General features: G+C 70.9%; 51 protein-coding genes and 1 tRNA gene (2 of these 52 cut by a window edge). 31 read left to right on the forward strand and 21 right to left on the reverse strand.

The window, feature by feature from the left end:
* The 3 genes from B7K24_RS06160 to B7K24_RS06170 form a co-directional block, all read left to right on the forward strand.
* Positions 1–1,086: the 3' portion of a UPF0182 family protein gene (locus B7K24_RS06160; RefSeq protein WP_084129318.1), read on the forward strand. Its footprint begins 1,938 nt before the window's first position; only the last 1,086 of its 3,024 coding nucleotides appear in the window; its start codon lies off the left edge, out of view; the stop codon is at positions 1,084–1,086.
* Between the two features lie 45 nt (positions 1,087–1,131).
* Positions 1,132–1,205: transfer RNA gene (locus tag B7K24_RS06165), tRNA-Met, on the forward strand.
* A gap of 84 nt (positions 1,206–1,289) precedes the next feature.
* The gene (locus tag B7K24_RS06170) at positions 1,290–2,591 is read left to right on the forward strand and encodes an APC family permease (RefSeq protein ID WP_200808300.1); all 1,302 of its coding nucleotides are present in this window, start codon (positions 1,290–1,292) and stop codon (positions 2,589–2,591) included.
* A 10-nt stretch (positions 2,592–2,601) separates the two neighbouring features.
* Here B7K24_RS06170 and B7K24_RS06175 read toward each other — a convergent pair whose 3' ends face one another.
* The 3 genes from B7K24_RS06175 to B7K24_RS06185 are packed head-to-tail and all read right to left on the reverse strand — an operon-like array spanning position 2,602 to position 3,832.
* Positions 2,602–2,964 (reverse strand): CrcB family protein, encoded by a 363-nt coding sequence (locus B7K24_RS06175; RefSeq protein ID WP_084129319.1) that lies wholly within the window; start codon positions 2,962–2,964, stop codon positions 2,602–2,604.
* Positions 2,961–3,341, reverse strand: a complete 381-nt coding sequence (locus B7K24_RS06180; protein ID WP_084129320.1) for a CrcB family protein — start codon at positions 3,339–3,341, stop codon at positions 2,961–2,963. Before B7K24_RS06180 ends, B7K24_RS06175 begins: the two co-directional genes overlap by 4 nt.
* Positions 3,338–3,832, reverse strand: coding sequence for a DUF2505 domain-containing protein (locus tag B7K24_RS06185; protein ID WP_084129321.1), 495 nt, complete (start codon positions 3,830–3,832; stop codon positions 3,338–3,340). The genes B7K24_RS06180 and B7K24_RS06185 overlap by 4 nt, the downstream gene beginning before the upstream one ends.
* A gap of 62 nt (positions 3,833–3,894) precedes the next feature.
* On the opposite strand from B7K24_RS06185, the gene B7K24_RS06190 reads away from it, so the two are divergent.
* Positions 3,895–5,340 (forward strand): sensor histidine kinase, encoded by a 1,446-nt coding sequence (locus tag B7K24_RS06190; protein WP_084129322.1) that lies wholly within the window; start codon positions 3,895–3,897, stop codon positions 5,338–5,340.
* Positions 5,341–5,446: 106 nt separating this feature from the next.
* Here the strand turns inward: B7K24_RS06190 and B7K24_RS06195 are convergent, their stop codons facing one another.
* Positions 5,447–5,701, reverse strand: a complete 255-nt coding sequence (locus tag B7K24_RS06195; RefSeq protein ID WP_084129323.1) for a WhiB family transcriptional regulator — start codon at positions 5,699–5,701, stop codon at positions 5,447–5,449.
* 172 nt (positions 5,702–5,873) lie between these two features.
* Here B7K24_RS06195 and B7K24_RS06200 point away from each other — a divergent pair, with 172 nt between their 5' ends.
* On the forward strand, positions 5,874–6,254 hold the full coding sequence (locus tag B7K24_RS06200; RefSeq protein ID WP_084129324.1) for a hypothetical protein: 381 nt from the start codon (positions 5,874–5,876) through the stop codon (positions 6,252–6,254).
* Here B7K24_RS06200 and B7K24_RS06205 read toward each other — a convergent pair.
* Both B7K24_RS06205 and B7K24_RS13275 read right to left on the reverse strand, forming a co-directional pair.
* A complete protein-coding gene (locus tag B7K24_RS06205) occupies positions 6,165–9,152 on the reverse strand; it encodes an FtsK/SpoIIIE domain-containing protein (RefSeq protein ID WP_144268173.1) in 2,988 nt (995 codons plus the stop codon). The genes B7K24_RS06200 and B7K24_RS06205 overlap by 90 nt on opposite strands.
* 64 nt (positions 9,153–9,216) lie before the next feature.
* On the reverse strand, positions 9,217–11,325 hold the full coding sequence (locus B7K24_RS13275; protein WP_144268174.1) for a hypothetical protein: 2,109 nt from the start codon (positions 11,323–11,325) through the stop codon (positions 9,217–9,219).
* 138 nt (positions 11,326–11,463) lie between these two features.
* Between B7K24_RS13275 and B7K24_RS06210 the strand changes: the two genes are divergently transcribed.
* Together B7K24_RS06210 and B7K24_RS06215 are read left to right on the forward strand one after the other, a co-directional pair.
* On the forward strand, positions 11,464–12,141 hold the full coding sequence (locus B7K24_RS06210; protein ID WP_084129326.1) for a response regulator transcription factor: 678 nt from the start codon (positions 11,464–11,466) through the stop codon (positions 12,139–12,141).
* A gap of 6 nt (positions 12,142–12,147) precedes the next feature.
* Positions 12,148–13,455 carry a HAMP domain-containing sensor histidine kinase gene (locus tag B7K24_RS06215; protein WP_084129327.1) on the forward strand — a complete coding sequence of 436 codons (1,308 nt, stop codon included), beginning with the start codon at positions 12,148–12,150 and terminating at the stop codon, positions 13,453–13,455.
* 7 nt (positions 13,456–13,462) lie between these two features.
* On the opposite strand, the gene B7K24_RS06220 is transcribed toward B7K24_RS06215, so the two are convergent.
* Positions 13,463–14,005: a GtrA family protein gene (locus B7K24_RS06220; protein WP_159449170.1), complete on the reverse strand. Its 543-nt coding sequence runs from the start codon at positions 14,003–14,005 to the stop codon at positions 13,463–13,465.
* Here B7K24_RS06220 and B7K24_RS06225 point away from each other — a divergent pair.
* Positions 14,004–15,149 carry a 5-(carboxyamino)imidazole ribonucleotide synthase gene (locus tag B7K24_RS06225; protein ID WP_084129328.1) on the forward strand — a complete coding sequence of 382 codons (1,146 nt, stop codon included), beginning with the start codon at positions 14,004–14,006 and terminating at the stop codon, positions 15,147–15,149. The two genes, B7K24_RS06220 and B7K24_RS06225, sit on opposite strands and share 2 nt — an antisense overlap.
* A complete protein-coding gene (purE, locus tag B7K24_RS06230; protein ID WP_084129329.1) occupies positions 15,146–15,649 on the forward strand; it encodes a 5-(carboxyamino)imidazole ribonucleotide mutase in 504 nt (167 codons plus the stop codon). The genes B7K24_RS06225 and purE overlap by 4 nt, the downstream gene beginning before the upstream one ends.
* Before the next feature lie 63 nt (positions 15,650–15,712).
* Here purE and B7K24_RS06235 read toward each other — a convergent pair whose 3' ends face one another.
* Positions 15,713–16,948: an LCP family protein gene (locus B7K24_RS06235; RefSeq protein WP_084129330.1), complete on the reverse strand. Its 1,236-nt coding sequence runs from the start codon at positions 16,946–16,948 to the stop codon at positions 15,713–15,715.
* A gap of 339 nt (positions 16,949–17,287) precedes the next feature.
* Here B7K24_RS06235 and B7K24_RS06240 point away from each other — a divergent pair, with 339 nt between their 5' ends.
* From B7K24_RS06240 to B7K24_RS06255, 4 genes are all read left to right on the forward strand, one after another.
* A complete protein-coding gene (locus tag B7K24_RS06240; RefSeq protein WP_084129497.1) occupies positions 17,288–18,292 on the forward strand; it encodes a glycosyltransferase family 2 protein in 1,005 nt (334 codons plus the stop codon).
* Positions 18,293–18,364: 72 nt separating this feature from the next.
* Positions 18,365–18,685: a WhiB family transcriptional regulator gene (locus B7K24_RS06245; protein ID WP_084100954.1), complete on the forward strand. Its 321-nt coding sequence runs from the start codon at positions 18,365–18,367 to the stop codon at positions 18,683–18,685.
* Between the two features lie 24 nt (positions 18,686–18,709).
* Positions 18,710–21,826 (forward strand): glycosyltransferase family 2 protein, encoded by a 3,117-nt coding sequence (locus tag B7K24_RS06250; RefSeq protein ID WP_084129331.1) that lies wholly within the window; start codon positions 18,710–18,712, stop codon positions 21,824–21,826.
* Positions 21,823–23,139: a DUF5719 family protein gene (locus B7K24_RS06255; RefSeq protein ID WP_084129332.1), complete on the forward strand. Its 1,317-nt coding sequence runs from the start codon at positions 21,823–21,825 to the stop codon at positions 23,137–23,139. Before B7K24_RS06250 ends, B7K24_RS06255 begins: the two co-directional genes overlap by 4 nt.
* Here B7K24_RS06255 and B7K24_RS06260 read toward each other — a convergent pair.
* A complete protein-coding gene (locus B7K24_RS06260; RefSeq protein WP_084129333.1) occupies positions 23,121–23,525 on the reverse strand; it encodes a metallopeptidase family protein in 405 nt (134 codons plus the stop codon). The two genes, B7K24_RS06255 and B7K24_RS06260, sit on opposite strands and share 19 nt — an antisense overlap.
* 71 nt (positions 23,526–23,596) lie before the next feature.
* On the opposite strand from B7K24_RS06260, the gene B7K24_RS06265 reads away from it, so the two are divergent.
* From B7K24_RS06265 to ahcY, 4 genes are read left to right on the forward strand one after another with little or no spacing between them, the layout of a single operon-like run.
* Positions 23,597–23,965 carry a DUF3499 domain-containing protein gene (locus B7K24_RS06265; protein WP_084129334.1) on the forward strand — a complete coding sequence of 123 codons (369 nt, stop codon included), beginning with the start codon at positions 23,597–23,599 and terminating at the stop codon, positions 23,963–23,965.
* Between the two features lie 17 nt (positions 23,966–23,982).
* Positions 23,983–25,401: a phosphomannomutase/phosphoglucomutase gene (locus B7K24_RS06270; RefSeq protein WP_084129335.1), complete on the forward strand. Its 1,419-nt coding sequence runs from the start codon at positions 23,983–23,985 to the stop codon at positions 25,399–25,401.
* A 1-nt stretch (position 25,402) separates the two neighbouring features.
* On the forward strand, positions 25,403–26,350 hold the full coding sequence (locus B7K24_RS06275) for a cation diffusion facilitator family transporter (protein WP_084129336.1): 948 nt from the start codon (positions 25,403–25,405) through the stop codon (positions 26,348–26,350).
* Positions 26,347–27,789 carry an adenosylhomocysteinase gene (ahcY, locus tag B7K24_RS06280; RefSeq protein WP_084129337.1) on the forward strand — a complete coding sequence of 481 codons (1,443 nt, stop codon included), beginning with the start codon at positions 26,347–26,349 and terminating at the stop codon, positions 27,787–27,789. Before B7K24_RS06275 ends, ahcY begins: the two co-directional genes overlap by 4 nt.
* Before the next feature lie 57 nt (positions 27,790–27,846).
* Here ahcY and B7K24_RS06285 read toward each other — a convergent pair whose 3' ends face one another.
* Entirely contained in the window at positions 27,847–28,671 is an 825-nt protein-coding gene (locus B7K24_RS06285) for an RDD family protein (RefSeq protein WP_084129338.1), read from the reverse strand.
* A gap of 43 nt (positions 28,672–28,714) precedes the next feature.
* Between B7K24_RS06285 and B7K24_RS06290 the strand changes: the two genes are divergently transcribed.
* Positions 28,715–29,710 carry a stage II sporulation protein M gene (locus tag B7K24_RS06290; RefSeq protein ID WP_084129499.1) on the forward strand — a complete coding sequence of 332 codons (996 nt, stop codon included), beginning with the start codon at positions 28,715–28,717 and terminating at the stop codon, positions 29,708–29,710.
* 113 nt (positions 29,711–29,823) lie between these two features.
* Here the strand turns inward: B7K24_RS06290 and B7K24_RS06295 are convergent, their stop codons facing one another.
* Genes B7K24_RS06295 through B7K24_RS06315 form a run of 5 tightly spaced genes read right to left on the reverse strand, consistent with a single transcriptional unit; the run spans position 29,824 to position 35,074 of the window.
* Complete coding sequence (locus tag B7K24_RS06295) at positions 29,824–31,116, reverse strand: DUF58 domain-containing protein (protein WP_084129339.1); 1,293 nt, start codon at positions 31,114–31,116, stop codon at positions 29,824–29,826.
* Between the two features lie 3 nt (positions 31,117–31,119).
* Entirely contained in the window at positions 31,120–32,259 is a 1,140-nt protein-coding gene (locus B7K24_RS06300; RefSeq protein ID WP_084129340.1) for a MoxR family ATPase, read from the reverse strand.
* Positions 32,256–33,452 carry a DUF4350 domain-containing protein gene (locus tag B7K24_RS06305; protein ID WP_084129341.1) on the reverse strand — a complete coding sequence of 399 codons (1,197 nt, stop codon included), beginning with the start codon at positions 33,450–33,452 and terminating at the stop codon, positions 32,256–32,258. The genes B7K24_RS06300 and B7K24_RS06305 overlap by 4 nt, the downstream gene beginning before the upstream one ends.
* The gene (locus B7K24_RS06310; protein WP_084129342.1) at positions 33,449–34,087 is read right to left on the reverse strand and encodes a DUF4129 domain-containing protein; all 639 of its coding nucleotides are present in this window, start codon (positions 34,085–34,087) and stop codon (positions 33,449–33,451) included. Before B7K24_RS06310 ends, B7K24_RS06305 begins: the two co-directional genes overlap by 4 nt.
* A 3-nt stretch (positions 34,088–34,090) precedes the next feature.
* Positions 34,091–35,074, reverse strand: coding sequence for a hypothetical protein (locus tag B7K24_RS06315; RefSeq protein WP_084129343.1), 984 nt, complete (start codon positions 35,072–35,074; stop codon positions 34,091–34,093).
* Between the two features lie 270 nt (positions 35,075–35,344).
* On the opposite strand from B7K24_RS06315, the gene mtrA reads away from it, so the two are divergent.
* The 7 genes from mtrA to secA all read left to right on the forward strand — a co-directional run bounded on the left by mtrA (position 35,345) and on the right by secA (position 44,949).
* On the forward strand, positions 35,345–36,028 hold the full coding sequence (gene mtrA / locus B7K24_RS06320) for an MtrAB system response regulator MtrA (RefSeq protein ID WP_084129344.1): 684 nt from the start codon (positions 35,345–35,347) through the stop codon (positions 36,026–36,028).
* Positions 36,025–37,710 (forward strand): MtrAB system histidine kinase MtrB, encoded by a 1,686-nt coding sequence (gene mtrB / locus B7K24_RS06325; protein WP_144268175.1) that lies wholly within the window; start codon positions 36,025–36,027, stop codon positions 37,708–37,710. Before mtrA ends, mtrB begins: the two co-directional genes overlap by 4 nt.
* Entirely contained in the window at positions 37,710–39,431 is a 1,722-nt protein-coding gene (locus B7K24_RS06330) for an LpqB family beta-propeller domain-containing protein (protein ID WP_084129346.1), read from the forward strand. Before mtrB ends, B7K24_RS06330 begins: the two co-directional genes overlap by 1 nt.
* A gap of 92 nt (positions 39,432–39,523) precedes the next feature.
* Positions 39,524–40,258, forward strand: coding sequence for a ComF family protein (locus tag B7K24_RS06335; protein WP_084129347.1), 735 nt, complete (start codon positions 39,524–39,526; stop codon positions 40,256–40,258).
* A 131-nt stretch (positions 40,259–40,389) separates the two neighbouring features.
* Entirely contained in the window at positions 40,390–41,058 is a 669-nt protein-coding gene (gene hpf / locus B7K24_RS06340; protein ID WP_084129348.1) for a ribosome hibernation-promoting factor, HPF/YfiA family, read from the forward strand.
* Between the two features lie 44 nt (positions 41,059–41,102).
* A complete protein-coding gene (locus B7K24_RS06345) occupies positions 41,103–41,993 on the forward strand; it encodes a DMT family transporter (protein ID WP_084129349.1) in 891 nt (296 codons plus the stop codon).
* 73 nt (positions 41,994–42,066) lie between these two features.
* Positions 42,067–44,949, forward strand: coding sequence for a preprotein translocase subunit SecA (gene secA / locus B7K24_RS06350; RefSeq protein ID WP_234986609.1), 2,883 nt, complete (start codon positions 42,067–42,069; stop codon positions 44,947–44,949).
* A gap of 3 nt (positions 44,950–44,952) precedes the next feature.
* On the opposite strand, the gene B7K24_RS06355 is transcribed toward secA, so the two are convergent.
* Entirely contained in the window at positions 44,953–45,378 is a 426-nt protein-coding gene (locus B7K24_RS06355) for an Rv3235 family protein (RefSeq protein ID WP_144268176.1), read from the reverse strand.
* On the reverse strand, positions 45,375–46,181 hold the full coding sequence (locus B7K24_RS06360; RefSeq protein WP_084129352.1) for a LysM peptidoglycan-binding domain-containing protein: 807 nt from the start codon (positions 46,179–46,181) through the stop codon (positions 45,375–45,377). The genes B7K24_RS06355 and B7K24_RS06360 overlap by 4 nt, the downstream gene beginning before the upstream one ends.
* 115 nt (positions 46,182–46,296) lie before the next feature.
* Between B7K24_RS06360 and B7K24_RS06365 the strand changes: the two genes are divergently transcribed.
* The gene (locus B7K24_RS06365; protein WP_084129353.1) at positions 46,297–46,809 is read left to right on the forward strand and encodes a hypothetical protein; all 513 of its coding nucleotides are present in this window, start codon (positions 46,297–46,299) and stop codon (positions 46,807–46,809) included.
* On the opposite strand, the gene B7K24_RS06370 is transcribed toward B7K24_RS06365, so the two are convergent.
* The gene (locus B7K24_RS06370; RefSeq protein WP_084129354.1) at positions 46,806–47,015 is read right to left on the reverse strand and encodes a helix-turn-helix domain-containing protein; all 210 of its coding nucleotides are present in this window, start codon (positions 47,013–47,015) and stop codon (positions 46,806–46,808) included. The two genes, B7K24_RS06365 and B7K24_RS06370, sit on opposite strands and share 4 nt — an antisense overlap.
* 116 nt (positions 47,016–47,131) lie before the next feature.
* On the opposite strand from B7K24_RS06370, the gene B7K24_RS06375 reads away from it, so the two are divergent.
* Genes B7K24_RS06375 through B7K24_RS06385 form a run of 3 tightly spaced genes read left to right on the forward strand, consistent with a single transcriptional unit; the run spans position 47,132 to position 49,459 of the window.
* On the forward strand, positions 47,132–47,758 hold the full coding sequence (locus tag B7K24_RS06375; RefSeq protein ID WP_084129355.1) for an SAF domain-containing protein: 627 nt from the start codon (positions 47,132–47,134) through the stop codon (positions 47,756–47,758).
* Positions 47,755–49,008 carry a hypothetical protein gene (locus tag B7K24_RS06380; RefSeq protein WP_084129356.1) on the forward strand — a complete coding sequence of 418 codons (1,254 nt, stop codon included), beginning with the start codon at positions 47,755–47,757 and terminating at the stop codon, positions 49,006–49,008. The genes B7K24_RS06375 and B7K24_RS06380 overlap by 4 nt, the downstream gene beginning before the upstream one ends.
* 4 nt (positions 49,009–49,012) lie before the next feature.
* Complete coding sequence (locus B7K24_RS06385; RefSeq protein WP_084129357.1) at positions 49,013–49,459, forward strand: hypothetical protein; 447 nt, start codon at positions 49,013–49,015, stop codon at positions 49,457–49,459.
* Here B7K24_RS06385 and hisN read toward each other — a convergent pair.
* Positions 49,456–50,247, reverse strand: coding sequence for a histidinol-phosphatase (gene hisN, locus B7K24_RS06390; protein WP_084129501.1), 792 nt, complete (start codon positions 50,245–50,247; stop codon positions 49,456–49,458). The two genes, B7K24_RS06385 and hisN, sit on opposite strands and share 4 nt — an antisense overlap.
* A 135-nt stretch (positions 50,248–50,382) precedes the next feature.
* Here hisN and B7K24_RS06395 point away from each other — a divergent pair, with 135 nt between their 5' ends.
* A complete protein-coding gene (locus tag B7K24_RS06395; protein WP_144268179.1) occupies positions 50,383–54,084 on the forward strand; it encodes a carbohydrate-binding protein in 3,702 nt (1,233 codons plus the stop codon).
* Positions 54,085–54,102: 18 nt separating this feature from the next.
* Here B7K24_RS06395 and B7K24_RS06400 read toward each other — a convergent pair whose 3' ends face one another.
* Positions 54,103–54,441 (reverse strand): DUF952 domain-containing protein, encoded by a 339-nt coding sequence (locus tag B7K24_RS06400; protein ID WP_084129359.1) that lies wholly within the window; start codon positions 54,439–54,441, stop codon positions 54,103–54,105.
* Between the two features lie 101 nt (positions 54,442–54,542).
* On the reverse strand, positions 54,543–56,360 hold the full coding sequence (locus B7K24_RS06405) for a phosphoenolpyruvate carboxykinase (GTP) (protein ID WP_084129360.1): 1,818 nt from the start codon (positions 56,358–56,360) through the stop codon (positions 54,543–54,545).
* 110 nt (positions 56,361–56,470) lie between these two features.
* Here B7K24_RS06405 and B7K24_RS06410 point away from each other — a divergent pair, with 110 nt between their 5' ends.
* A protein-coding gene (locus B7K24_RS06410) for a helix-turn-helix domain-containing protein (RefSeq protein WP_084129361.1) crosses the window boundary here: on the forward strand, positions 56,471–57,431 show its 5' portion. It continues 476 nt past the right edge of the window; only the first 961 of its 1,437 coding nucleotides appear in the window; its start codon is at positions 56,471–56,473; its stop codon lies off the right edge, out of view.

Genomic DNA, 57,431 nt, shown 5'->3' on the forward strand with positions numbered 1-57,431 from the left:
GAGTCGGACCCGCTGCTGCAGACCTGGCAGAACGTGTACCCCACGAACATCCAGCCCATTTCGGAGATCTCGGGTGACCTAATGAGCCACCTGCGCTACCCCGAGGAGCTGTTCCAGGTGCAGCGCCACCAGCTGCAGCGCTACCACGTGACCGATGCCTCGGCCTTCTACTCCGGCCAGGACACCTGGACGCTCCCGAACGACCCGACCGTGGGCGAGACCACCCTGCAGCCGCCGTACTACCTCACCCTGCAGATGCCCGGTCAGGACGAGCCGTCGTTCTCGCTGTACAGCTCGTACATCCCCGGTGGTGAGACCGACCGCAACATCCTTACCGGCTACCTTGCGGTGGACTCGGAGACGGGCAACGCGGATGGCGAGGTCGCGGAGGGCTACGGCAAGCTGCGGCTGCTGGAGTTGCCGCGCGACACCACTATCCCCGGCCCCGGTCAGGTGCAGAACAACTTCAACGCAGACTCGGACGCGCAGACGACGCTGAACCTGCTGCGCCAGGGTGACTCCGATGTGGTCAACGGCAACCTGCTGACCCTGCCCGTCGGTGGCGGACTGCTGTACGTCCAGCCGGTGTATGTGCAGTCCTCCGAGGGCACGCGCGTGCCCCTGCTGCGCAAGGTGTTCGTGTCCTTCGGTGAGGAGATCGGCTTCGCCGACACCCTCCAGGAGGCGCTCGACCAGGTCTTCGGTCCGGGTGCCGCGCCGGAGGTCGACGAGGCCGAGACCATCACGGACGAGGGTGAGGTCACTGACGAGGCCGACGTGGACACGGGCGCAACGCCCACGCCGACGCCGACGACGTCCTCCACTCCCGAGCCCACCAACACCGCGACGACGCAGCCCGAGCCGGAGCCCACGCAGACCGGCACCGATGACCGTGACATCGCCACGGCGCAGGCCGACCTCGAGGCCGCCCTCGCCGACGCGCAGCAGGCGCTGCAAGACGGTGAGGCCGCCCTCGCCGATGGCGACTTCGCGGCTTACGGTGAGGCGCAGGACGACCTCGCCGCAGCGCTCGAGGCGGCCGTCGCCGCCGATGACCGCATCACCGAGATCCAGGCCGCCGAGTAGGCGATTTGGAGCATCACCCCGCGTCGGGTAGAGTAATCAAGCCGACGCGGGGTGGAGCAGTTCGGTAGCTCGCCGGGCTCATAACCCGGAGGTCGCAGGTTCAAATCCTGTCCCCGCTACGAGAAAACGAAGGCCCGGACCATATGGTCCGGGCCTTCGTCGTTTCCTGGCAAGGCGGCCCCGCCGCCCGGTAGTGTCGCCGCGTGACGACCGCCCGCCGCATCGGCCTCCTGTCCGCCACCGGCATCGGCGTCGGTTCCATGTTGGGCGCGGGAGTGTTTTCCGACATGTGGGTCGAGGTGCTCGCCGCAGGGCGGTGGGCGATGGCTGCCGTCGCCGGCGCTGCCATCGTCGCGCTCCTCAACGCGTTGTCCACGGCGCAGCTGGCGGCGCGCTACCCGGTGGCGGGAGGCGCATATGCCTACGGCCGCGCCGAGCTGGGTCCCTTCGCTGGACACGTGGCCGGGGCGGCCTTTGTCGTAGGCAAGACGGTCTCGGTCGCGGTGGGCGCCACCGTGCTGGGCGCCTCCGTGTTGCCAGGACACGTCCAGGGCATCGCGACGGCGGCGATCGTGGCCGCGTGGGCGCTCAATGCGGGGGGGATCACCCGCACCGCTCGCGGGGCCACTCTCATCGCGATCATCGTGGTCGCCGCGTTGGTCGTGATCGTGGCGCTGTCGCTGACCGGGACGCCCGAGGATGCGGGCCCGCCTGTGTCGGTGCTCGCGGCCGATGCCGGACCCACCATGACGTTTCTTGTCGCCGTGGCTGCGTGTTTCTTCGCCTTCGCCGGCTATGCGCGCATTGCGACGCTGGGCGAGGAGGTGGAGGCGCCGGCGAGAACCATCCCGCGCGCGATCCTGTTTGCGCTGGCAGTGGTCGTCTCGCTGTACCTGGTGGTGGCGGCGGCCCTCTCCCGCCTTGGCGCCGATCGCCTGGTGCCCGCGGCTCGTCGCGACGGCGATGTCATCGTGGCGTCCGGACCGGCCGCACCCATCGAGCAACTGGCCCGCATGGGAGGCGTGCCTGTGGTTGTGGCGACGGTGGTGGCAGCCCTGAGCGTGGGAGGCGCGATGCTCGCGGTGATGGCGGGCGCGGGCCGCACCGCCATGGCCATGGCCCGCGAGGGTGACCTCCCGCGGGTGCTCGCCGCGACGGGGGCGTCGGCCGCCCCGTGGCGCGCCGAGGCCGTCGTCGGCGCGTGCGCCGTCGCGCTCGTGTGGACCGAAGGAGCCAGCCTCGTGCTGGTCTCCGCTGCGAGCGTGCTGCTGTACTACGCCGTGGCGAACCTGGCCGCAGTCAGCCAGCGCCGTGGGGGTCGCACCGCGGGTCTCGCGATACCCGCGACGCTGTCGGTCGTGGGGCTGGTGTGCTCGCTGGGACTGGCCGTCGTCGCTCTCGTGGGAGCGGGCGACGCGGTGTGGCCCGCCCTGCTCGTCGGCCTCGCCGTCATAGCCTGGCCCGCGGTAGCGGCCGCGAGGCGCCGTCCGCGCGCAACCTTCTAGGACGGCAACGTCAGCCGAGGGTGGACGTCGCCGTCCATCCGGCCCACGCCGCGGCGACACCGGCGGCACACGTCAGCGCGAGGTAGGCGACTGCGCGGCCTCGCTCTCCCGCCTCCCACAGGTGCGCCGCGTCTACCGCGAGCGTCGAGAAGGTCGACAACCCACCGCCCACCCCGGTCCCCAGCACGAGCATGAGGCCCGCGGGTGCGTCGGGGATACCGGCCACCGCCCCGACGAGAGCGCACGCCAGGGTGTTGGCGGCGATGGTGTGCCAGGCGAGGTTCTCTCCGGTCACGCGCTGTGCGAGCAGGTGGCGCACGACGGCGCCGACCCCGCAGCCGACGACGGCGCCGACAGCCAGCACGACGCTCATGCGGCCGCTCCGGCGCGCGCGATGGCCCAGCGTCGAGAGACTACGGCCGCGACCACGGTCGCCACGACCGTGACGGCGAGAAGCGCGATCGACGCGCCAGCGCCCGCGCCGGAGGTCCACTGCAGCGCCGCGACAGAAGAAAAGGTAGTGAACCCACCCAGGACGCCGGTGGCGACAAAGGGACGCCACCAGCGGCTGCCCCGCACGTTGAGGTGGCCGTCGATTGCGCCCAACGCCGCCGAGCCCACGATGTTGATAGCCACGAGATCCCAGGGCATACCCGCCGCGGCGGGGAGAACGGCGTCGATGCCGATGCGTGCCGCACCGCCGAGCATGCCGCCCACGAAGACGAGCAGGACGGGGTGGCGCAGCGTCACCGAGCGGCCAGCCAGGCGTCCGCGTCGGCGAGCTCGGCCTTGATGCCCTCGAGCACCGCGTTGTGCACGGCCTTGGCGATGATCGCGCCAAAGAGCGGCACCTTGACCGACACGTTCCCCTCGACGCCAAAGACCGAGCCGGTACCGTCGGGGGTGAGGTCGAGCCTGCCGGAGGCGTGGCCCGGCGCACCCATGATCTCCACCGCGAACGTCGCGTGGCGGCCGGCGCCCGCCGGCGCCTGCCAGGCTTCCGTGTACTTCACCGTGAGTGTGGAGCCCACGAAGCCGCGAAACTCCTGCGGAATGGTGGTGGAGGGGATCGTGCGCCTGATCGAGACCGAGAAGGCCTCGTCCGCACGGCCCGTGACGATGGCGCCGCCGTCGTGGGCTCCGCCGGTCGCGCCACGCATGTGCGCGAACGACTCGTCCGCGAGCATCGCGATGACCTCGTCGACGCTCGCGTCGAACCGGTGCGTGTGTGTGATCTCCATGCGAACCCTTCGACGGTGAGACCCAGGCTACCGCGACCCCTGTGGCCACTTAGGCTAGGGGCGTGGCGACACTCAGAGAGACGGCAGAGAAGTACGGACCCCTGTCCGAGGCAGAGGCAGAGTGGCTCGCCTTGCTGACGGCCGAGTGGCAGATCATCGCGGACCTGTCGTTTGCGGACCTGGTGATGTGGCGCAAGGTCGACGACGGCTTCGTGGCGGTCGCCCAGTGCCGCCCGTCGACGGGACCCACCGTGCACCAGGACGACGTCGTGGGGACGATGGCGGCCGCGGGCCGTATTGCCCACCTGCAGCGCGCGCTCGACGAGGGTGGGATCACCGCCTCGCGTGAGCCCCGCTGGGACGAGACGTATGCGGTGCGCGAAGATGCTCTCCCCATCGTGATGGACGGACGCCCCGTGGGCGTCCTCACGCGCGAGGTGTCCCAGGCGGTGTCGCGCTCCTCGAGCCGCCTCGAACTGAATTACAAGGGTGCCGCGGACGATCTACTTCACATGATCACGCGCGGCGAGTTCCCCACACAGATGTCGGTGACCGGCTCGCGCCGCGGAGCGCCGCGCGTCGGCGATGGAGTCCTGCGCCTGGACGCCGCGGGCCACGTCACCTACGCAAGCCCCAACGCCTTGTCCTGCTTCCACCGCCTTGGCGTGACCGGATCGCTCATGAACAGGTCACTGCCGCGCGTGACGAGCGAGCTCGTGACCGACAAGGGCCACATCGACGAGACCCTCGCGATGGTCGTCATGGGGCGCGCCCCATGGCGTGCGGATGTCGAGGCCAACGGCGCCACGTTGTCCCTGCGTGCCATCCCGGTGACGGAGTACGGGGAGCGCATCGGCGCCGTGTTGCTGTGCCGCGATGTCTCGGAGCTCAGGCGCCGCGAGCGCGAGCTCATCACCAAGGACGCGACCATTCGCGAGATCCACCACCGCGTGAAGAACAACCTCCAGACGGTCGCGGCGCTGCTGCGCCTCCAGTCGCGGCGCGTGCAGGCGCCCGAGGCGAAGGAGGCGCTCGCGGAGGCGATGCGTCGCGTCTCCACGATTGCGCTGGTGCACGAGACGCTGTCGGGCACGCTCGACGAACTGGTGAATTTTGACGACCTGGCGGCGCGGTCGATGCGGATGGCGGCCGAGGTCGCATCGCCAGGTGTGCAGGTGAAACTGCTGCGCGAGGGCGACTTCGGTTTGATCCCCGCGCAGTACGCCTCGTCGTTGGCGCTCGTGATGACCGAGCTGGTCACGAACGCGGTCGAGCACGGCTTCGAGGGACGCGAGCACGGCATCATCATCGTGACAGCCGAGCGTACGGACGAGTCCCGTCTCCGGGTCGTCATCGCCGATGACGGTAAGGGCCTGAGCGCCGAGCCGTCTGGCCTGGGATCGCAGATTGTGCGCACCCTCGTCGAGAATGAGCTCGGTGGCGAAATCCAGTGGCGGCGTACTGACACCGGATCCGCCGTGGACCTCCACGTGCAGGTGGGCGAATAGCGCACCGCGCGTGGCCGGCGTCCGCCGGGGGCATGGACCCGGCGCTGCCGTGACACGACAACGGCGCCGCAGCGGTGAGCTGCGGCGCCGTGGAAGCGTGGTCGCGTTACTTCGCGGCGCGACGGGCGCGAGCGGCGCGGCGCTTCAGCGAGCGGCGCTCGTCCTCGGATAGGCCGCCCCAGACGCCCGAGTCCTGGTTGTGCTCCATCGCCCATTGCAGGCAGGTGTCGCGGACCTCACACGTGGTGCAGACGGCCTTGGCCTTTTCGATCTGCACGAGAGCGGGCCCGGTGTTGCCGACGGGGAAGAACAGTTCCGGGTCGTCGACGTCGAGGCATGCAGCGCGGTCGCGCCAGTCCATGTGGACCTCCTAGGGTTGTGGAGGCATGGCAAAGCCCGCCTAGGGTGAGGGGGTTCATGCCGCTGCCATCGCGAAATGTCACTGTTTCAAGTTTCCCATTGTTAACAACAGATGACAAGACCCTAATTTTGTGTGGTGGGTCACGTTCGACACGCTCGTTAGGGTGGGGGCCATGACGCGTGAGAGCCCCTTGTCATCGGCGCCAACGCGCCCGGTCGCCGCGATCGTGATGGCCCTTGAAGCGGTCGCATTGGCCGCGGGCGCCGTCGCGTACGCGTGGCACGGGATCGCGGGCTCGGACGACCCCGCGCTGACCTGGTCGCTCGTCGTGATGCTCGCCGTCCTTGCGGTGCCCCTTGCTGCAGCCGCGGCGGCCGTGAGCAAGGGACGGCGATGGGGGCGGTCCTACGGGATCATGTGGCAGGTCCTGCAACTCGCGGCGGGCTGGTACCTGCTGGAGGTGTCAACCGCTGGGGCCGTCGCCACGATGGTGAGTGCCGTGGTTGCCGGCGCCGCGTTGATCCTCGAGACGCGCGCCGATCCCCAGATCTGACGGCAACTGCACCGCCGCCGCGCGCCGCGCCGCGATGACCGCGACCCTGCCGGGCACGGGCGGGTGGTCCACGACGCCCGCATGATCGAGCGGCGCGAGCATCCTGACGAGGCGCGAGGTGGGCTCCTGGAGCACCAGCGTCGCCTCGTGAGGCGCGAGGTGAGGGGAGTCGGCCTCGCGGGCGTGGGGCCCGATCGATGCCGCGATCGCATGGCGACGAAGCCCCGCGGGCCCGACTACGGTCACCGGCGCGCCAGGCGCGGCCCAGGCCGCCGCGTCGTCACCGCCCACGCCCCACGCCCCGGAGCGGTGCAGCGCGTCGCCTACGTCGCGCGGTAGCGGGCGCACCAGGCAGCGCGCCGCCGGGGCCGCATCGGCCGTCGCGAGCTGGACGAGGCACCCCCCTTCGGCCCGGACGAGCCAGGCGCGACCGGGCACGTTCCCGAGGTTCACGTCGCGAGGAACCGACCATGCCTGGGCCTGCCCGGGGGCGCATGGCGCCATGACCGCAGTGAGCGCTGCGCCACGGGCCAGCCGGGTCGAGGCCTGCGGCCCGCCCGCCAGCACGGTCGGATGCCCCAGCGTCCCGCGGGCGAGGAGGGCCTCCACCGCCGCGCCGTCGTCGACGGGGGCCAGCCGTGCGAGGGCACCCTCGGCGTCGTCGACGATGAGCAGGTGGGCGGGATCCACCGCCAGGGAGAGCGTCCGCGCCGCCTCACGGGGGTCCTGCGGGAGACGAATGGGCGTCATGCCGTGAGTGGCCGCCTCGCGCATGAGGGAGGCCAGCACGGCGTCCCTCGCGCTCCCGGGGGAGCCGACGATGACCAGCGGGCCCGATGCAGGGCGCCACAGCACCGGCATAAGGCGGCGTTCCTCGGGCAGGTCTGCGAGGGCGACGACGAGGCAAGCTTCGGTCGCGCCCCTGTCTGGAGGCGCAGCGGGGCGCGGATGGAGGTCGGCGGCATCGAGGCGGTCGGGCAGCGGCGCCTGCCACAGCGGCGCCGGGCGCGGGTGCCCGGCCCAACTCTCGTGCGCCAGGTCGGCCAGGGGCGTGCCGGGCGGCACCGCCGCACCTGTCGAGACCACCGCGGGTGAGCGCTGCGCATCGGGCGAGGCTGTCTGGATCTCCTCGATCCCGCCCGCGCGTGCCAGCAAGGCGCGGCCCGGGGTGTCGCGGGGGATGGTGGCGGCGTCTGGCCTGCCCACGAGGTCGCGCGACTCCGCGTCGGACACCACCCGCAACGCGAGCGTGGTCGCGACGTTCGCGCGGACCACCGGTGTCACCGCTCCCGCCGGACGCTGGGTCGCCAACACCAGGTGCAGCCCCAGCGACCTCCCCTGCGCCGCGAGTCGTGCCATGTCCGGCACGAAGTCGGGCGCAACGGACGCGACCTCTTGGTATTCGTCGATGACGACGAGGAGCCGGCAGGGGGCGTCACCGGCCGCCTCCCAGTCGTGCCACGAGGTCAGCCCCCGGTCGCGCAGGGCGGCCTTGCGAGCGTCGAGCTCGGCGGCGATTCCTGTGAGAGCGCGCTGCGCGAGGGGGCCGTCCAGGTCGGTCAGGGTCGCGCTGACGTGGGGAAGCTCCATGCATCCGGCAAGGCCCGCCCCACCCTTGAAGTCGACCAACGCGATCGACAGGTCCGCAGGCCCGTAGTCATGCGCCAGCGACGTGACAAGCGTCTCGAGCGCGACGGACTTGCCCGAGCCCGTCGTGCCGGCGACGAGGAGGTGCGGCCCGTCACGGTCGAGGTCGATCGTGACGGGTCCGTCGTGGCCGATACCGAGCGTGGCGGTGAGCGAGCGTGCCAGGCCGACCGCGCGCGGCCCGGTGCTCTGGGTGCCCGCGGCCTCGCGCAGGTCGCCCCATCTGACGGTGCGGGGGAGGGCGTCGGCTGGCGCGTGGCCGGCGGCGCGCCGGGCAGCGGCGTCGGCCACGTGGGCGCTCACCGACAGCGGCGGTCGCGTGCACGTGCTCGCGCCGGCGCGCTCGCGGACGGCGGCCTCGCCCACGTCGACCGTGGCCTGGGCCCATGACGGCGCCTCATCGCGTGGTCCCACCAGGGCCACGCGGTCCTCGGCGGTGGGTGGCTCGAGCCAGCGCATCCAGGACTCGTACGTGACGCCGTCGAGCCGCCGGCCGCGGTCGAGGGCCACTGCACGGGCGTATCCCGCGGGCCACATCCCCCGTCCGCGGATGGCGAGTCTGCCTGGGGGCGTGCGCGCGGGCTCGGCGCGCCGCTCGCGCCGCCGCCGGCGGTAACGCGCCACGACCGCGGGGCTCATCACTGCGGCGCCGGCGACGAGCATGAGCGCCGCAAGCCACCACCGCCCCGTGATCGCCCCGATCACGAGGCCGCTCATGACGCTGCCCGCCAGCACGGTCCAAGGCATTCGCGCCGTGCGGACGTCCTCGGTTGACTCCTCATCGGTGGAGGCTCCCGTCACGATGAAGACGCTGCGGCCCGCGGCCACGGTCGTCGTGCCGTCGGCGACCGTGCGGCGGGTCCCGTTTGTCGAGCCCCGGTCGCGTACCCGGACTCGTCCGCCGGGCATCACGCTGAAGTGGTGGGCCGACAGCGCGGGGTCGGCGACGGCGAGCCCGCTCGCGCGGTCCCTGCCCACGGTGAGGCCTTCGTGATCGACACGGGCGCGCACGCCCGCATCGGGCCCCCGCACGGCCTCGATCGTCACGTCGCCGGCGCGCGCCAGCGTGCCGCGCGCGGCCGCAGTCAGCCGCGCGCCGTGGACGAGCGGTGGCACCCCGGCGGGGTGGTCCGGCGCCAAGCGCTGGTCGCCGCACCACACCTCGGTGACCCCCAACGCGCGAGCGATGTCCCTCGCGGCGGCCCCGGGGCGCACCTCGTAGTCACGGTCATGGTCGTCGGAGACTCTCACGCCACGACCCTGCAGGGCTCCGCGCCGCCGCGCATCGGTCGCGGCGCCCCTGGGGATAACCCGGTCAGGGAGCGGAGGCTGTGGGAAGCGCGCTGAGCGGCGCGACCTCGCCCGATTCCACAGCGGTCCCCGCGTACCACGTGTAGGTGCGCACCGACACCGTGCGGGGAAGGGCCTGCAGCGTGTAGGTCGAGTGGCGCACCTTGGACGACAGCACGGTCTGGGGTGCGTCGGTCCACGGGACGTCATCGATCGTGCGGGTGAGGACGAGCGGCTGCTCGCCCCAGGCATCGGCCATCTGGGCGATCTGCGCCGCCGTGGGCGGGGCGAGCGCCAGCACGACAGGCACGTCGCACACCGTGCGCAGGCCGCCGAAGAGCTCGGACGTGCCGACGAGCACGATGGGCCGCCCCTGATCCAGGGCGCACAGGCGGTCGATCATGTCGCGCGCCCCGATCATCTCCCTGGTCGTCACGTTGACGGCCGTCGACAGGGGGAACTCGGCGGTGGGTTGGACGGAGACCCAGGTGGTCAGCGGCAGGCCGATCATGCCGACGGCAGCGACCCGGCGGGCGATGCGGCGGGCATCGGTGCCGCGCAGCAGCGAGGTGAGCCACCATGCGGCCGCGCCAGCGAGCAGCAGCAGTCCCGGCAGGGTGACGGGTTCGAAGCGGCGGATCGCCCAGATCTGGTCGGGCACGATGTTGGGCTTCCACAGGTACAGCACTGTCGGGGCGAGGACGGAACCGACCAGCACCGCCCATGGCGCGTCGCGCCTCACCATGCGCATGGTCGCCCATCCGAGTCCGAGGATTCCGAGGACGATGAGGGGCCACGTGAGGTAGTACGACAGCCACGTGACGGTCGACTCGGCATAGGTGCGCGTGGGATCGACGGTGAGGCCCTGCGCGCGCTGGAAACTCTCGATGACGCCGTTGACGAAATCCTGACTCGAGGTCGTGTCGCCGCGGTGCACGGTGGTCCACAGCGGGCGCGACGCGAACAGCGCCATCACCGCGATGACGGCGCCGCCGACGATCCATGCACCCGTCGCTCCGAGGCGCCGCGACACTCCTGTGAGCCACGCGTCGCCGCGGCGACGCTCGGTCCACGTGGCGCCCCAGGCGAGCAGCACCACGGCGACGAGAACGACGGCGGCGAACAGCGCGACCGCCTCGCTCGCCAGCCGCTCAAAGTACGCCGCGCTCCACACCGCCACCGACGCATAGCCCGCCGCCAACGTGACGGTCGTCACGACCACAAAGACCGTGAGCGCGCGGCGCCGCCACGCCCGCGGGGCCTCAAGCACGGCCAGGGCGATGGCAACCCCCGCCATGGTGCCCATCGCACCCGAGGCGCCGTCAATGCGCACCAACGTCGTGGCACCGGCGCAGATCGCCCCCGCCGCCATCAACGCGGTGGAGCGTTGCGTGAGCCCGCGCCAGGCGTACAGGATCCCGGCGATGGCCAGCAGCAACGCGAGCGGCTCGGTGTAGGCCGGCCGGGACAGACCGATGTGCGAGACGGTCAGCGCGAGGGCCCCCGCGGGCGCGAGGGCGGCCATCGGCGACAGGAAGCAGCGCGCGAGCGCGTAGACCGCAAGGATGCCCGCCGCGCCGATGACGACGTTGGCCGCGAGCACGCCGGTGTCGCCCGCGAACCAGCCGCCGACGGCGATGGTCGCCGGCAGCATCTTGGCGCCCTGAGGCTGAATCATGTCCCCGTTGAGGTTCCACGCCTCCGAGGCGTCGGCAAGGAAACTGCTGCTAGCCGCGGCGGCCTCGACCGCGCCGGCGGCGGGGATGTCCGTCGACGGGTGGTCGACGAGCCACAGGCCCGACAGGGTGAGGAAGCCGGGATCGCGCACCACGAGCATGTATTCGGCGGCGAGCGCGACGTTGACGACGGTCCACACCGCCGTTCCAGCCACCACCATCAGTCCCGCGAGGGCGTCGTGCGGTGCACGCGAGAGTGGCGCGAGTGGGCGCCAGGCCACCGCGATCAGGACGACGGCCAACGGCATCACCGTCCACCAGGTGTGCAGGCCGAGGCTCACCATGGCTCCCGCGGCCAGGGCGACCGCGGTGACGACGAGAACAAGGCGCTCGGGAGCGGCGGCGAGGGTGGCGCCCACGCGGCCGTCGAGGCGGCCGGGCGCGACGGTCGTGGTCACGATCGCCCAGCGTACCGGCGGCGTTCTCACGCGCGAGGAGGCGTCGCGGTAGTGAGGCGAATGCCGTGCCAGCTACGGCATCGGCCGCCCGCGCGCGGGTGTCGTTGCGCTCGCCCGCCCGCCGGGTATCGTGTCCTCATGACGCGAATTGTCTTGGTCGAAGATGACCCGACCATTTCAGAACCCTTGACCCGCGCTTTGGGTCGCGAGGGGTACGACGTGGAATGGCACGGGACGGGTATGGGAGGAGTAGGTGCGGCAGACGATGCGGATCTGGTGATCCTTGACCTCGGCCTGCCCGACATCGACGGGGTCGACGTCGCGCGGCGCATCCGTGACAAGGGCCTGCAGGTGCCGATCCTCATGCTCACCGCGCGTGCCGACGAGGTCGACCTCGTGGTGGGCCTCGACGCGGGCGCCGACGACTACGTCACCAAGCCCTTCCGCCTGGCCGAGCTGCTCGCGCGCGTGCGCGCGTTGCTGCGCCGCCGCCTCGTGGGCGACTCCAACGGCGAGCTTGCCGTCGCGGGCGTGCGCGTCGACGTGGCGGGCCACCGTGCCTTCCTCGACGACAAGGAACTGCAGCTGTCGGGCAAGGAGTTCGACCTCCTGCACCTGCTGGTCGCGAACGCCGGCTCGGTGGTCTCGCGCGACACGCTGATGCGTGAGGTGTGGGACGCGGACTCGTCCGCCCCGTCGAAGACCCTGGACATGCACGTGTCCTGGCTGCGCCGCAAGCTGGGCGACGACGCCGCATCGCCGCGCTTCATCACCACGGTGCGCGGCATGGGCTTCCGCTTCGAGAACGACGAGTAGTCCCTCATGCGCCGCCGGGTGCTGCGCGCCACCATCGCGGCTCTGACGGTCGCGGTGATCCTCCTGGGGATTCCGCTTGCGGTGGTCGCCGCGCAGATCGTGAAGGAGGACGCGCTACGCGACCTCGACCTGCGCACCACCACGGCGGCGCGGGCGCTGGAGGTGCGCTACCGCGCGGGCGAGACCGTCACAGACAACGTGCTGGGCTCGTACGTGTCGGATGCACAGAACGCGCCCAGTTACATGTACGTCCAGTTGCCCGACGGCACCGAGATGACCGCGGGTACCGAACCCACCCGGTCCTTCTCCGACAGCCACGTGACGGACGACGGCCTGGTGGTCGTGATGTACATGGACTGGTGGGATGTCTTCTGGATCAGCGCCCAGTTCGTCGCTCTCGTGCTGGGCCTCGGCGTGATCGCCGTCGCCGCTGGACTCGCCATGGCTCGGTGGCAGGCCAACCGGCTGACCGCGCCGCTCGTGTACTTGGCCGCGTCCGCCGAGCAGCTCGGCACCGGCCAGGTCCGTCCGCGCCTCGATAAGACCGGCATCGAGGAAATCGACCTGGTGGCCGACGAGTTGTCCCGCAGCGCCGACCGCATGGCGGCGCGTCTGGCCACCGAACGACAATTTGCGGCCGATGCCTCCCACCAGCTCCGTACGCCGCTCACGGCACTCACCATGCGGCTCGAGGAGATCGCAGCACTGTCGACTCAGGACGAGGTGCGCGAGGAGGCCGAGAAGTCGCTCGAGCAGGTGGAGCGGCTCGTCGGCGTGGTCGACGAGCTCCTGGGGCGCTCGCGGCGCGCGCTCGGCTCCGGCACGGAGCTTGTGGTGCTCGAGCAGGTCTTCGAGCAGCAGCGCGAGGAGTGGGCGCAGGCGTTCCGCGCCGCGGGCCGCGAGCTCGTGATTCACCCGACCGACGCGACCGTGTTCGCGACGCCGGGCGGGCTGGCTCAGGTGCTCGCCACGCTCATCGAGAACTCCCTGCACCACGGAGCCGGTATCACGACGGTGGCGGCCCGCGAGTCGGGGGCCAACCACGCGATCGTGATCGAGGTGCGCGACCAGGGCGAGGGGGTGCCCGAGGATCTGGCGCCGCGCATCTTCGAGCGCGAGGTGACGTCCGGTCGCGGCACGGGCCTGGGTCTCGCGCTCGCGCGCGATTTGGTGACGGCCGATGGCGGCAGGCTCGAGTTGGCGCAGCGCGTTCCCGCGGCCTTTGCGGTCTTCCTCCAGGGCGTGCCGCAGATGGTCGACCTGGAGACCGTCATCCCGCACGGCCGCTCGGGAGGGCCGCGCCGGCGCCGCTGAGGCTCGCCTACCGCTCGTTGGCCTCGGGGTCCACCGCCGGGTCCACCGCCACCCGCGCGGCGTCGGCGTCCGAGGAGAACACGAACAGCGAGAACCCCAGGTAGCGCGCCACGGTGCCGAGGCCGATGCCCAGCACCGACGCGATGTTGTCGGCCAGCGCGGACTCGAAGCCCAGCCCGTGGTGGCTCAGAGCGACAACGCCGGCCTCGAGCGCGAGCGCCACCGCGTTGATCGTCGCGAACAAGGCGAGCTCGGGGAGCGGACGGTGACGGCTGGGACCGCGGAAGGTCCAACCGCGATGCGCGACCCACGCGAAGCCGATCGACACGAGGGTGGCGATGATCTTGGCGGTGACGACCCGGTCGTCGCTGCCGGCGACCTCGCTGTCGGGCGCGAGCGGCCCGAGGCGCAGCAGATTGAACACGCCGAGGTTGACGACGATCCCCGCGATGCCGACCGCTCCGAAGCGCAGCATTTCGGCGCCGCGGGCGCGTACACGGTCGAGGATCGTCACGGGTGTCGAGCCTACTGCCGGGTAGGGTGCAGCCATGACTTCCCCCATCGTCGCCGTGATCGGCGGGGGCCAACTCGCGCGCATGATGGCGCCCGCAGCGACGGCCCTCGGCATTACCCTTCGCGTCCTCGTCGAGTCGGATGCGGCACCCGCCGCTGCACCTGCCCACGAGACCGTGGTCGGGCTGCCCTCCGACGCCGACGCGATCGCGCGCCTACTGTCCGCTCCCGTGCCCGATGCCGTGACCTTCGAACACGAACACATCCCCGCCGAGGTATTCGAGGCGTGCGAACGCGCCGGCGTACCCGTCCGCCCGGGCCTCGCCGCCCTCCACTACGCGCAAGACAAGATCGCGATGCGCGAGCGTATGGACGCGCTCGGTCTCCCCAACCCCGCGTGGGCCGAGGCGCGCTCCGAGGAGGACGTTCAGGCCTTCCTCGACGCGCACGGCGGCGAGGCGATCCTCAAGACTGCGCGCGGCGGCTACGACGGCAAGGGGGTGATGGTGGTGCGCAGTGCCACCGACGCCCGCGCCTGGCTCGAGGCCGCAGCCGTCGGCGGTCCCCGCCTGCTTCTCGAGCAGAAGGTGCCGTTCACCCGCGAGCTGGCGATCCAGATCGCGCGCCGTCCCTCGGGAGCGTCGCGCACCTGGCCCGCCGTCGAGTCGCTGCAGCGCGACGGGGTGTGCTCCGAGGTGACGGCGCCCGCGCCGGGCCTCGACCCGGCACTCGAGGCCGAGGCCGAGCGCATTGCCACCGTCATCGCCACCGAGCTTGACGTCACGGGTGCGCTTGCCGTCGAACTGTTCGAGACGGCCGGCGGGCTGCTCATCAACGAGCTGGCCATGCGCCCGCATAACTCGGGGCACTGGAGCATGGACGGCGCCGTCACGGGCCAGTTCGAGCAGCACCTGCGCGCCGTGCTCGACCTGCCGCTAGGAGACACCACGCCCACGTCCGCGTGGACGGTGATGGCGAATGTGCTGGGGGGAGCCCGCACGGACCTCGAGGCTGCCCTGGCCGAGGTGACCGATGCATCGGCCAAAATCCATCTCTACGGCAAGGCCGTGCGCCCGGGCCGCAAGGTGGGCCACGTCAACCTTTCCGGCGCCGAGCGCGCCGAGACCTATGAGCGGGCGGTGGCCGCGGCGGCCGTCGTCAGGGACGGAGTACCAGCATGAGCGACCCCATCGTCGGCATCGTCATGGGATCCGACTCGGACTGGCCCACCATGGTGGCGGCGGCCGAGGCTTTGGAGGAGTTCGGGATCCCCTTCGAAAAGGACGTCGTGTCCGCGCACCGCATGCCAGAGGAGATGATCGCCTACGGGCGCGAGGCGGAGTCGCGGGGGATCCGCGTCATCATCGCCGGGGCCGGTGGCGCCGCGCACCTGCCAGGGATGCTGGCGTCGGTGACGACGCTGCCGGTCATCGGCGTCCCTGTGGCGCTCAAGCACCTCGACGGCATGGACTCACTCCTGAGCATCGTGCAGATGCCGGCCGGGGTGCCTGTGGCCACCGTGTCGATCGGGGGGGCGCGCAACGCGGGTCTGTTGGCCGCGCGGATGCTGGGCTCAGCCCCTACGGAGGAGGGCGCGGCTCTGCGCGAGCGCATGCGCGTCTTCCAGGCGAGCCTGCGCGACGTCGCGTATGCCAAGGGGGAGGCGCTACGCCGCCAGTAGTGCCGCGCTCACCAACGAGAAGGGCCCCGCACGCTCGGCGTGCGGGGCCCTTCTCACGGGGGGCTACTGCGGGATGACGCAACCGTCGAGGATCTCGTCCTGCGTCTCGCGCAGCGGCGAGGGGCTCACCGACGGGGTAGGCGTCGTCGCGGTCGCGGAGGGGGTCGAACTCGGCTCGGCCGAGGCGGTGGCGTCGGGCGAAGCCGTGACCGACGGCTCTGCCGAGGGCTCGGGATCCGCGGTGGGGTTCTCGACCGTGGGGTCGGTCGACTCGATCGGGACGTCGTCGATCAGGGCCTGCCACATGGCGGTCGCCTCGGGCTCCGTCCACACGACGTCACCCTTGCCGTCGCCGGGGTAGTGCCACGGCACGGTATAGAAGTTCAGGTTGCTGGTCTCGAAATTCCTGAGGCTGTACGCGAGGCCGATGATGTTGTTGAGCGAGCCCATTTCGGAGTCCATGGACAGCGACTCGGCGCCCGCGCGCACGAACTGAGTGAGCTCGGAGACATCGGTGAGATAGTTCATGCCGAGCACCTTGCGGGCGGTGTTCGTCAGCAACTCCTGCTGACGCTCGATGCGCGCGAGGTCGGTGCCGTCCCCGCCGAGACCCGTCCCGGTACGGGCGCGGGCGAAGGCCAGTGCCGTCTCGCCATCAAGCACCTGTGCGCCCGCGGTGAGGTCGAGGTTGGCCTTCTTCGACCGCATGTCCTGCGTAATACACATCGGCACGCCATCGATCGCGTCGACCATGTCCTCAAAGCCGGAGAAGTCGACCATGACGAAGTGTCCGCCGAGGTCGACCCCGGTGAGATCCATGATGGTCTGCATGACACACGCGGCGCCCTCGCCGCGGTCGCCATTGCGTCCACCGTTGGCGAGTGCGGTATTGAACTTGGCGGTCCAGCCAGGGATGACTTCGCCGTCATACATCCTGCAGTCGGAGATCCTCACGCGCGAGTCACGGGGGATGGAGACCACGTCGATGCGCTCGCGGTCGGCACTGATGTGCATCACCATGGTGGTGTCGCCGCGCATGCCACCCGCGACGTCGCCGCCGATCTCGGCATTCTCGCCGTTGCGCTCGTCGGTACCGATCAAGACGATGTTGAGGGGCTGCCCCGCGGCAAAATCGTTCGGGGAGTCATCGACGACGGCCGTCTCGCCTTCGCCGCTGGCCAGCAATGAACTGGTGTCGTGGGTGTCGAAGGAGCCCTGCAAGAGCAGGGCAGAGGTGCCGCCGTACACGACCGCGAATCCCGCGACCGCGGCGACGCCGCTTGCCACCGCGGCGAGCACGTGCCTACTGACAGGGCGGGCGCCGTGCCGTGCACGTGACCTCGAGCCGGATGAGCTCACGGATGGTCCTCCTCAAGAACAGTCGATGAAGGCGTCGGAGACGCTCGCGACTCTAACGCGCAAAAGCCCTGCTCGGTTCCGCGCGCGCGAGATTACGGCGTGGTGCGCGCCACAAAGTCATTATCGGCCTCGCGCGATGCATTCTGAAACGTAGCATTCGTGTGGCGGCGTCGTCCCAGGTAGGTGGGGCGTGTGGAGGGGGCCATGCGGATCGATCCGCCCCCGCGTTACGGCAGACTCGCGGAGCAGGTGCGGAGGTGCCGTTAGGCTCGCGCTGTGATGTCCTTGCCGCCTTTGTCATCGCTTCCTGCGGTCAGCGTCGTGTTTCCCGTGCGCAATGAGGCGGCGCACTTGCGCGACAGCGTCCGCGCGGTCCTCGCCAGTGGGTATCGCGGCGAGGTCGAGGTGGTCGTCGCCGTGGCGCCGTCAACCGACGGGACGGAAACAGTCGCGGCCGCCCTTGCCGATGACGCGCGCATCACGATGGTCGACAACCCCACCGGCCGGACTCCCGACGGTCTCAATGCCGCCATTGCCGCTGCCCGTCACGACGTGATCGTGCGCATGGATGGTCACGCCCTCATGCCACGCGGGTACATCGATCTCGCCATCGATGCCCTACGTAGCACCGGCGCGGGCAACGTGGGCGGTCGCATGGTCCCGGAAGGCCAGCAACCATTCCAGCGCGCCGTCGCCGTGGCGATGTCGTCGGTCTGGGGCCTCGGTGGTGCCGGACACCGCCAAGGGGGGACCGCGGGACGCGCGGAGTCGGTCTATCTCGGCTCCTTTCGGCGCGAGGCACTCGAGGACGTGGGTGGCTACGACCCACACTATGTGCGGGCTCAGGATTGGGAACTCAATATGCGGTTGCGTGAGGCGGGGTATCTCGTGTGGTTCGTGCCGCAGATGCAGGTGCCGTATTTTCCCCGCGCGACATGGCGCGACCTCGCAACCCAGTTTTGGCGCACGGGCCAATGGCGGCGCGAGGTGATCCGTCGCCACCCGCAGTCGCGTTCGCTGCGCTACTTTGCGGCGCCCGTGGTAACCGTAGCGGTGGCCGCGGGACTGGCGCTCGGAGTGGTCGGTGTGCTCGCCGGCATCCCCGCGCTCGCGTGGACGCTGATCATTCCCGGCGGCTACGCGCTCGGCGTGCTGGGCGCCTCTGCTGTGCTGGCCTCACGGGCGGGCTCGGAGGCGACCATGCGCATGCCGCTGGTCCTCGCGACCATGCATCTGGCGTGGGGTGGGGGCTTCCTGAGGGGCGTGCGAGATCTTTCGACTTGACGCACGGGGATTACACGGGTGTAATTCCTACAACGCAGGCTCACGTTCTGCGTTGAAATCGGAGGGAAGCCTATGTGGAATATCTACGAAGGCGCAGTGCCCTCGGACGCGGGAAAGCCGTCCCCGACGCTCGCGTCGGTCGTCGACATCTTTGACGGTGTCGAGGACGATGGCCCCCTGGCATGGCAAGAGCGCGCGCTGTGCGCCCAAACCGATCCCGAGGCCTTCTTCCCCGAAAAGGGTGGATCGACCCGCGAGGCCAAGAAGGTGTGTGCGTCGTGCGACGTGCGCTCCGAGTGCCTCGACTATGCGCTTGAGCACGATGAGCGCTTCGGGATCTGGGGTGGGCTGTCGGAGCGTGAGCGGCGCAAGCTCAAGCGTCGCGCCGTCTAGCCGGTCAGCCCGCGTGGGAAGGGTATGAGTTCGGCGCGCCTGACGGTGCGCGCGGTGGTGGTCAGCGACGGCAAGTCGTCGCGCCTCGCCGCGGTCCTCGATGCCGTGACGGCACAGGATCCCCTTCCCGATCACATCGATCTCGTCCTGTGCGGCGACGCCCAGGAACCCCTGCTGCCCTCGACGCCACCTATCTCGGTGGTGCGCAGCGACGCGTCCCATGTGGGCCGCGCCATCGACGACGCGTTGGCTCTCGCTCCGGGCCGCGCCGGCGAGATGCTGTGGCTGCTCCACGACGACTCCGCGCCCCTGCCGGGAGCGCTGGCGCACCTGACGGCCACGGCCCGCAAGCGCCACCGCGCCGAGGTGGTGGGTGCCGCACAGGTGCAGTGGGACGATCCCGCGCGTCTCGTGAGCCTCGGCACCACCACGACCCGCGTCGGGGCGCGGCGGGTCACGCTCGTCGATGAAAACGACGTCAATCAGGGTCAATACGACGCGCGTGATGATGTGCTCGCCGTGTCACTCGCGGGAGCGCTCGTACGTCGCGACACGTGGCACCGTCTCGAGGGACTCGACCCCGCGTACGCCGGTTGGGGCGACAGCCTCGACTTCTGCCGGCGCGTGTGGCGCTCGGGCGGCGACGTGGTGGCGGTCCCGCGCGCCCGCATCCGCCACGCCCAGGAACGGCTGTATGCGCGCCGCGGCGAGGACCAGGGAAGCCGCCGCGACACCTACTCCGCACGCCGCGCCGCGGAATGGTTCCACGCTCTTGCCTACTCGCCGTGGTGGATGACGCCACTGGTGCTTGTCGCCGCGTTCCTCTCCTCAGGGTGGCGTGCTGTCACGCGCGTGGTGCGCAACGACGCGCGGATGCTCGCGGCGGAACTCGCCGTGCCGGCACGCCTCACGGGCATGCTGCCGCGGCTATGGCGCTCGCGCCGACGTGTGACGTCGAGCGCGGGGAGAGGTCGGGGCAGTCGTGCCGCCGAGCGTCGACTCCTCGCTACCGGCGCCCAGGTTCGCCATGACATGCGCGTACGGGAATGGGGGGAGTACGAAACGTGGCGTGCCGCGTCGGCCCCCACCGACGTCGTGCGGGCCGAGCTCGACCATTCGCGCCGACGCACCTGGCGCGCCTTCGCGATCACGGGGGTCGCGCTCGCCGCGGTGTCCGCGACGCTCCACGGCGACTGGATCCTGGGGATCCTGCGTGGGCAAATGCTGGCAGGCGACGTGCTGGGCGTCACGGACATGTCCGTAGGCGACGTGTGGGACCGCGGCCTGGGCGGGTGGACTGAGCAGGGTCTGGGGGCGCCCGCCGTCGACGGTGGCCTGGCCCCGCTACTTTTGCCGCTGTCCGTGGTGCCGGGCGGCCTCGCGGCCGGGGTCGGCCTGCTGCTGGGGCTGGCACCCCTGTGGGCGGGCCTCGCAGCATGGGCCGCCTCCGGTGCGATCAGCCGCTCCGTGGTGTTCCGCGCGAGCGCGGCCGTCGCGTACGCCGTCATGCCGTCGTTCATCGTCAGCGTCGAGCAGGGCCGCATCACCGCGGTGATGGTTCATGCCCTGCTTCCGCTGGCCGTGCTCGGCATCATCCGCGCGGCGGGGTGGCATCGCGGCGAGCGCGTCGGGGCGGGCGAACACTTCCCGGTGCGGCCCCAGCCGTCGCCGAGCGCCGGCATGGCGGGCGCCGTCGCGCTCGCACTATGCACCATCGCCTCGCCGCTGCTCGCGCTGCCCGCGCTCGCAGGCCTGCTCGTGCTCGCCCTCATCACCCCGGGCCGGCGTGCGGGCCTGCTCGCCCTCGCGATCCCGACGCTCGCGGTGGCCCTTCCAGGATGGGTGGCGGCCGTGTCGCAGGGCATTGCGACGCCGGACGCCTGGTCTGTGATCGCGCGCGAGCCGGGTCCGTCGCTCGCGTCGGGCTCGTCGGTGCTGGACATCCTCATGAACCCGTGGGGGACGGCGCCCGGCGTGCCTGAGGTGCTCGCCGCAGTTTCCGCGAGTGTGGTCCCGGTGGTCCTGGTCGCTGCGGCCGCAGCGCTGCTGGGCGGACGGCGATGGAGAGTCACCACCGCGGGCGTGGTCGCCATGGCCGCGGGGATGATGGTCGCCGCCGCGCAGGCGGCGACCGCCGTATCGCCCGACTCGGGCGCCGGCACCGCAAGCGCGAACGGCTGGGCCGGCCCGGGGCTGTCCGTGCTGGCCATCGGTGTGATGCTGGTGACGGGCGCCGGGCTCGATGGCGCATGGCGAGTCGGCACGGGCGCCGTGAGGGTACTGGTGCGCGGCGGCGCCGTGACCGTGACCGCTATGGTCGCGGTGGCAGTGATGGGTCATGTCGCCACGCTCGTGTGGCCGGGACGCGAGGAACCCACGACGGTGTCCGCGATCCCGCGCGACGTGATTCCTCTGGTCGCGGCGCTCGAACAGCATCAACCCACGCGCCAGCGCGTGCTCGTCCTCGGCGACGACGACGGCGTCGTGACCGCGGCCGTCCTCGCGACCGACGGCTCAGAGGTCATCTCGTCCGCGGGTGAACTGCTGGCCGATGGCCGCGCCGCGGCGCGCTCCACGGGCGCCACCGTCAACGGCGTGGCCACGCTCGACGACGCGATCGCGCGGATGCTCGGCGGCGAGGCAGGTGCGGGCGACTCACTCGTGGACTGGGGCATTGGCGTCGTGGTCGCCTCCCCGGGGGCCGATGCGCTCGAGGATTCGCTCGCGCAGTCGCCCGACCTCACGCTGCTGGGTTCGTCCGATCGCGGCACCTCGTGGCGTCTTCAACGGGCCGATGCCGTGGCGGTCTCACGTGCGTGGGTTGAGACGGACGGTGGGGTCACCCCGGCGACTATGGGCCGCTCGGGAGGCGCCGTCGACGTGGACGGCGCCGGCACCGCGGTCATCGCGGTCGCTCAGGACGAGGCGTGGACGGCCACCCTCGATGGTGTCGCCCTCGAGCGAATCGAGGACCCCGTCGGGCGCGTCGCGTTCGCCGTGCCGGGGGCCGGCCACCTTCACTTTGACTACGACGACACGGCCCACCGCGTGTGGTGGTGGCTCGGGGCGGGCGCCATCGTCTGGGCGCTCCTCGGAGCGATCCCGTTGCGCGCGCGAGGCTTTAAGGAGACGCGCGCATGAGGCTGACGAGGCTCGTGCCTGCGGTGACCGCCATGGCGAGCGTCGCCGTGCTGTTTGCGGTCACGCTTCCTGACCCTGCCACGCCGGCGCCCGCCGAGGTCCAGGACGTGGCCGTGAGCCCAACGCCGCTTCCCTTGGCATGCCCCGGACCTCTCGAGGTGCCCGTGGGCGACATTGATACCGGGGACGCCGATCTCGACGCGGGTTCATCCGACCGCGACTTCTGGGTTTCCCCAGACGGAGACAACGCCGCCGAGGGGACGGCCATCGACGGCGCGTGGGGAGCCCAGGTGGAGCGCGTGGGCGGCGGGGACATTGCGTCACTGGCCGGAACCACGTGTATGCCGCCCCTGCAGGATCAGTGGCTGGTCGCTGGCTCGACGGCGCTGGGTGCAAGTGCGCGCCTCGTGCTGACGAACACGGCGGACACCGTCACGCGCGCGCACGTGACGCTGTATGGCCCGGTGGGCGAGGTGGCAGAGCCGATCGTGGTGTCCGTCGCGCCCCACGGCCAGGAGTCGATCCTTCTGGAGGGGGTGGAGGCGGAGGTGCCGGGACTTGCGGTGCGGGTCGTCGCCGGCGGTGTCGGTGTCGCGGCCGCCTTGCAAGACTCTCGGCTCGATGGTTTCGTGGCGGCCGGCACCGAGTGGGCGGCGCCCACGCAGGCAGGCGAGAGCCTCATCGTTCCCGTCGCCGGGCCCGTCAGCGCCTCATCTCCGGCGGCGGTGCGGCTCATTGCGCCGGACGGCGCCCACGTGTCGCTCGCGCTGTGGGGCGGCGACGGCGTGCGCACATGGCTCGGCGAGGAGGGCGTGGACCTCGAGCCCGGCACCGTGACGGATCTGGTGCTTCCCGACGGCGACGTGCAGGCGGTGAGTATCGAGGCCGATGCCCCGGTGGCCGCGGCCGCGCGCGTCAGCGTGGCACGGCAGGCCGCGCCGGACACGGGGGTCGACAACGCTCTGGACATCGCCTGGACCGAGGCGCAGGTCGTCACCGACGAGGAGCGCGCCGTGGTGGTTCCCGACGGCGACGTCGCCGCGGTGGTCGCCGCCGGCACCGCTGGCCGTTTGACGCTCACGGACTTGGGGGGCGAGGTGGTGCTCGACGAGCCCGTCGCGGCCGAGACGGTCCAACGGTTCGGCCTCGACGTCGAGCCCGGCACCGTGCTCCTCGCGACCGACCGTGTCGCCTGGGCGCTCGCGGTCGCGGACCCCGACGCCGGCTTCATCACGACGCTGTCGCCCGTGGCCACGACCGTGCCCGACCGGTTGGTGAGCATCGTGCCCGGCGGCTACGTGGGAAGCCCGTAGTCGGGATCGATGTCCTCGGGCGAGCGTCCCAGCAGGTGGCTGACGTGCTCGGCGATGAGGTCACGCACCAGTGCAGCGCGCTCCGCGCCGTCGGCGCGCAGTTCAACGGGGCGGCGGTACAGCACGATGCGGGCGGGCTGGCCGAGATCGGCGGGGAAGAGGCGGCCCAACGGCACCCCGGTCTCCCACGGCGTGGGCTCGGACGCGGGCACATCCTCCGTGCCGAACTCCACACGACCCCAGTGCTGCGCCCACCTGCCCTCTAGGCGTTCGACCGCGTCACGCACCAGATCATCGAACTGCTCGGCACGCGTGGTCCACGCCGGCACGTCGTAGGGCAACAAGGGTGCCCTGAGGCCCCTGTCATGACGATCGCGACGGCCCATGGCGCCGAGGCTACCCCCACCCACGGCGTGGCAGGGACGTGCGCGCCCGCGACGCGAGTAGCGTCCCGAGTGTGAAGTCCACTCGTCAATGCACCCGCACCACCTGCGACCGTGCCGCGGCCGCGACCCTGACCTATGTGTATGACGACTCGACCGTGGTCGTGGGCCAACTCTCGGCGCAGGCAGAGCCACACAGCTACGACCTGTGCGCTCACCACGCCGACCGCTTCACGGCGCCGCGCGGCTGGGACGTGGTCCACATCCACCAGGAGTTCACCGATGCGGGCCCCTCGCCCGACGACCTCGACGCGCTCGCGCGCGCCGTGCGCGAGGCGGGCCGACCCGCGTCCACACCGGTGACGCGCTCCGTTCCGGTAGCCGCTCCGACGGCCTCCGAGCCGCGTCGCGGGCACCTTCGCGTGGTCGCGTCCGACGCCTAGGCACTAGCCTGTCTCGCGTGAGCGAGACACCTGACCTTAGCGGCCTGATCAAGTCCTACGACGTGCGCGGCATCGTCGGCGAGGACCTCACCGAGGACGTCGCGCGCGCGATCGGCGCCGCGTTCGCCGACGCGGTGGTGCTGCCCGAGGGCGGCAACCGCGTGGTCATCGGGCACGACATGCGTGACTCCGGGCCGCTGTTCGCCGCCGCCGTGGGAGATGGATTGCGTGACCGCGGCCTCGACGTCACCGAGATCGGCCTGTGTTCGACCGACGGGCTCTACCACGCCTCCGGCGTCCTCGAGCTGCCCGGCATCATGATCACCGCCTCGCACAACCCCGCGCAGTACAACGGCATGAAGATGTGCCGCCCGCTGGCCCGGGCGGTCGGTGAGACGACGGGTCTGGGGGCCGTGCGTGAACTCACCGCGCGCTACCTCGTCGACGGGATTCCCGCGGCCGAGCACCCCGGCACGCGCACCGACAAGGAGATGCTGGGCGACTACGGCGCCTTCTTGCGTGAGCTTGTCGACCTGCGCGGCATCCGCCCCCTCAAGGTCGTCGTCGATGCCGCCAACGCGATGGCGGGCCTCACGGTGCCCGCGGTGCTCGGCACCGCGGCCGACCTCGCGGAGCTTCCCCTCGAGATCATCCCGCTGTACTTCGAGCTCGACGGCACGTTCCCGAACCACGAGGCCAACCCCCTCGACCCCGCGAACCTGGTGGACCTCCAGGCAGCCGTCCTCGAGCATGGCGCCGACCTCGGCCTGGCCTTCGACGGCGACGCCGACCGCTGCTTCGTGGTGGACGAGTTGGGACAGGTAGTGCCGGCATCGGCCATCACGGCGCTCGTCGGCCTGCGCGAGGCGGCACGCGAACGCGCCCACGGCGGCGAGCCCACCGTGATTCACAACCTCATCTCCTCGCGCGCGGTGCCCGAGCAGCTCGCCGCTGCCGGCGCGACGCCCGTGCGCTCCAAGGTGGGCCACTCCAACATCAAGGCGATGATGGCGGAGCTCAACGCCGTCTTCGGGGGCGAGCACTCGGCACACTTCTACTTCCGCGACTTCTTCTACGCGGACACCGGCATGCTCGCCGCCATGCATTTGATGGCCGCGCTGGGCCAGCAAGAGGGGCCGCTCAGCGAGATGTTGGCGCCGTGCGACCCGTACATCGCCTCGGGCGAGATCAATTCGACCGTCGAGGACGCCGACGCCGCCCGTGCGCGCGTGCGCGAGGCTTTCGCGGCCGAGGGCGCCGTGGAGGACGACCTCGATGGCATGACCCTGTCGCATTGGGACGCCGAACCGCGCTGGTGGCTCAATGTGCGCGCGTCCAACACCGAGCCGCTGCTGCGGCTCAATGTCGAGGCCGCCGACCAGGCGACCATGAAGTCCGTCCGTGACCGCGCGCTCGCGCTGATCCGGCAGGACTGAGGTGTCCACGGAGGGTGGCACCAAGGCCATCGTGGCGGCGCTCGCCGCCAACCTCGGCATCGGCGTCACGAAGTTCGCCGCCTGGGCGCTGACGGGTGCCTCGTCGATGCTCGCCGAGGCGATCCACTCGGTGGCCGACTCGGGCAACCAGGTGCTCCTTCTCGTGGGCGGCAAGCGCGCCAAGAAGGTCGCGACCGCCGACCATCCTTTCGGCTATGCGCGCGCCCGGTATTACTACGCGTTCCTCGTCGCCGTCGTGCTGTTCACGCTCGGCGGCCTGTTCGCGCTGTATGAGGCGTGGCATAAGTGGAGCCACCCCGAACCCATCGAGTCGTGGCAGTGGGTGCCCGTCACGGTCTTGATGGTGGCGATTGCACTCGAGAGCGCGTCGCTGAGGACCGCCGTGCGCGAGTCGCGACCAGCCAAGGGCGACCTCACCTGGCCGCAGTTCATCCGCCGCTCGCGCTCTCCCGAACTGCCCGTGGTGCTGCTCGAGGACACCGGCGCGCTCGCGGGCCTCGTCTTCGCGTTGTTCGGTGTTTCCATGACCCTCGTGACCGGTGACGGTCGCTGGGACGCCGCCGGCACCGCGATGATCGGCCTGCTCCTCGTGGTCATCGCCGTGGTGCTCGCCCGGGAGACCAGCTCGCTCATCATGGGGGAGTCCGCCACACCCAAGGACCTCGCGAGCATCCGTGCGGCCTTCGACGCCTCGGGCCTCACCGACGTCATCCACCTGCGCACCATGCACCTGGGCCCCGACGATGTGCTCGTCGCCGCCAAGGTGGCGGTGCGCGCGGGCGCGACCATGGCCGACGTTGCCGCCGACATCGACGATGCGGAACACCGCATCCGCGCCGCCGTGCCCGCCGCCCGCCTCATTTTCATCGAACCCGATCTGCGCCGCGCGCTGACCGAGCCCGCGCCCACCAAGGAGAACTCCCCGTGACCCACGAGTACGTCGTCGCCGACCTGGCCCTCGCCGAGGCCGGCCGCCACCAGATTCGCCTCGCCGAGCAGGAGATGCCGGGCCTCACCAGCCTGCGCGCCCAGTACGGCGACGCCCGCCCGCTCGCCGGCGCGCGCATCGCCGGTTCGCTGCACATGACGACCCAGACCGCCGTGCTGATCGAGACCCTTACCGCGCTCGGAGCCGAGGTCCGCTGGGCCTCGTGCAACATCTACTCGACCCAAGACGACGCCGCGGCCGCCGTCGTGGTCGGCGCCGGCACCTACTCGGCCCCCGCCGGACCGCCCGTGTTCGCCGTGAAGGGCGAGACGCTCGACGAGTACTGGGAGTACACCGACAGGATTCTCACGTGGGACGGTGTCGACGGTCCCACCATGATCTTGGACGACGGCGGCGACGCCACCCTGCTGGTCCACGAGGGCGTCCGCTACGAGGCCGCCGGCGAGGTTCCCGCGCCGCTCGACGAGGAGGACCCCTCGTACAACGAGGAGGTCGAGTCGATGCGCAAGGTGCTGCGCCGCTCGCTCGCGGCCGACCCCACGCGCTTCACCCGCATGGCCGCCGGCATCCTCGGCACGAGCGAGGAGACCACCACAGGCGTCCACCGCCTGGACCAGATGCACGCACGCGGCGAGCTGCTGTTCCCCGCGATCAACGTCAACGACTCGGTGACGAAGTCGAAGTTCGACAACCGCTACGGCATCCGCCACTCGCTTCCCGACGGCCTGATGCGCGCCACCGACGTCCTCATCGGCGGCAAGCTTGTGTTCGTCGCGGGCTACGGCGACGTGGGCAAGGGCGCCGCGGAGGCGCTACGCGGCCAGGGCGCTCGCGTCGTGATCGCCGAGGTCGACCCCATCTGCGCGCTACAGGCTGCGATGGATGGCTACGAGGTGGCCCGCATCGAGGACGTCGTCGAACGCGCCGACTTCTTCATCACCACGACGGGCAACAAGGACATCATCCGCGTCGAGCACATGGCCGCGATGAAGGACAAGGCCATCGTGGGCAACGTGGGCCACTTCGACAACGAGATCGACATGGCGGGCCTGGCCCGCTCGGGCGCGAAGCACCAGCCCATCAAGCCCCAGGTCGACGAGTGGACCTTCGCGGACGGCCACAGCGTCATCATCCTGTCCGCCGGTCGCCTCCTGAACCTCGGCAACGCGACCGGCCACCCCAGTTTCGTGATGAGCACGTCCTTCGCGAACCAGGTGCTCGCGCAGATCGAACTGTGGGTGAACCTCGACGAGTACCCGCTGGGTGTGCACCGCCTGCCCAAGGTGCTCGACGAGAAGGTCGCCCGCGACCACCTCGACGCGCTCGGGGTGCGGCTCACCGAACTCTCGCAGGAGCAAGCCGATTACTTGGGCGTGCCGCAGCACGGCCCCTTCAAGCCGGACCACTACCGCTACTGACGGCCGCCTGGGCGGCCGGCCGCGGCATCGGCCATTCTCGCGGGCCGATGCCGTGGCTCAGTTGTCGACGTCGGCGACGCCGTAGGGCAGCGCACCCACGCGCGCGTCCTCGCGGTCGGCGCGCGCCTGGCGCTCCACCTCGAGCGCGTACTCGCGCCTGCCACGCTCCACCAGCACCGCGGCGATGACGTACTCCGGGTGGGTGCCGGGCGGCGGCGTGGGAGAGACGTGCTCCAGGACGCGCGCCCCGAGATCGGTGCCGAGCCGCGCGCGCGAGTCGGGGCGAAGCGCGGCCGCGCGGGCGAGGAACATGCGGCTCGTGAGGGCCAGGCCGTCGGGCAGACGGCGGATATCCGCGGTCGTGGCCCACGGCTCGAGGAACGGCGGCATGGTCAGCGGGGGCAGGGCCTTCGCGCCGCCGCGCACCCGCATCGCGTACGTCCCGGCGAGCATGTCGCCCAATCGCTTGCCCCGAGCCGACAACATCGACGTCGTGACGGCGATCATGCCAAACGACAGGTAGACCTCCGCGAGGCCGACGAAGGCGCGCGTAAAGGCGTGGCGGAAGGCGATGGGTCCGCCGTCGTCGCGCACCACGCGCAGGCCCACCGCGAGGCGACCCGTCGACAGCCCGCGCGTGAGCGTCTCGACCGCGGCCGGGAGGAGGACCAGGGTCGTGACGAGCGTGAGGATGGTGACGGCGCGCCAGGCCGCGCCGTTGAGGTACGCGCCCAGGGAGTTCGCGATCACCAGGAACGACGCGACGGCGGTGCCGCCGTAGACGAGCGCGTCGATGGCTCCCGACAGCATGCGCAGCGTCACGGGGGCCGCGCCCGTCGAGAGCGCGACGCCCTCGCCGATGAGGATCTCGTCGTCCTGCATGGTGCCTCCGCGCGTGGTCGCCGTTGTGTGGCATCGTAGCGGCGTGGATGTCGACGCCTTCGCCCGTGCGCGCGAGTCGCGCTGGTCGCGGCTGAGGGAGCTGACGCGCCGGCGCCGCCTGACGGGCGCCGAGGCCGACGAGCTCACACGGCTCTACCAGTCCACGGCAGGCGACCTCTCGGCCGTGCGCTCCGCGGCGCCGGAGCCCGCGCTCGTGACGCGACTGTCGATTCTGCTCGCGGGGGCCAGGGTGTGGCTCACCGGTGCCCATGAGGCGTCCACGCAGCCGCTCAGGCGCTTCTTGCTGTACGGCCTCGCCGCGGCGCTGTACCGGGTGCGGTGGTGGGGTGTGATCGTGTCCCTGTCCGTGGTGGTGCTCGCGGCGCTGTCGGCCTGGTGGACCGTGACGCACCCCGAGTCCCTCGACCTCATCGGCGACGCCGAGACCCGCGCCGCGATCGCCAACTACGAGTTCGCCAACTACTACGTCGAGTACGACTCGAGTTCTTTCGCGGCCTCGGTATGGTCCAACAACTGGTTCATTGCGGCGCAGTGCATCGCGCTGGGCATCACCGGCATCTTCCCGCTGATCCTGCTGTACAACACCGTGGTCCAGTTGGGCGTCGCCGGTGCCGTGATGGCCGAGGCGGGCTTGCTCGACGTGTACTTCCAGCTGCTCGCACCCCACGGGCTGCTCGAACTGTCCGCGGTCTTTGTCGCGGCAGGAGCGGGGCTGCGGCTGTTCTGGACCATGCTCGTGCCGGGCCCGCGTTCACGCGGCGAGGCGCTCGCGCAGGAGGGCCGCACCGCCTTCGGCGTCGCGCTCGGGCTCGTCGTGGTGCTGCTGATCTCGGGGCTCATCGAGGGCTTCATCACCGGCGCGGCTATCCCGTGGGCCATCAAGGACGCCATCGGCGTCGTGGCGTGTGCCGCGTTCTGGATCTACGTGTTCGCCTTCGGCCGCGCGGCGGTGCGGGCGCGGGCCACCGGCGACGTCGAGGGCGATTTCGCCGTCGACACCGTGGCGGTGAGCGCGTAGCGGCTTGTCTGCTTCGCCCCGTGCGCGTCCCGTGCCTCCTGGGAGTCGTTCAGTGCCCGGTGCGCGCGAAATACGGGCACCGAACGACTCCTGGGGAGCGTCGAGGTGGCTCGCTACAGCCGCCCCGCGGCCTTGAGTGCGAGGTAGCGGTCCGCGACCGCCGGTGCGAGGTCGTCGGGACCTGCGGTCACCACGTCGGCTCCGAGCTGCCTGAGGCGCATCGCCACGGCGTCGCGTTCGAGCGCCGCTCGTGCCGCAGCCGCGGCCGAGTAGACCTCGGTGACGTCCTCGCGGCCGGCAAGCATCTCGGCCTCGTGCGGGTCCTCGACGGACGCCACCAGCACGACGTGCTCGCGGCGCAGCGCGCGCACGGCGTCGAGCAGGCCCGAGTCGACCGAGGACACGTCGACGGTCGTCAGGAGAACCACGAGCGAGCGTTGGCTGAGCCTGCCCTGGATCAGCCGGGCGAGCGCCGCCCAGTCGGGCTCGAGGAGCGCGGGCTGGACGGTGGCGAGGGCGTCGGCGAGAGCCGGCATCATCGCCGGGCCCGTCGTGCCAGCGGCGCGCGCACGCTCGGTGCGATCGAAGGCCGTGACCTGGACGCGGTCGCCGGCCCGCGCGGCCAGGGCACTAAGCAGAAGCGTGGCCTCGATGCCGGCATCGAGGCGGGGGGCGTCTCCCACGCGGGCCGCGGACAGGCGTGAGGTGTCCAGCACCGTGAAGACGCGTCGGTCGCGCTCGGGCCGGTAGGTTCGCACGAGGACCTCGCCGCGACGCGCGGAGGCCCGCCAGTCGAGCGAGCGCACGTCGTCGCCGATCACGTATTCGCGCAGCGAGTCGAACTCGGCGCCGGCGCCCTTGAGCTGGACGGCGGTCTGGCCGTCGATCTCGCGCAGGCGGGCGAGGCGTGAGGGGAGGTGGCGGCGCGATGCGAATTCCGGCAGCACGCGCAGGACGCCGGGGGCGTCGATGGACCGTTGCCGTCCGGCGAGCCGCAGTGGCCCCTCGAGCCGCACGGTGACCCTGTCGGCGCTGCGGTCCCCGCGCCGCGTGGGCGTCAGGGTGGTGGTGAGCCGGGCGGCCTCGCCGGCGGCGAGGCGCAGGCGGTGCCTGCTCGTGTCGGCGCCGGCCGACGGCTGCCACGCGTCGCGCACCGCGAGTCGCATCGTGCGCCGGCCCAGATTGGCGATCTCGAGGGACGCCGCCGTGCTTTCCGTGAGACGCACGGCGCGGGGAGTCTCGCGGCGCACCCCCACATCGGTCGGACGCGGGGCGAGCCAGGCATCCATCAGGGCGAGGGTGAGGACGCCCAGCACCCACACCCACGCAAAGGTGCGTCCCGTGCTCCACAGCGCCGGAACCGCGCCCAGCGCCGCCAGCAACGCCGTCCACCCCGTGAGATACATGGGTTAGCGCGGCACCGGGACGGAGGCGAGAACCGAGCCGAGCACCGAGCGGGTGGTGACCGCCTCCAGCTCCGCCTCGGCACGCAGCTGAATGCGGTGCGACAGCGTCCACTCCACGAGCGTCTTCACATCGTCGGGGGTGACGAAGGTCGAGCCTCGCATCCATGCCCACGCGCGCGACGTGGCCATGAGGGCGGCGGCGCCGCGCGGCGAGACGCCCACGGCGACCGAGGCGGCCTCGCGGGTCGCGCGGCAGATGTCCACGATGTAGCCCGCGACGTCGGCGGAGAGGTCGACCTTGGCGACCTCGGCACGCGCGGTCACGAGGTCCTCGACGGAGGCGACGGTCGTGACGCCCGCGGCGTCGAGGTCGCGAGGGTCGAAGCCGGCGGCGTGGCGGCGCACCACCTCGATCTCGGCCTCGCGAGCCGGCAGCGGCACCGGCAGCTTGAGCAGGAAGCGGTCCAGCTGGGCCTCGGGCAGGGGATAGGTGCCCTCGTACTCAATGGGGTTCTGGGTCGCGATGACGAGGAACGGGTCGGGAAGGGCTCGGGAGTCGCCGTCGACCGTCACCTGGCGCTCCTCCATGGCCTCGAGCAGCGACGCCTGGGTCTTCGGAGGGGTGCGGTTGATCTCGTCGGCGAGCATGAGGTTGGTGAACACCGGGCCCTCGCGGAACGAGAAGGCGGCCGTGCGGGCGTCGTACACCAGCGAGCCGGTGACATCGCCGGGCATGAGGTCGGGGGTGAACTGCACGCGTGAGGACTCGACGCCGAGCGTGCGCGACAGCGTGCGCACCAGCAGCGTCTTCGCGACGCCAGGCACTCCCTCGAGGAGGACGTGGCCGCGGCACAGCAGGGCGATGACCAGGCCGGTCACGACCTGATCCTGGCCCACCACGGCCTTCGCGACCTCGGTACGCAGTCGCCCGAGTGCCTCGCGCGCCTCGGAGGCACCGGGGGCCGATGCCGTGGCCGGCTGTCCGTCCGCGCGCGTCTCACCGGCGGGGCCGGCCGGGGGCGCCTGGCCGGCCGGGGGCGCCTGGCCGGCCGGGGGCGCCGGGCTGGGCTCGTACGCCTGGCCGGGCTCGGCAGTGGGCCGCTCCGGGGTGGTGTCGGGTGTGGACTCAGGAGTGTCGGTCACGGTCGGTGAACCTCGCCTTCCAGCGTGTCGAGCTCGGTGATCAGGGTCATGAGGGCGGCGTCGCTCGTGGGCGGGGCGCCGTACAGGAGGTCGGTGATGGCGCCGCGGTCGCGGCCCGTGGCGCGGGTGATGGCGTCCACCAGGGAATCTGCACCCGCCGCGCGGGGCACGCCCAGGCGTGCCCCCATACGCGTCGCCGCGTGGGCGCGTAGGGCTGCTGCGGCGCGGCCGGCGGCGCGGGAGCGTCGGTACAGGCGGGCGCGGCCGCGGGTCGCCTCGGAGGCGCGCACGACCACCGGCAGGGGTTCGCGGACGAGTGGTCCGAAGCGTCGCGCACGCCACAGCGCCGTCACCATGACGGCGAGTCCGAGGGCAAAGACGGCGGGGAGGGTGCCGGGCGGGAGGAAATCGGGGCTGACGGGCACGGACTCCGGCGGCGCAATGCCGTCGCCGCCTTCCCACGTGGGAACCGACGTGTCCAAGCCGTCCGCGACGTACCAGACCACGTTCTCGTGGCGCCCGAGGGTGCGGAGGGTCAGCGCCGCATTGCCCGCCTGGTCGAGGCGCTCATTCGTGACGATGTCGGGGGAGACGAGGATCGTGAGACGCCCGGCGTCACGCTCGAGGTCCACATAGGTGGCGGCCCCACTCGGGGTAGGGAAACAGGTGGTGACGCCGGCGGCAGGCGTGCCGAGCACGGTCCACGGTCCGGCCTCGACCTGCTCGGCGGCGAGAGCATCGTCGTTGTCGCACGCGGCCAGTGCGAGCGTGGAGCCGCTGTCAGAAGACGTGCTGAGGCCCGATGCGGTGGCGGCAAGCGTCGCGTCGTCGGCGCCAAGCGTGACCAGGTCCCCCGGGTAGTCCAGCAACGCCTGAACCTGATACTCCTGCAGCAGGTGGGGCTCGGCGATGACGAGCGTGGTCGTCGGCGGGTCGGCGACGCGCGCTGCGCCGAGCGTGGCGACCTTGCGCACGTCGACGCCCTGGCCGCGCAGGATCTCGGCTGCGGCCCGCGCCCCGTCTCCCGCGGCATTGTCCGGTGACAGTGGCGTGTAGTCCTGGGGCTTCGACGACCACACGAGCACCACCACGATCGCAACAAACAGGGCCGCCGCGAGGAGGGCAATGGGCCGCTTGCGAGCCCGCCTGGCCAGGGACGGGCGCACGTCGGCGCGCGCGTAGTCGACGCTCACCGTCGCACCTCGGCGGCGACGGCGGTGCGATGCGCGCGCCGCAGGCGCTCATGGCTGTCGCGTGCGCTCACCCAGGCGGCCTCGTTGAGTCCGCCGCGGCCGTATCGTGCGCTCTCGAAGTCGCGCGCGACCGCCGCGACGAGATCGCGCTCGACGGGGACGGCCGCACCGATGTCGCGCGCCGCCTCGTCCGCCGTCATCCCGTCCGTCACCGTCACCACGCCGCGATCATCGAGGCTCCTGACGCAGGCGCGGTAGATCTCGGTCACCGCGAGATCCCAGTCGCGTGCGGCGGCCGCGTGCGCGGCCGCCGCCTCCAACGCTTCCGCGCTGCGGCGGTCGTCACCCAAAACCGCTGCCGTGGCATCGGCCCTGCGCGAGCGACGCAGGGGTCCCACCACGAGCCACACGACGAGGGCGACGAGAGTGACAGCGACCGCCACGATCAGGATCACGCCCGTGGGCCCCAGCCCCGTGCCAAAGCCGTCGAGGCCCTCGAACAGCTCACGCAGCCATTGTCCGAGTCGTGCCAGCCACGTCGCGGGCTCGGCGCGGTACTCGGCCTTCGACAGCTCGTCGACGGCCCAGCGGCGCGCCTCGTCTGCGTCGGGATCGACGGGAATGGTGAAGAGCATGCGTCAGGCTCGTCCCGCCTGGGCGGCGGCGCGGGCCTCGGCGGCACGCGCGAGGTCGATGTCGAAGCCCTCGTGGCGCATGCGCAGGTCAATGTAGAGCAGCGCAAAAATCGCGCCAAGGTAGGCGTAGACCATCACCATCGACACCACGTAGGCGACGCCATAGATCGCGAAGAAGCTGATCGCCAACACCGCCGTGGAGTCAGGAGCGATGAGTCCCACCGCAACGGCGCCGAACTGGCCCACGTACTGGAACACCGACGCCGCGATGTTGATGAGAAACATTGCGACGAAGACGATCAGCAGCGACCACCAGAAGCGACCCTTGATCAGCCCGAACGCGCGGCGCAGGCCCTGCACCATCGAGACGTCCTCGAGCACGATGAGCGCACGGGTGACGCCCTGGACCACGGTGATGGCGAGGAACAGCGGAATCGCGGCGAGGAAAAACAGCACCGTCAACGCCACACCGCCGGCGGCGGCGGCACCGTCGCCGAGGAACGCGAGCAGAAGCGGCGCGCACGCGAGCGCAACCACGGCGCAGATGACGACGAACGACACCAGGTACAGGAGAAGCAGGGATCCGAGGCGGTGCTGCACCTGCTTCCAGGCGGTCGCGATCGTCAGCCGCTCGCCGAGCACGGCACGGGCGACACCGGGGGCGATGATGGAACTGGAGAACACGTCCGCCAAGAGCGCGGCCGCGATCGCGATGACGATCAGCGCAATCGTCTCGCCCGAAATGCCCGACAGTGTGGGAGCGGCCGAAAGCAACCCCAGTTGGGGGTCATTGACCACCATCCACAGCGTGGTGAGAGACAGCACTGTCGAGACAAGCGTGAAAAGCAGCGGCGCACCGATCATCACCGCACGGTTAAAACGCAACGCCTTGAAGGGGACGGCGAGGAAATCGCCAAAGCTCAGCGGCTTCAGGGCGATGATTCCGGGCTGCCACGAACGATAGGTCGGCGCGGCGGGAGCGGGCACAGCGTGCCCGGCCGTCGGTGAGGGGGCGACCGACGGCGGCGCAGCTTGACCCGACGGCGGGGCGGCCCGACCGACAGGCGCACCGGGTGTGGTCCATGCCGGCGGTGCCGATGCGGGGCCAGGCGTCGGCCACTGGGGCGTGCTGGGTGAGCCCGTCGGATCGGATTCGGTCACGTGTCTGCCTCCCTTGACCCGGCCTATCCTGCCACGCACCTCCCGCGCGGCGTGGGGTCCTCGTGCCCGCGTTGCGCCACATGGCAAGATGGCGTCATGACGGCACGCATCCTGGTGGTCGACGACGATCCTGCGGTGGCGGAGATGATCGGCATCGTCCTCCGTGGCGACGGCTTCGACCCCATCTTCTGCGACCACGGGGACCGAGCTGTCGGTGTGTTCCGCGCCGAGCAGCCCGACGTGATCCTGCTCGACCTCATGCTGCCCGGGCGCTCCGGCATCGACATCTGTCGTGAGATCCGGGGCGAGTCCGGCGTGCCCATCATCATGCTGACGGCCAAGTCGGACACGGTCGACGTGGTGCTCGGCCTCGAGTCGGGGGCCGACGACTACATCCCCAAGCCGTTCAAGCCTCGCGAGCTCATTGCGCGTGTGCGCGCCCGCCTGCGCCGCAATGACACGGCCGCGTCGCCCACCCTGCGCATCGGTGACCTGGAGATCGACGTCACCGGCCACCGCGTCAGCCGCGACGGGGAGATGATCCCCCTCACCCCACTCGAGTTCGACGTCCTCACCACGCTGGCCCGCTCGCCGGGGCAGGTCTTCACCCGTGAGGTGCTCCTCGAGGATGTGTGGGGCTACCGTCATGCCGCCGACACGCGCCTGGTGAACGTCCACATTCAGCGCCTGCGCGCGAAGGTTGAGCGCGACCCGGAGAACCCGGAGATCATTCAGACCGTTCGCGGCGTCGGGTACAAGGCCGGCAGCCACACCCCGTGAGCACGTCCGCGCGGGCCGTCGGCGCCGCGTTGGTCGCGCCCGTGCGCTCAGCCGCGCGGCGATGGTCGCGGTCAATGTCGCTGCGCGTCGTGTCATCGACCCTCGTGGTCGGCATTGGCACGGTCATCGCGCTCGGCGCATACGCCACGACACAAATTCGCGATGGCCTCGTCGAGGACCGCGTGGACCGTATCCTCGCCGAGTCCGCCCGCGACGCCACCATCGCACAGGAGCGGGCGAGTTCGACCACCGCCGCGAACCCGGCCGACATGCAAGAGCTGGTGTATGAGCTGTTCATCGAACTGCGTTCGCTCGGCGGGGACCAGCGCGGCATCGTCATCGTGCGCTCGCCAGAGAACTCCTCGCAGATCCCGCTGACCGTGGGCGAGCTGCCCACCGGGGTGGGCGCCCCCATCAGCGCTGCGATGCGCGCCGCGGTCGACGGCGGCACGGATCAGCCCTGGCAGTTCGTCGAGCTGACGAATCCGTCTGTGCCGGGCGTGGTCGTCGGCGCACCGCTCGATCTGGGACCCGCGGGCCCGTACGAGCTGTACTTCGTGTACTCGCTCGCGGACGAGCAGGCGACCCTCGACCTCATCCAGCAGATTCTCACCGTCGGCGCCGTCGTCCTGGTCGGCCTGGTGGTCGCGATGACGTGGTTCGTGACCAGTCAGGCGGTCAGGCCCGTGCGCCAGGCCGCGCGCGTGGCGTCGCGGCTTGCCGAGGGCCGGCTCAGCGAGCGCATGAGCGTGCGCGGCCACGACGAGATGGCCACCCTCGCACAGACCTTTAACGACATGGCGGAGTCTCTGCAACGCCAGATCACGCGCCTCGAGCATCTGTCGCGGCTGCAGCGACGCTTCGTGTCCGATGTGTCCCACGAGCTGCGCACGCCGCTGACCACGATCCGGATGGCGTCGGATGTCCTGCACGACGCGCGCGGCGACCTCGACCCGGCCGCGGCCCGCTCGGCGGAGCTGCTCAGCACCCAGCTGGACCGCTTCGAGGCGTTGCTCGCGGACCTCCTCGAGATCTCGCGCATCGATGCGGGCGCCGCACAGTTGGAGTTCGAGTCCATGGATGTGGCTGATGTCGTCCGCGACGAGGTCGAGGCGATGATTCCCGTCGCCGCTGGCATGGGTGTCACGATCGCCATGCGAGTCGGAGAGGGGACACACACCGCCTCGATCGACCGTCCGCGGGTGGGGCGCATTGTCCGCAACCTCTTGTCGAACGCCGTCGAGCACGCCTCGGACGCGGGCGTCGAGGTTGCCGTGGCCTCCAACCGGCGCGGCGTCGCGGTGCTCGTGCGCGATCACGGCGTGGGCCTCACCACGCAGCAGGTCGACCGCGTCTTCGACCGCTTCTGGAGGGCCGATGCCGCGCGCGCCCGGACGATGGGCGGCACCGGCTTGGGACTCTCGATTGCTCGGGAGGATGCCCACCTCCACGATGGCACGCTCGAGGTGTGGGGTGCGCCTGGCCAGGGCGCGAGTTTCCGTCTGCTCCTGCCACGCACGGCCGAGGGGCTCGGCAAGAATGCGCCGCTACCGCTGGTGCAGCGCCAGGGTGCGTTCACCGCGGTCGGCCCCGAGGTCGTGTTCTCCTCGGCTCTGACCGACGTCGCCGACCTCACGAGCGACGCCGACGTGGTGCACCCGACGTCACGGGAGGGTGACTGATGCGTCTCACACGAATCCTCGCGGTCACCGCGGCGGCAGCACTGACCCTGGGCGCCTGCGCCTCGATCCCCGTCGAGGGGCCCGTCCGCGAGGGCGACGGCGACGTCGACCCCATCGAGCCGTTCCAGCCCATCGCGCAGGGACCGGGGGCGACCGACGAGCCGGAGGCGATCGTCACCGGCTTCCTCACGGCCTCGGCCAGCGGCGTCGCGAGCGACTTCACGCTCGCACGCGAGTTCCTCACCGACGAGGCGGCATCGACGTGGGACCCGGCCGCGCGCACGCTGGTCTACGACTCCGGCGCGGTCGCACCGCAGTGGGACGAGACGGGCGACACCGTGACGTACGAGGTTCCGGTCGCCGCCCAGGTCGACGACTCGGGCCGCTTCACCGACATCGCTGACGAGACCGTCGAGCGCATCGAGTTCGAGATGGAGCAGGGTGACGACGGCCAGTGGCGCATCTCCTCCCTGGCCGACGGCGTGGTGATCTCCGAGGCGAACTTCGTCAGCCTCTTCCGCTCGGTCCAGCTCATGTTTGCCACCCCCGACCTCACGACGGCGACTCCCGAGCAACGGTGGCTGCCTCGCGTCAATGCGGCGACCGCGGCGGCACGCGAACTCATCGAGGGCCCCTCCACGTGGTTGGCCGATGCCGTCGTCACCGGCTTCCCCGCGGCCGCCGCTCTCGCGGTGGAATCCGTGGTCGTCACCGGCGGCGTCGCGACCGTCGACCTCACGGCCCAGTCCGCGGGAACGCCCGAGGAGCGTGCTCTCGCCGACGAGCAGATGCGTCTCACGCTCGGCTCGCTGCCAGACGTCACGGATGTCGAGGTGCGCATCGGCGGACTCCCGATCGCCGACGACGGCTCGGTCACCCTTGCGAAGGCGCCCGTGCCGGACCCCGTCGCCGCCACCCTGGCGGGTGACCGGTTGGGACTGTGGGACGGCGACGACATCGTCGTGCCCGCCGACGCGGGTGGCGTGGGAGCGGCGGCGCATGGCGTCGCCCTCAGCTACGACGGCACGCGAGTGGCATTCGCCGTCGACGGCGTCGGGGTGCAGGTCACCGAGGACCTCGCCGCGGGTGCCGAGGCGCTTGAGCCCGTCGGCGCCGCCGCAACGGAGATGGCTCCGGCCACGGCCACCACGATCATTCCTGGAGATGCCCTGGTGGCACCCAGCTTCGATCGTTTCGGCGCCGTATGGAGCGTCGAGTCAGGCGGAGGTGCACTCCAGGTCGCGACCGCCGCGGGCGAGGTCGTCGAGCTCGGCGACGAATGGCTGGCGTCTCGCTCGGTGGTCGCGCTCGCCGTGTCGCGCGAGGGCAGCCGCATCGCCGTGCTCTCGCGCGCGGGCAACCAGGCCTCGTTGGAGGTGGCGGCCGTGGTGCGTGATGCCCAGGGAAGTCCGACGGGCATCGGCGAGCCGATCGGGGTGGGCGCCGGCGTGGGTGCCGGCCTGGATATCGCATGGACCGATGCGCTGACGGTCGCGGTGCTGGGCGAGCCCATCGAAGGCGCGGCGTCGCCGCTGTGGCTGACCTCGGTCGGTGGCCGCACCACCACCATTGGCGCCATGGGCGGCGCCGTCGCCGTGACCGCGCGCACGGGGGAGTCGTCCCTCGTGGTGGTCGGAGGTGACGGGGTGGTCGAGGAACGTGCGGGCACGTCGTGGTCGCGCGTGCTCGAGGGTGTCGAGGACCTCGCCTACGCCGGGTAGCCGTCGTCCCCAGCCCCTCGACCGCACCGAGGCCGACCACAGCATCGGCCGCCGTGACACATGGCGAGCGCGCGAGCGCTCATGCTCAGGCGATGACGGCGCTCGGTCAAGCCCTGGCGACGGCGGGGCGCGACCTCGCGCGGCTGGTGGTGCCCGTGGAATGCCCCGGGTGTGGTGAGCGCGACGTGCGCTGGTGCGACGCGTGCGCGGCCGTGTGGTGGGAGCCCGCGCTGCGCGTGGAATCGCTGGCGCCGCGTCTCGACGTCGACGGCACGGCGCCGCTACCGGTGTGGGCCGCGGCGACGCTCGCGGGCCCCGCCGACGGCTTCGTCACCGCATGGAAGGACGCGGCCAGGAGGGACCTCGACCGCTTCTTGGGAGACGCCATGACGCGGGCGGCACTCGGCATCGGCCCCGCGCTCGCGGCGCTGCCAGGCACCCTCGCGACCGTCGCGGTGCCCTCCCGGCCAGGCGCCGCGCGCCGTCGGGGTCGCGACCTGCCGGCGCTGCTCGGCGCGGCCGCCGCTACCGGGTTCACGCGGGCGGGCGCACCTGCGCGTCACATGCCGCGCGCACTCACGATGGCGCGAGGGGAGCAGCGCGGCGGCTCGGCGCGTCGGCGCTGGCAGGGTATGGCGGGAGCGGTGCGCGCCCGGACGGCGCTCGCGGGCGCGACCGTCGTCCTCGTCGACGACGTCATGACCACCGGAGCCTCGCTCGCGGCAGCCAGCGACGCACTCGAGCGTGCCGGGGCGGTCGTCGCCGGAGCCGTCGTCCTCGCCGTGGCGGAGCCTGCTCGCACATCCGTCACAAGAGGGCTAGGGTGAGATTCCACCGGTCCACCACACCGGCACCTTCGAGTCAGGGGAGGTGATGAAGCAGGCGCAGTCGGCGCCGCAGTCACCACAAGCCCCCAGGCCGCATGGCCACATTCATGAACTGCGAAGGAGCTTTCACCATGGACATCGCGATTATCGGACGCCACACCAAGGTTTCCGAGGACGTGCGGGACAAGATCTTCGAGAAGATGGACAAGATCGAGTCCCTCGCCACCCGCGCGACGCGTGCCGAGGTCACCGTCGTCCATGAACGTAATCCGAAGCTCTCGGGGGACCGCGAACGCGTCGAGATCACGCTGCACGGCAAGGGCGGCGTGCTCCGCGCCGAGGCCTCTGCCGATGACCGCCTCGCCGCGCTCGAGCGTGCCTCCATGAGGATCACCGAGCAGTTGCGCCGCATTCACGATCGCCGCGCCAAGCGCCACGTCGGCAAGCCCTCGCTCCACGAGGTCGTCACCGATCTGCAGGCGAAGGACGACCCCGCGGTGACCGCGGGCGAGTCCCCCATCGAGTCCGTCGAGGCCTGGGAGGGTGCACCGCACGACGCCACCCGCGAGGTCGCCATCGACGGCACGCCCATCGTCATCCGTTCCAAGACCCACGAGGCCACTCCGATGACCGTCGCCGAGGCCATTGACCAGATGGAACTCGTCGGCCACGACTTCTTCCTCTTCCATGACGCTGACTCCGGCCTCGCCTCGGCGGTCTACCGTCGCCGCGGCTGGACCTATGGCGTCCTTCACCTTGAGACGGCGGACGCGCACGAGGACGCACGCGAAACCGCCTGATCGCGCTCCGTCACGAGGGGTGCGCGCGCCGGTAGGGTTCCGGCGTGCGCACCCCTCATTTCGTCTCCGTCGTCGTCGCGGCGGTGCTGTGGGGCACAGGAGGCCTGCTGGGCTCGCTGCTGTCGGACTCGTCGGGAACCTCCGCCTACGCCGTCGCGATGTGGCGCATGCTCATCGCGGGGCTCGCGCTCGTCGCCTTCCTGGTCGTCTCCGGCCGCCTCGCCGCCCGCTCGCTCACCGCGCCGATGTGGCGGCGCGTCCTCGTCACGGGGGCGCTCACGGCCCTCTTCGAAGTGCTCTACTTCGGGGGCGTCGGCCTCGCCGGGGTGTCGCTGGCGACCCTCGTGACGATCGGCTCCGCGCCGCTGTGGGTGGCAATGGCCGATGCCGTGGTGGGCCGCGCGTGGCCGCCACGCCGCACCCTGGTCGCCCTGGGCACGGCCCTCGCGGGCCTCGTCGCGCTGCTCGGAACGTCGATCGACGCCGGCGAGGGCGCGCTCGCGGGAGTCGCGGTCGCCTTGGCCGCCGGTGCGACATTCGCGGCGCTGACCTTCGTCAACCGGGCACCGGTCCCGGGGCTCGGCGCGGTACGCCTCACGGGCCTGTCATTTACTGCGGGCGGGCTCATGCTCGTGCCGGTGACGCTGGCGACGGGGTGGGTCGCGCCTGCCGGTGCGCAGGGGTGGGCCTACGCGCTTGCCCTCGGCATCGTGTCCACGGCACTCGCGTACGTCGCCTACCTCTCCGGCCTCGCGACCGTCCCGCCGTTTGTGGCGACCATCGTGTCCCTGCTCGAGCCGCTCGTGGCCGCGCTGCTGGGCGCGCTGGTGCTGGGGGAGCGGCTGGGGTGGTGGGGCATGGTGGGCGGCGGCGCACTCGCGGTGGCGATTGTCCTGTTGCGCCCTCAGCGAGACGCGCAGGCCGCCCCGGCCTGAGCGCCTACGATGGTTCAGGATTCCCGAGACGTCAGGAGCATTGACTGTGTCCGTTTTTGATCGCGTCATCCGCATGGGCGAGGGTCGCACGCTGCGCCGCCTGGAGAAGATGGTCACCCTGACGAACGCCATGGAGAGCGTCTACGAGGAGATGTCGGACGCCGAGATCAAGGCGCTGACGGCCGAGTTCAAGCAGCGCTACGCCGATGGCGAGAGCCTCGACTCGATGCTCCCCGAGGCGTTCGCTGCGGTCCGCGAGGCCTCCCGGCGCACGCTTGGCCTGCGCCACTTTGACGTCCAGATCATGGGCGGCGCGGCCCTCCACGGCGGCAACATCGCCGAGATGAAGACCGGTGAGGGCAAGACCCTCGTCGCGACGCTGCCCGCCTACCTCAACGCGCTCACCGGCGAGGGTGTCCACGTCGTCACCGTCAACGACTATCTGGCCTCGTATCAGTCGGACCTCATGGGACGCGTCTTCCGCTTCCTCGGCATGGAAACCGGCTGCATCCTGTCGGGCATGACGCCCGAGCAGCGCCGTCAGCAGTACGCCGCCGATGTCACCTACGGCACGAACAACGAATTCGGCTTCGATCACCTGCGCGACAACATGGCCCTCGACGTCAAGGGTCTGGTGCACCGCGGCTACCACTTCGCGATCGTCGACGAGGTGGACTCGATCCTCATCGACGAGGCGCGCACGCCGCTGATCATCTCCGGCCCCGCCTCCGGCGACAACGGCCGCTGGTACGTCGAGTTCGCGCGGATGGTGCGCGAGATGACGCTCGACGAGGACTACGAAGTCGAGGAGAAGAAGCGCGCCGTCGGCATGCTCGAGCCCGGCATCGAGAAGGTCGAGCGTGCGCTGGGGATCGAGAACCTCTATGAGCCGCAGAACACCCCGCTGATCGGCTTCCTCAACAACGCCGTGAAGGCCAAGGAACTGTTCAAGCGTGACCGCGACTACGTCGTGCAGGACGGCGAGGTCGACATCGTCGACGAGCACACCGGCCGCCTCCTCAAGGGGCGTCGGTACTCCGAGGGTCTGCACCAGGCCATCGAGGCCAAGGAGGGCGTGCCGATCAAGGCGGAGAACCAGACCTACGCCTCGATCACACTGCAGAACTACTTCCGTCAGTACGACAAGCTCGCTGGTATGACCGGTACTGCTCAGACCGAGGCCGCCGAACTCAACTCGACATACGGGCTCGGCGTGGTGCCGATTCCCACGAACAAGCCGATGCAGCGCATCGACCAGTCGGACCTGCTGTACAAGACCGAGGCCGCGAAGTTCGACGCGGTTATCGACGACATTCTCGAGCGTCACGAGGCGGGTCAGCCGGTCCTGGTCGGCACGGTGTCCGTGGAGAAGTCGGAGAAGCTCTCGAAGGAGCTGCGCAAGCGTGGCATCAAGCACTCCGTGCTCAACGCCAAGCAGCACGAAAAGGAGGCCTCGGTCGTGGCCGAGGCCGGCCGCAAGGGTGCCGTCACGGTGGCGACGAACATGGCCGGTCGTGGTACCGACATCATGCTCGGTGGCAACCCCGAGTTCCGTGCGGTCCAGGAGATGGCCGAGCGTGGCCTCGACCCCCACGAGAACCCGGAGGAGTACGAGCGCGTCTGGGACGATGTCCTCGCGCAGGCGCAGGCCGACGTTGCCAGTGAGCACGACGAGGTTCTCGCGGCCGGCGGTCTCTACGTCCTCGGCACCGAGCGTCACGAGTCGCGCCGCATCGACAACCAGTTGCGCGGTCGCTCGGGCCGTCAGGGCGACCCGGGTGAGTCGCGGTTCTACCTGTCTCTCGAAGACGACCTCATGCGCATGTTCCAGTCGGGCATGGCGGCGACGATGATGAACTCGTCGGCCATTCCCGACGACATGCCCATCGAGTCGAAGGTCCTCACGCGCGGCGTGCGCAGCGCCCAGGCGCAGATCGAGGGTCGCAACGCTGAGATCCGTCGCAACATCCTGAAGTACGACGACGTCATGAGCTCGCAGCGCACGGTCTTGTACGGCCGTCGCCGCGAGGTGCTCTCGGGTGAGGACTTCTCGGAGGAGGTCCACACGTTCATCGACGACGTGGTGCGTGCCTACGTCACCGCCACCACCGTCGTCGGCGCCCCCGAGGACTGGGACCTCGAGGCCCTGTGGAAGGACCTCCACACCATCTACCCCGTGTCCGTCACGGTCGACGAGATCGTCGACGAGGCCGGCGGCATCGAGAAACTGAGCTCCGCGTTCCTCGAGCGCGAACTGACCGCGGACGCCCGCGTGCAGTACGACGCCGTCGAGGAACGCATCGGCTCCGAGCTGCTGCGGACCGTCGAGCGTCAGGTGGTCCTGCAGGTGCTGGACGCGAAGTGGCGCGAGCACCTCTATGAGATGGACTATCTCAAGGAGGGCATCGGCCTGCGCGCCATGGGTCAGCGCGACCCGCTGACCGAATACCAGCGCGAGGGCTTCCAGCTCTTCGAGGCGATGAGCGACGGCATCAAGGAGCAGGCGCTCAAGGTGCTGTACCGGGTCGAGAAGCGTGAGAAGCAGCCGCAGGGCGCACCGGTCACCGCGGCATCGGCCGCTCAGACCGCCGCGGCGGCGCCGGCCCCCGGGGTGGTTCCCCCGGGCAAGAGCGGCGGGCGCGGCCCCGCGACGTCCACGGGCCCCACCGCCGGTGCGCCCGGCCCCGCACGCCAGCGCCAACAGTTCACCGCGTCGTCGACCACCCCTGGGGCGCTCATGCAGTCGTCGATGGGCGCGTTGACCTACTCGGGTCCGTCGGAGGACGGCTCGGCCACGGTCAAGCGCGGCGACGGCTCCGCGGTGGCCGGCTCCAGCGGCGCGGCATCGAGCCCCGAAGCGGATGGGTCGACGTTCCCCGGCACGGCCAAGAACTCGCCGTGCCCGTGTGGCTCCGGCAAGAAGTACAAGCTCTGCCACGGCAAGAACGAGGAGTAGGCCTCACAGCACGTCGATGACGGTCGCAAGCCAGCGGCCGTGCATGTCCTCCAGCCGCATGGCGATGGCGCGGGAGTGTTCTCCATCGTCGACCACCAGTGACACCTCGGCGCTCGTCGCCGAGGTACGGCAGACGCGGGCGCGCAGAATCTGGGTGGGCCGCGGCCTGAGCCCGCGGCGGCGAGCGAGCGACTGCTGGCGCAGCAGCGTCTCGCGAAGCTCCGGGGCGATCCAGCGTGCCAGTGGGCTGAGGTCCGTTCCGCCCGAGATCGACTCCATGACGGCCTTGCCCAGGGTGCACGCGAGGGGCGCGGGATCGCCCAGGAGCGTGTGCGGGCGAGCGTAGGGGCGCACCGTCTCCGGGCGGCGACCCGCGGCGGGACGGTCGACGCCCTGACGCGCGGGCTCGTGAGCGGGCAAGGCGCTCATCGCGTCCACCCCTCGGGCAGTGCCAAGACCTGGCCCGGCACGATGAGGTGCGGATCTGCCCCGATGACCGCCCGGTTGGCCTCGTAGAGCGCCGGCAACGCCGCCGCAATGGTCGGGGCGTCGTCCGTATCGAGCTGTGCGGCCGTAATGGTCCACAGGGAGTCGCCTCGGGTGACGGTGTACTCCTGGTCGGGGATGCCAGGTGGTGCGGAGGGTGCGGTGCGGTCACTGCGTGTCGCGGGGCCCTGCGGCTGCGGCGTTGCGAGTGGCGTCGCCGCGGGCGGCGTTTCTGCCGCCTCGGACTGTGCCATCGCCACCGGCGCATCGGTAGCGATGGCCGGGCCGTCGAAGTTGAGCCAGCCGGCAGCAGAGGTGTCGTCCGGACCAGGCTCGACGATCCATCCCGGCGTCGCGGACGCCGAGGTCGCGATGCCGGCCGTGACCGCCGCTCCGAGACCGACGCCGACGACGCGGCGCCACACGAGGGGCGTGAGCGCGGCGATACGGCCACGCAGCCGCCGTGGAGCGATCGCGGCCGCCACCGCGGCGAGCGTCAACCATGCACAGGCCGCCGCCCCTACAAGCGCGACCGTCGCCACCACGATGTCCTCGACCGCGGCCGCGGCGCCGAGGTTCCCGCCCGCCCGGTCGTGACCGGTGCCGACCTCCCAGGCGACGCGCGCCAGCGCGTATCCCACGGCAGCCACGGCGAGGATCACGCCGCAGGCGGCGGCGCGGGCGCCTGCCGAAGCGCCGACGCCGGGAGGTATCGACGGGGAAGCGGAGATGACGGTGTCAGACACGGGAAGCCTCCATTTGATATTTTTTGATGCTCTTTGATGTCCTTAGGTCTACTTGAGCGGGGCGAGGTTGTCTACCGGAACCGCAAAGTGTGGACAGCGCGGCTACCGTGACGGGATGCGGTGGGAGGAACTCTTCGCCGACCTCGAGGCGCAGGCGGACGCCGACGGGGCGGCCGCGTGGCGCGAGGAAGTGGCCGCTCGTGAGCGCTCGGAGCGCGCGTCGGTGCCGTGGAGTGCGCGCGTCGCCGCGGCTCAGGGCAGCCGCGTGCGGCTCGCGCTGGCGGACGGCGCGATCCTGGAGGCTCAGGTGCGAGACGGCGGCGACGAGTGGATACTCGTGCGCGACGCGGACGGGCGCGAACACGTGGTGGCGAGTGCTGGCGTCGACGCGATCGAGGGGTTGCCCGCACGTGGCGCGCACCGCGGCGTCGTCGAGCGACGGGTGCGTCTGACCAGCGTCTTGCGATCGCTCGCGAGGGATCGCACCAGGGTTGCGGTCGTCACCCGGACGGGTTCTAGGGTGGGGCTGATCGCCTGGGTAGGCGCCGACCACCTCGAGATCGGCGAACCGGGCCGCGCGGCGGCCACGGTGCCCACCTCGGCGATTGTGGTGGTGCGACCGGCCTAGGCTTCGCTGCGGTCGACCTTGTGGCGCGCCACCTCATACTGACGGGCGATATACGACTCGAGCTCGGTCGCCTCGATGCGCCACACGCCACGCCCGCCTACCTGAATTGCGGGCAGGTCCCCGCTGCGCACCAGGGAGTATGCCTGCTGCGACGAGATGTTCAGAATCTCCTGAACGTCCTCGATCTTCAGGAATCGTGGCGCCATAGCGACATTGTGTCATGCGGCCTCACGAGCGCCGGCGTTGTCCACAGGTGTTGCCGTCGCTGGCGTGAGCGGGCATTCTTGAGCGGCATCGGGCGACATCCATCGGGGGGCGAGCCATGAACGATGCGGGACCCATTGCCGGTCGGCTCAAACGACCGACGTGGCGCGACCCTCGGCTGCTCATCGGCATCGCACTGATCGCGCTGTCGGTGGTCGCCGTCGCGGTGCTCGTGCGCTCGGCGGATGCGACCGAGCCGTATTACGCGGCGCGACAGACCCTCGCGCCCGGCGACGTCATCGCGGAGGACGACCTCGTCGTCTCCTACGTCAGAGTGTCGTCAGCGGAGTACGTCGCTGCACAAGCCGACCCGCCCGTCGGTCAGGTCGTGACCCGCACGGTTGGCCAGGGGGAACTCGTGCCGGCCGCCGTGCTCGCCGACGCCGGTGACGTGACCGTCAGGCCCGTCGCAGTCGCCACCTCCATGCCCCTCGACGCGGGCATCGGGCCCGGTGCGGTGGTCGACGTCTGGCTCACGACGGTGGACAACGCGGGCGTGGCGACGACGGTGCTGCTGGGCGAGGGGCTCGTCGTCACCGCGGTCACCGAGGCCGAGGGTGCCTTTGCGGTCGATGCCGATCAGGTCGTCTACGTTGCGGTGCCGCAGGACGAGGTGCCTGCCTTTTTGCAAGCCGTCGCGTCCGGAGGCGACCTGGCCGTGCTGGGGTTAGGGGGAACGCCGTGACCCGCATCTCCGTCATCGTCGCGGTCGCCGGCCCCCGCGAGTCGGGCATCGTGGAGGCGTGCACGGCGAGGCGCGATCTTGAAGTCGTGAGGCGGTGCGCCGACCTCGTCGAAGCGGTCGCCGCCGCGCGCGCCGGTGTCGGCGCCGTCATGCTGGTCTCGGACCATGCGCGGCTGACTCGCGAGGTCATCGCCGACGTGCGAGCGCAGGGTGTCGCGGTCGTGGCGTGGCCTCGCACGCGCGAGACCGGCGAGCAGCTGGCGCGGCTGGGTATCGCCGCGGTGCTCGCACCCCATGCGACGGACGAGGCCATCGCGCAGGCTGTCGCCGATGCGGTGGGCGGCGATTCCGCCGGCTCTCGGGGACCCGTGCCGACGGCCACCGAGCACGACGCCGTCGGTCATCGAGGCATGGTCGTGGCCGTGTGGGGCCCCACGGGCGCGCCAGGGCGCACTACGGTGGCACTCAACCTCGCCGCTGAGGCCGCGCACGCCGGGCGCGAGGCGCTGCTAATCGATGCCGACACGTACGGCGGCGCCGTCGCCCAGGCCTGCGGACTCCTGGACGAGGCGCCCGGACTCGCGGGTCTCGCACGCATTGCCCAGCGTGGGACGGTGCGCGGCGCCGACGTCGACGCCGCCGCCATCCGGGTGAGCGAGCGGTGGCGCGTGATCACGGGCATCTCGCGCCCGCACCGCTGGCTCGAGGTCCCCGGCGTGGCGCTCGACGAGGTCTGGCAGGGGGCTCGCGAGGCGGCGGAGTTTGTCGTGATCGACGCGGGCTTCGGGCTCGAACGCGACGAGGAACTGACATACGACACGCGAGCGCCTCAGCGCCACGGCGCGACGCTGTCGGCTTTGAACGCGGCCGATGCCGTGGTCGCCGTGGGCACGGCCGAGCCGCTGGGCATTCAGCGCCTCATCCACGGGCTGGCCGACCTCGCGGACGTGGGCGTGCGCGAACCCGTGGTGGTCGTCAACAGGGTGAGGGCCGACGTCGCCGGGAGCAGGCCCGAGGAGGCGGTCGCCGATGCCCTCGTACGGTATGCGGGCATCGAATCCGTGTGGACGTTGCCGTGGGATCCCCGGGCGGCCGATGCCGCGACGCTCGCCGGTCGCGCTCTCGCCGAACGCGCGCCGCGGTCGGCTCTGCGCCGGTCCATCGCCGCCCTTGCCGCAGCCCTCACGCCAGCGACGTTGGTCGAGGCGGCGCGGCCATCGACCCTCGACCGACACGCGCTGTCACACTGAACTCATGCGCGTGTATGTGCCGGCCACCTTCGCGGATCTCGAGCAGATCGCGGTGGGCCTGTTTGCCCCCGAGCGTGGCTTCGCGCTCACGCACCGGATGCTCGAGATCTCCTCGCTCGACGATGAGGAGGAGATCGCGGAGCAGGTGCGCGACACGGCCGCCATGGCCTCGGTCGTTGAGTATGAGTCGCCCCTGCGCGTGGTGGTCGTAGCCGACTACGCGCGCGCGGATGTCACGGAGATGGTGGGCGAGCACCCCGCTGCGGTAGCCGTGTCTGGCCGGGTGGGCGTCGGGCAGATCGCCTGCGTCTTCATCGACGAGCCGGATGCGGCGCCCGACGTCCGTGCAGCGCGCGCGGGCGAGGATGGACGCGAGCGGCTCGAATCGCGCGACCTCCTGTGGTGGGGGCCGGGGGAGCTCGGGGCGGTCCCCGGGCCCGCTGTGCCCTAGGGCCGCAGGGCGTCCACGATCGCGTCGTGGAGCACGCCATTGGAGGCGACGGCGTCGCCTCCGTGCGGGCCGGGCGCCCCGTCGAGCGAGGTGAAGCGCCCGCCGGCCTCGGTGACGATCGGCACGAGTGCGGCCATGTCGTGGAGGGCGAGTTCGGGCTCGAAGGCCGCATCGACGGCACCCTCGGCCACGAGCATGTATGACCAGAAGTCCCCGAAGGCGCGGGTGCGCCACACGGTGCGCGACAGCTCGAGGAACGCCTCGAGGCGGCCGCGCTCCTCCCAGCCCGTGAGCGAGGAATACGACACGCTCGCCTCGCTCAAGTCGGCCGTGCGGGAGACCGAGAGTGCTACGGCATCGGCCGGCGTCTGGCCGCGCCAGGCTCCGCCCCCCACCGCGGCAAACCAGCGGCGCCCGAGCGCGGGGGCACTCACCACGCCGACCACGGGCTCGCCGTCGACGAGGAGGGCAATCAGCGTGGCCCACGCGGGCACCCCGCGGATGAAGTTCTTGGTGCCGTCGATGGGGTCGACCACCCATTGACGCGGGCTGTCGCCACTCGCGCCGAATTCCTCGCCCAGAATCGCGTCGTCAGGGCGGGCGTCCTCGACTCGCGTGCGAACGATGCGCTCGGCCGCGCGGTCGATGGCGGTCACCGGCGTCTCGTCTGCCTTGATCTCGACCGTGAGTGACGCGGGATCCGCATGGGCCATGGTGAGCGCGTCGACCTCGTCGGCGATGGCGAGGGCGAGCGCAAGGTCGTCGGCGTAAGGGGAGGGGGTCGACATGCGGCAAGGCTACCGGCGTGCGATGGATTGCGGTTGACACCGCACATGGAATGCGCTTACCGTGTGAGAAACCGGTTACCGAGCGCCTTCAATGACGAGGGCGTGGCAGCGTCAACGATCTCAATGAGGAGATTCATGAGCACCACAGCCGCCCGCACCCGTGCACCTTTCGCCGCGCTCGCGGCGATGGTCCTGACCGCGGTGGTGGCCGTTCCCGCCGCGGCCGTGGGCCCCGCCGGCGCCGTCAACGCCAACGATATGGCTCCCGGCGCCTACACGGCCGACGTCGTCGTCGGCGACTTCACCGTCCACTCGACCTCCTCCAAGGGCGTGACGGTCGACGGCAGCAGCCGCGTGTCGGACCGCGGCGATGTCTACACCCAACGGATCAAGCTCAACGGCTCCGGTGACGCGGCGCAGCGCTCGCTGTCGTTCACTGTCGACGGACCCACGCAGGTCGTGGTGCACGCGCGCAGCGGATCGGGCTCGAGCGACCGGGCACTGGCGCTCTTCGACAGCTCGTGGACGCCCCTCGACAGTGTGCCCGCGCTCGCCGATGACGACGGCGCGCCCATCGCCACGGAGGTGCTCGAGGTGCCGGCGGCTGGCACGTACTGGATCGCCTCGCCGTCCTCGGGTGTGAACCTCTACTACGCACAGATCGGGCTCGACGACCCGGTCGCCCGCGCGGCGTGGTCCGATGTCGCCGCGCCCACCGTGGACGCCATCGCCGTCGACCCCGCCTCGCCCCACGACCTGCTCGTGAACTACACCGGCCTCATCGGAACCGACGGCGCCGACCTTGCCCGCGTCGCCTTGACTGATGACTCCGGCACCGTGGTCGACCGGGACCTGACGGCGACCGCAGGTGCAGACGGCACGCTCCGGGTCACGCCGCCGGCGTCCGGTGCCTACACCGTGCAGGTGTCCCTCACCCGCGCCGGCGAGGCCACCGCGCTGACGTCCCCGCAGGTCGAGGCCCCGGCCTTCGTGCTGCCGCTGGCGGCCCCCGACATCACCGGTGCGCTGACCAGTGCCGTCAGCGCCGGCGCCGCGACCGTCACCGTCGAGTGGGGTGCCGTGGCCGAGGCCGAGACGTACACGGTCGAGGTCGACGAGGGTGCGGGCTTTACGGCCGCCGTCGACGGCGTCGCCGGCACCTCGGCCGACGTCCCCGGCCTCACGCCGGGGGCGACCGTGCAGATACGCGTGGTCGCTCACCGCGGTGACGACGCCCAAGTGGGCCCGGCGACCGAAGTGAGTGTGGCATCGGCCGTCGAAAGGTGGCAGGCCGCCGATATCGGGTCCAACGCGGGCTCGGGCGGCGCCATCACCGAGAATGAGGACGGCTCCATCTTGTTCGACGCGAAGGCGAGCTCGACCAAACTCGCCTCGTCCGAAGACGGCTTCCAATACTTCTATACGGAGGTCGACCCGTCGACCGAGAACTTCACGCTCACCGCGACGTTCCGCGTGGACGACGCCTCGACCAAGGACAGCCAGTCGGGCTTCGGTGTGATCGCCGTCGACTCGCTGGTGGCGGGCTCGTCCCCCGACCGCTACTTCAACTCCGCCGGTGCCGTGGTGACCCGCTACGGGGAAGGCACCGCCGAGGTTGTCAACGGTATGCCCGGTGCCAGGTTCGTGACGGGGTACACCGGCGCCACGAACGACAACACGGCGGGCACGCGAGACCAGAGCGGCTCCGAGGTCTTCGACTCCAGCTATCGGGAGGAGGCCGGAACAGCGCCGCGCTTTGACACCGGCGACACCTACACGTTCTCACTGCGCCGCTCCAACACCGGATTCCATGCGATGTGGGACCGCAGCGGCGACGGCGGCGCGGTACACGAGGTCATCGAGTACGACCCCGACATGCTGCTGGTGCAGGACGCGGAGCGCTTCTACGTGGGGCTCGCGGTGGCGCGCAAGATCGTGGTCACCGTGACTGACTGGGAGTTCACTACCGTCCACCCCGATGACGACGATCCGGCCCAGGAGCGTCCCATCGAGCAGGTGCCGACCTCCCTCAGTGTGGACGTCACCGACACCACCCCGGCCCGTTCGCTCGACATCCCGCTGGTCGCGGACTTCTACGGCACCGGCCAGATCCTCGACGCCTCCGGAGCGGTCGTCGTGGATGGACTGGTGCTCGAGCCCGGCCGCCAGGCGCGAGGAGCAGTGTCACTCGAACCGGGCGTCAACCGTTTTACGGCTCGCGCCATCCCCGGACCGGACCAGCCGCAGCTGGGCGAGTACGAGGCACTGGAGTCCACCGACCCCGTCGACGTGCCCGTCACCATTACCGTCGACTCGTTCGGTGAGCCCGGCCAGTCGATCTGGGTGGCGCCCGACGCCACCTCGGACGGCGACGGCACCCGGCAGCGCCCCGTGGACATCCACACCGCGGTGGCATTCGCACAGGCGGGACAGCAGATTGTGCTGATGGACGGCACGTATACACCGGACCGTGCGATCGTGGCCGACCGCGGCCACGACGGCACCGAGGACGCTCCCATCGTGCTGATGTCGGAGCCCGGATCGCGGGCCGTGCTCGACCTGAGCGGCTCCGCGACGGGCGGCATCAATCTCAGGGCTGACTGGTGGCACGTGTACAACCTCGAGATCACCGGCTCGGGCGATAAGGCCAAGCCGATGCTCGTGCAGGGCCACCACAACATCGTGGAAAGGGTGGAATCCCGCCACAATCAGGACACGGGCATTCAGATCTCGGGCCTGTCGGCCGAGCCGCCTGCCATGTGGCCCTCCCACAACCTCGTGGTGTCGTCTGAGGCGCACCACAATGCGGACCCGGGCGGCAATGACGCCGACGGCTTCGCGGCCAAGCTCACGGTGGGGGAGGGCAACGTCTTCCGCTCGAACATCGCGCACCACAACATCGACGACGGCTGGGATCTCTACGCCAAGTCGACGACGGGCCCCATCGGCACCGTGGTGGTGGAGGACTCCGTCGCCTACAACAACGGTTGGCTCAGCGAGGACCCCACTCGTACGGGTGAGGGCAACGGCTTCAAGCTCGGCGGCGAGTCGATGCCTGGCGACCACCTGCTGCGCAACTCGGTGAGCTACGGCAATCTCGCCACGGGCGTGACGTCCAACTCCGGCCCCGACGTGCGCCTCGAGAACGTGACCTCGGTCGACAACGATCGCGGCATCCGCCTCGAGACCAATGCGGCGGCTACCGACTATCGGGCGGCGGGAGTGATCTCGTGGTCGAACCCCTCGGCGGACGTCGTGGCCCTCGATCAGGCCGACACGTCGCTCCTGACCGACCCGTCCAACCACTTCGACGGTGACGGCGTCACCGCCGACTGGTTCGTCACGACCGATGCGTCGAGCGTCACTCCCGAGATCGCGCCGGACGGCTCCGTCGAGATGCACGGGCTCTACGAACTCACGGCGCTTGCCCCGGCTGACACGGGCGCGCGCCTGGTCGCCAACTCCAGCCCGACGGTGATCGACCTGCTGCCCGAGGTGACGTCGCCCGAGCCTGGACCGGACTCGTGGTACCCGTCGACCGTGTACACCCGCGGCGACCGCGTGCAGCACGACGGCACGATCTACGAGGCGCGCTGGTGGAACCGCGGCTCCGAGCCCGGCGCCTCCGCGTGGGGCCCATGGGTCGAGATTGGCCCGGCCGATGCCGCTCCCGAGGTGGCACAGTGCTCCGCGGTGTGGGAGGCCTCCACGGTCTATCACCGAGGCTCGACGGTCTCCTTCGAGGGAGTCAACTACGAGGCGCAGTGGTGGTCGCGCTCGCAGGTGCCGGGCGAAAGCGTCTGGGGCCCGTGGGCAGCGCTGGGGGCGTGCGCGTAGGGCGCGATGGGGAGGGCGTCACCAGACGAAGGTGTCGTCCTCCCAGCGCGCGGGGCGCACATCGGTGACCCACGCCGGTCGCACGGGGCCGTACATGTGGGGGAACAGCTCGCTCGCGCCCTCGTCCACGACGCGCACCCCGTCGGCTCGCACCGCGTCGTCATCGATGACGAGCACCACGAGGTCATCGGGGTGGTCGGGCCAGATCCGTGCTGCGGTCTCCGCGCACTGGTGGGGATAGGAGCAGTGGATGAATCCCTCGTCCGCGAGCGTGAGGTCGCGCCCGGAGATCTCATAGGTGCCCGCAGCGAGGCCGGCCTCCCAGTCGGTGCGGCGGGTCACGTGGAGGATCGTCATGGCGTCAGTGTGCCAGCGTCGCGGGGTGGACGGGTTGGGGGAGGAGAGTGTGCCCCGGCGGCCGGCGGAATCCACACGTAGGCCCGGCCGCCGGGGACGTTTTAGCCGATGCGCCGGCGAGTCTCGGCGTGCTGGGCCGCCACGGCAGCGGGCACCTTGGCACCAAAGCGGGCAAGGAACGCGTCGGTGTCGTCGGCCTCGGCGGTCAGCGCGGCAGGGTCGGTTGCGAACAGCGCGCCCCACTGGTCGCGGGAGACGCCTGCCGCGGCGAAGTTGATCGCGCCGTCGACGGGCACCAGGCCCTGAATGCTGTCGATGGCGTGGGCGCGGCCCTCTACTCGATCGATGATCCACGCGAGCACCCGCGCGTTCTGAGAGAACCCGGGCCACAGGAAGCTGCCGTCGGCGCCCTTGCGGAACCAGTTCACCTGGAAGATGGCCGGTGCCGCGTCGCCCAACCGCTCGCCCACATCGAGCCAGTGCTGCCAGTGGTCGGCCATGTCGGTACCGCAGAAGGGAAGCATGGCGAACGGGTCGCGGCGCAGTTCTCCTACGGCGCCCTCGGCCGCTGCCGTGCGCTCCGAGGCGAGCGTGGCGCCGAGGTAGACGCCGTGCTCCCAGGAACGCGCCTGGGCCACAAGCGGCACGTTGGTGGCGCGACGTCCTCCGAAGATGATCGCGTCGACGGGGACACCCGCGGGGTCGTCCCACGTGTCGGCGATGGTGGGGCACTGGGCCGCGGACACCGTGAAGCGAGAATTCGGGTGAGCCGCGGTCGTGGGGGAGTCGGGCGTCCAGTCATTGCCGCGCCAGTCGACGAGGTGCTCCGGGACGTCGGGCGTGAGGCCCTCCCACCACACGTCGCCGTCGTCGGTGAGCGCGACGTTGGTGAAGATCGTGTCCTCGCCCAGCATGTCGATGGCCACGGGGTTCGTGTTGACGCCTGTGCCCGGCGCGACGCCGAAGAAGCCGGCCTCCGGGTTGATGGCGCGCAGGCGACCATCCGGGCCGGGGGCGAGCCACGCGATGTCGTCGCCGATCGTCTCGACCGTCCAGCCAGGGATGGAGGGCTGCAGCATCGCAAAGTTGGTCTTGCCACAGGCACTGGGGAAGGCTGCCGCGACGTGGAACGCCTTGCCGCGGGGGTTGGTGACCTTGAGGAGCAGCATATGCGCGGCGATCCAGCCCTCGTCGCGCCCGATCGCCGAGGCGATGCGCAGAGCGAAGGCCTTCTTCGCGAGGATGGCGTTGCCGCCGTAGGCGGAGCCATAGGACCAGATTTCGCGTGTCTCGGGGTAGTGGACGATGTACTTGGTGTCGTTGCGCGGCCACGCGACGTCCGCCTCGCCAGGGGCGAGAGGGGCGCCCACGCTGTGCACGGCGGGCACCCATGCGGTGTCGGGCCCGATCTGCGCGAGTGCATCCGCACCCATGCGCGTCATGGTGCCCATGGAGGCGACAACGTAGGGCGAGTCGGTGACCTGCACGCCCAGGCGGGCGAGCGGGCTGCCCAGGGGCCCCATGGAGAAGGGGACCACGTACATGGTGCGCCCACGCATCGCGCCGGCGAAGAGGGGCTCGAGCGTGGCCCGCATTTGAGCGGGGGCGACCCAGTTGTTGGTGGGGCCCGCGTCGGCCTCGGACTCGGAGCAGATGAAGGTGCGTGACTCCACGCGTGCCACGTCGTCCGGGTGGGAACGCGCGAGGTAGGAGCCGGGGCGCTTCTGAGGGTTGAGTTCGGTGAGAGTGCCTGCCGCGAGCATCGTCGAGATGAGGCGACGGCGCTCGGAGGCGGACCCATCGCACCACACCACCTCGGTCGGTTGGAGCTGGCGGGCCATGGACTCGACCCACGCGACGACGGACGGGGTGGCCGATGCGGGTGCGGTGGTGACGACGTCGGTGTCCATCACGGTCATGGTCTTCCTCCTGAGAAGTGGTCCGGCGATTTCACCGTAAGCGCATCTGCAGGGGCATTGGTGGGTGATTTTGGCGTGAAGTTTGGCGCTTCTTCTCGTACTGTCAAGTCATGGCTGATCTCTCCACCCTCGGGCGCCGTGTCCGGCACTTTCGTACTGCCGCGGGCCTGACCCTCGATCAACTCAGTGACGCGACCGGCACCGCGCCCAGCCACCTGTCGCTCATTGAGAACGGCCGCCGCGAGCCGCGCCTGTCGCTGCTCGAATCCATCGCCGCCGCGCTTGGCGTGACCTCTGCGACGCTGCTCGATCCGGCGCCGCCCACGGCGAGAGCCGCCTTGGAGATCGAATTGGAGCGCGCGCAGGCCTCCCCCACCTATCTCGAACTAGGCCTTCCTCAACTTCGGGCGGGCAAGACGATGAGCGAAGAGACGCTACGCACGCTCGTGGGCCTGCACCGCGAACTTGAGAGGCGCGCCCGGCAGTCGATCGCGACGCCGGAGGAGGCCCGCCGCGCCAACACCCAGCAGCGCCTCGAGATGCGCCAGGTGAACAACTACCTGCCCGAACTTGAGCTGCTCGCCCAGGCAGCGACCGACCAGGTGGGCCACACGGGAGGTGCCCTGACCCACCGGACCGTCGCCGAGATGGCCGACCGTGTGGGCCTCACGATTGTGCACACCGACGACCTGCCGCATTCGGCCCGATGCGTCGTCGATATGGAGCGCGGGCGCATCTACATCCCGCCAGCGTCGATCCCCGGCGGCCACGGCCTGCGATCCCTCGCACTGCAAGCCATTGCGCATAAGGTGCTCGAGCATCGGCCTCCCGCCGACTACGCCGACTTCCTGCGGCAGCGACTCGAGGCGAGCTATTTTGCAGCCGCCTGCCTGATGCCGCGCGAGGCCTCGGTCGCCTTCCTCAGCGCGGCCAAGCGCGAGCGCAGCATCGCGATCGAGGATCTGCGTGACGCGTTCGGTGTGACGCATGAGGCCGCGGCGCTGCGCTTCACTAACCTCGCGACCGAACACCTGGGCCTCACGCTGCACTACCTCCGCGTCAACGGCGACG

The sequence above is a fragment of the Demequina sp. NBRC 110055 genome (assembly GCF_002090135.1).
Classification (GTDB): Bacteria; Actinomycetota; Actinomycetes; order Actinomycetales; family Demequinaceae; genus Demequina.

Bases quoted from the DNA above. Each gene is read 5' to 3' on its own strand.
- B7K24_RS06175 (WP_084129319.1), bottom strand. From the start codon at position 2,964: ATGAGCGTCGTGCTGGCTGTCGGCGCCGTCGTCGGCTGCGGGGTCGGC.
- B7K24_RS06185 (WP_084129321.1), bottom strand. From the start codon at position 3,832: ATGGAGATCACACACACGCACCGGTTCGACGCGAGCGTCGACGAGGTC.
- B7K24_RS06195 (WP_084129323.1), bottom strand. From the start codon at position 5,701: ATGGACTGGCGCGACCGCGCTGCATGCCTCGACGTCGACGACCCGGAA.
- B7K24_RS06200 (WP_084129324.1), top strand. From the start codon at position 5,874: ATGACGCGTGAGAGCCCCTTGTCATCGGCGCCAACGCGCCCGGTCGCC.
- B7K24_RS06210 (WP_084129326.1), top strand. From the start codon at position 11,464: ATGACGCGAATTGTCTTGGTCGAAGATGACCCGACCATTTCAGAACCC.
- B7K24_RS06215 (WP_084129327.1), top strand. From the start codon at position 12,148: ATGCGCCGCCGGGTGCTGCGCGCCACCATCGCGGCTCTGACGGTCGCG.
- B7K24_RS06225 (WP_084129328.1), top strand. From the start codon at position 14,004: ATGACTTCCCCCATCGTCGCCGTGATCGGCGGGGGCCAACTCGCGCGC.
- B7K24_RS06220 (WP_159449170.1), bottom strand. From the start codon at position 14,005: ATGGCTGCACCCTACCCGGCAGTAGGCTCGACACCCGTGACGATCCTC.
- purE (WP_084129329.1), top strand. From the start codon at position 15,146: ATGAGCGACCCCATCGTCGGCATCGTCATGGGATCCGACTCGGACTGG.
- B7K24_RS06240 (WP_084129497.1), top strand. From the start codon at position 17,288: ATGTCCTTGCCGCCTTTGTCATCGCTTCCTGCGGTCAGCGTCGTGTTT.
- B7K24_RS06245 (WP_084100954.1), top strand. From the start codon at position 18,365: ATGTGGAATATCTACGAAGGCGCAGTGCCCTCGGACGCGGGAAAGCCG.
- B7K24_RS06250 (WP_084129331.1), top strand. From the start codon at position 18,710: ATGAGTTCGGCGCGCCTGACGGTGCGCGCGGTGGTGGTCAGCGACGGC.
- B7K24_RS06255 (WP_084129332.1), top strand. From the start codon at position 21,823: ATGAGGCTGACGAGGCTCGTGCCTGCGGTGACCGCCATGGCGAGCGTC.
- B7K24_RS06260 (WP_084129333.1), bottom strand. From the start codon at position 23,525: ATGGGCCGTCGCGATCGTCATGACAGGGGCCTCAGGGCACCCTTGTTG.
- B7K24_RS06285 (WP_084129338.1), bottom strand. From the start codon at position 28,671: ATGCAGGACGACGAGATCCTCATCGGCGAGGGCGTCGCGCTCTCGACG.
- B7K24_RS06295 (WP_084129339.1), bottom strand. From the start codon at position 31,116: ATGTATCTCACGGGGTGGACGGCGTTGCTGGCGGCGCTGGGCGCGGTT.
- B7K24_RS06310 (WP_084129342.1), bottom strand. From the start codon at position 34,087: ATGCTCTTCACCATTCCCGTCGATCCCGACGCAGACGAGGCGCGCCGC.
- mtrA (WP_084129344.1), top strand. From the start codon at position 35,345: ATGACGGCACGCATCCTGGTGGTCGACGACGATCCTGCGGTGGCGGAG.
- B7K24_RS06330 (WP_084129346.1), top strand. From the start codon at position 37,710: ATGCGTCTCACACGAATCCTCGCGGTCACCGCGGCGGCAGCACTGACC.
- B7K24_RS06335 (WP_084129347.1), top strand. From the start codon at position 39,524: ATGACGGCGCTCGGTCAAGCCCTGGCGACGGCGGGGCGCGACCTCGCG.
- hpf (WP_084129348.1), top strand. From the start codon at position 40,390: ATGGACATCGCGATTATCGGACGCCACACCAAGGTTTCCGAGGACGTG.
- secA (WP_234986609.1), top strand. From the start codon at position 42,067: ATGGGCGAGGGTCGCACGCTGCGCCGCCTGGAGAAGATGGTCACCCTG.
- B7K24_RS06355 (WP_144268176.1), bottom strand. From the start codon at position 45,378: ATGAGCGCCTTGCCCGCTCACGAGCCCGCGCGTCAGGGCGTCGACCGT.
- B7K24_RS06365 (WP_084129353.1), top strand. From the start codon at position 46,297: ATGCGGTGGGAGGAACTCTTCGCCGACCTCGAGGCGCAGGCGGACGCC.
- B7K24_RS06370 (WP_084129354.1), bottom strand. From the start codon at position 47,015: ATGGCGCCACGATTCCTGAAGATCGAGGACGTTCAGGAGATTCTGAAC.
- B7K24_RS06375 (WP_084129355.1), top strand. From the start codon at position 47,132: ATGAACGATGCGGGACCCATTGCCGGTCGGCTCAAACGACCGACGTGG.
- B7K24_RS06385 (WP_084129357.1), top strand. From the start codon at position 49,013: ATGCGCGTGTATGTGCCGGCCACCTTCGCGGATCTCGAGCAGATCGCG.
- hisN (WP_084129501.1), bottom strand. From the start codon at position 50,247: ATGTCGACCCCCTCCCCTTACGCCGACGACCTTGCGCTCGCCCTCGCC.
- B7K24_RS06395 (WP_144268179.1), top strand. From the start codon at position 50,383: ATGAGCACCACAGCCGCCCGCACCCGTGCACCTTTCGCCGCGCTCGCG.
- B7K24_RS06400 (WP_084129359.1), bottom strand. From the start codon at position 54,441: ATGACGATCCTCCACGTGACCCGCCGCACCGACTGGGAGGCCGGCCTC.
- B7K24_RS06405 (WP_084129360.1), bottom strand. From the start codon at position 56,360: ATGACCGTGATGGACACCGACGTCGTCACCACCGCACCCGCATCGGCC.